Genomic DNA, 56,465 nt, shown 5'->3' on the forward strand with positions numbered 1-56,465 from the left:
CGCGTTCACGCAGGTGGTGGGCGTGCGGTGAAGGTCTTGGGCACGATGCTCCGGTTCTGTCCGCTGATCCACTGATTCACCCCATTTCGCGCCTTTGCCTGACCGTGTGCACGCCCTTAACCTCCCGCCCATGCACAACCCGCTGATCTCCGTGGTCCTCCCCGTCTACGACCGGCACCACCAGCTGACGGACTGTCTGGACTCGCTGCTCGCGCAGTCGCTCCCCGACGTCGAGATCATCCTGGTCGTCGACCGCTCCCCGGAGTCGCCCGAGCGGGTCGCGGCGGCGTACGAGCTGCGCGACCCGCGCGTGCGGATGCTCCGGCTGAACGCCGCCGTCGGCATCGGCCGCAGCCGCAACGCGGGCGCCGCGCACGCCACCGGCGAGTACCTGCTCTTCCTGGACAGCGACCACCTGCTCGACCCGGAGGCGCTGACCGCGATGGCCGAGCGGCTGGCCGGGACCGGACCGGTGGACGTGCTGCTGTTCGGGCACAGCCGGGAACACGGTGGCAAGGTCTGGCCGGGCGGCTCGGCCCAGCTGCTGGCGGGGGTCGGCGCCGGGGTGTTCGGACCGCTCGACCACCCCGAACTGCTCGGTGCGCCGCCCCTGGTCTGGGACCGGCTGATCCGTCGCACCGGCGCCCCGGAGTTCCCGGACGGCCGCTACGAGGAGATCCCGGTGGTGCACCGGGCGATGCTGGCGGCCTCGCGGATCGCGGTGCTGGACCGCGACTGCGTCCGGATCCGCCGTCGGCACACCGTGCACCCCGCCGGCTCGCCCGGCAGCAGCCACTTCGACCTGTTCGACCAGTACCGGAGCAGCTTCGAACTGCTGGACGCCCGGCAGGAGCTGGCGCCGCTGCGGCCGTACCTGTTCACCCGGATGGTGCGGCACCTGCTGTTCGTCCTGGAACTGGCCGGGTGCGTGCCGCGCGCCGAGCGCCCCCAGTTCTTCCACCGCGCCACCGAGTACTACCGCGCCTTCCTGCCCGAGGGCTACCGCCGCCCGGACGGCCGGGAGGGCGTGAAGTTCTCGCTGCTGGCGAGCGGGGCGTACCCGGCGTTCGAGGTGGCCAAACTGGGCCAGATCGCCCGCACCGCCGTGGCCGGGCGGCGCTGACGGCGGGCGGGACGATCCGTCAGACGTGCGCGATGCCACCGCCCTCGGCCATCGCGGCGGCGATCACCTTGTTGTTGGCCAGCCAGTCGGCCTCCGGGAGCGGGGGCAGCACGTCGTCCCAGAGCGTCATGCAGTTGCCGCGCAGCTGGAGCATGCCCTCCGGGCGGGCGAACAGCCACAGGTGCAGGTGCGCCGCGCCGTCGCCCCAGCGGCCCACGTGCGCCCGGGCTATGCCGCCCAGGGCGAGCAGCGCCCGCTCGACCCGCTGGATCATCACGCCCAGCTCGGCCGCCCGCTCGACGGGCAAGTCCCCCAGGTCGTGGTGCGCGCGCGGCCACAGCATCACCACGCCGGGCAGGCCGGTGGGCTCGCGCAGCGAGCTCAGCCGCCAGTGCTCATCGGTCCAGAGGTAGGTGTCGTCGGCCCGGGCGCAGTCGTCGCAGCTCTCCGGACCGTCCTCGCCGTGCCGGGGCGGCTCGGGCAGCACCGGCTGCTGGAGCGGACGGACCGTCATCTCCCCCTCGAACGGGAAGACGTCCCACTCCACGGTCTCCGGCAGCGGCAGGTCCTGACCGAACGGCAGTCCGGCGACGTACGGGCTCGGCTTGACGTGATCATCACTCATGCCCCCAGAGGCTGCCATATGACATCGCGTCACCTCCCACCGGGGTGACCGCCGCCCTGAGATCATCTCTCCCATGCCCAGCAGCGATCCGGCCCACGCACTCCGCCGTGAACTCCGACGCGAACTCCGCGGCGACCTCCGCTTCGACACCGCCGAGCGCGCCGTGTACGGCTACGACGCCTCCAACTACCGCCACCCACCGCTCGGCGTGGTCAAACCCGCCGACACCGACGACGTCCGCGCCGCCGTCCGGCTCTGCCGCGAGTACGGCGTCCCGCTGGTACCGCGCGGCGCGGGCACCAGCATCGGCGGCCAGGCGATCGGCCCCGGCGCCGTGGTGCTGGACTTCCGACGGCACGTCAACCGGGTGCTCGAGGTGGACCCGGACGCCCGCACCGCCCGGGTCGAGCCCGGCGCCGTACTCGACGACCTCCAGCGGGCCGCCGCCCCGTACGGGCTGCGCTTCGGGCCCGACCCGTCCACGCACAGCCGGTGCACGCTCGGCGGCATGATCGGCAACGATGCCTGCGGCTCGCACTCGATCGCCTGGGGCCGCACCGCCGACAACCTGCACGCACTCGACCTGCTGCTCCCCGACGGCACCGAACTCACCGTCACCGGCCCCCACTCCCCCGCCGAACGCGCTGCACTGCGCGAACGCCCGGGCCGGGAGGGCGAGTTGCACCGCGCACTGCAGGACCTGACGGCCGCTCACCTCGGTACTCTCCGCCAGGGCATGCCCGACCTGCCGCGCCGCACCTCCGGCTACGACCTGGACGCGCTGCTGCCCGAGCGCGGCTACGACCTGGCCCGGGCGGTCACCGGCACCGAGGGGACCTGCGCGGTCCTGCTCGGCGCCACCGTCCGGCTGGTCGAGTCCCCCGCCGCGACCGCCCTGGTGGTCGCGGGCTACCCCGACGAGACGGCCGCCGCCGACGCCGTCCTGGCGCTGCTGCCGCTGCGCCCGCTCACCGCCGAGGGGATGGCCGCCGACCTGATCGCCGCACTGCTCGCGGCCGGCCGCCGCCCGCCCGCCCTCGACCGGCTGCCCGACGGCGCCTGCTGGCTCTTCCTGGAGACCGGCGGCGCCACCCCMGCGGCTGCTCTGGCCGCCGCCCGCGACCTGGCCGACGCCGTCCGCCGCGAGCCCCGCGCCACCGTCGCCGTGGTCACCGACCCCGCCGAGCAGCGCCAGCTCTGGGCCGTCCGCGAGGCGGGCGCGGGCATCGTCAGCCGACTGCCCGACGGCGGCGAGGCCTGGCCCGGCTGGGAGGACTCCGCCGTCCCGGTCGAACGGCTCGGCGACTACCTGCGCGAGCTGCGCGCCCTGCTCGCCCGCCACCACCTGCGCGGCATCCCGTACGGCCACTTCGGCGAGGGCTGCATCCACCTGCGGCTGGACTTCCCGTTGACGGACCGTCAACGACTGCCGGAGTTCCGGGAGTTCATGGAGCAGGCGGCCGACCTGGTGGTGGCGCACGGCGGTTCGCTCTCCGGCGAGCACGGCGACGGGCAGGCCAGGGGCGAGCTGCTCACCCGGATGTACCCGCCGGAGATCATCGACCTGTTCGGGCAGTTCAAGCGGATCTGGGACCCGTCCGGCCTGCTCAACCCCGGCACCGTGGTCGACCCCCGCCCACTCGACGCCGACCTGCGCTTCCCCGGCCGCGACCTGCTGCCGCTGGCGCTCCCGTACGAGCGCGACGGCGGCAGTCTGCTGACCGCCGTGCACCGCTGCGTCGGGGTCGGCAAGTGCGTCGACACCAGCACCGGGGTGATGTGCCCGAGCTACCTGGCGACCAGGGAGGAACGGCACTCCACCCGCGGCCGGGCCCGGCTGCTGGCGGAGATGCTCCGGGGTGAGCTGGTCACCGACGGCTGGCGCTCGGCGGAGGTCCGGGAGGCACTCGACCTCTGCCTGGGCTGCAAGGGCTGCGCGAGCGACTGCCCGGTCCAGGTCGACATGGCGACTTACCGCTCCGAGTTCCTGCACCAGCACTACCGGCGGCGGCTGCGCCCGGCCTCCCACTACTCGATGGGCTGGCTGCCGCTCACCCTGCGGCTCGCCTTCGCCCGCCGCCTGCTCAACCGGCTGTTCCGGTCGCCTGCTGCCGCGCTGCTCAAGCGGATCGGCGGCATCGACCCCCGGCGCGAGCTGCCACCGCTGGCCACCGAGACCTTCGAACGCTGGTTCCGCCGCCGGACCGCCGCGCCAGGGTCCGCCGGTCGGGAGGTGCTGCTCTGGCCGGACACCTTCACCAACCACCTCGACCCGGCCCCGGCCCGCGCCGCCGTCGAACTCCTCGAGCAGCTCGGCTACACCGTCCGGCTGCCCGAAGGCCCGGTCTGCTGCGGGCTGACCTGGCACTCCACCGGCCAACTCGGCGTCGCCCGACGGGTGTTGCGGAGCAGCCTGGCCGCCCTGCCGCCCGCCCTGCCGGTGCTCGGCCTGGACCCGAGCTGCACCGCCACCCTGCGCGAGGAGCTGCCCCGACTGCTCGGCGCGGAGGCCGGCGACGTCCCGGGGCGGGTGCACACGCTGGCCGAGTTCCTCGACCGGGAGGGCGTCGAACTGCCCCGGCTGGACGGCGTCCGGGCGATCACCCAGACCCACTGCCACCAGCACGCCGTACTCGGCACCGCCGCCGACCGCCGTCTGGACCTCAGGACGGGCCTGGACAACCAGGTGCTCGCCGACGGCTGCTGCGGCCTGGCCGGGAACTTCGGCTTCGAACGCGGCCACTACGAGGTCTCGGCCGCCGTCGCCGAACGCATCCTGCTGCCCGCCGTCCGGGCCGCCGACGAAGCCACCGTGCTGCTCGCCGACGGCTTCAGCTGCCGGACCCAGATCAGCCAACTCGGCGGCGGGCGACGGGCCGTCCACCTGGCCGAGCTGCTCCGGGACGCGCTGCGCACCCAGCGCGGATGACAGGCCCACCGGGCAGGCGGATCGTGGACCCTAGGGCCTGTCTGACAATTCGCGTCGGATCAGGCCGGGTCGTCTGGTGCGTGCGCTCGGCGTGCGGCCGGGGCGCCCTCGTAGCGGAGCTACTTGGGCCCCGCGGCGGAGCCGCTGGTGTCACGGCGGCCGTGCGGCGAGCGTGCGTGCCGGGGGCGAACAAGCCGACTCCCCGGCCGGCCAGGCCCGGGTCGACCAGCCGGGCGTCGCCCGGGACGCGGTCAGCCCGATGCTCCAGGTCGGCCTGCCGCCGGAGCGGCGCAGCGAGGTCGTCCCGGTGCTGGCCGAGAACCGCAGCCCGGTGCTGGTCGAGCTCAACCTGACCCGGGACGCGGAGACCGAGCAGACCCGCGCCGACTTCCTGCAGCTCTACCGGGCCACCTTCCCGCACCTGCCCGAGCCGCTCCCGGTGGCCGCGAGCTACGTACGCTGCGTGCTGAGCCCGCCCGAGATCCAGCGGCTGCTGGAGCTCGACCGGGACGGCACTCCGACCGTCTTCCGGGTCTGGCCCGACTACACCCTCGACGCCCACATCGACCGCTCGGCCGCCACCATCAAGGCCGACGCGGTGTTACGCGCCTACGCCGCCACCGGCCAGGGCATCGTCTGGGCGGTGGCGGACAGCGGGGTCGACGCGCAGCACCCGCACTTCGCCGACGGCACCCTGACCGGCCCGACCGCCGGGCTGCACCGGGACTTCACCGCGCTGGTGACCGGCGGCCCGCAGCCCGATCCGCCGGAGTCCCCGCTGACCGACCCCGCCGGGCACGGCACCCACGTCGCGGGCATCATCGCGGGCGGCCTGCCCGCCCGGGTGCCGCCGCTGATCGGCCAGGTCGAACTCACCGGCGGCGGCCTGCCCGAGTGGCACACCCGCACGCTGGACGCCGGCCGCGCGCTCACCGGCATCGCCCCGCAGGCCGGACTGGTCAGCCTCAAGGTGCTCGCCGAACGCGGCCCCGGCCTGGTCACCTCCTCCAGCGCGGTGATCCAGGCGCTCTACTACATCCGGGAGAAGGTCAACACCGGCGGCCGGCTGCTGGTGATCCACGGCGTCAATCTGAGCCTCGGCTGCGCCTGGGACGCCCGCGAGTACGCCTGCGGCCAGAGCCCGCTCTGCCGCGAGGTCAACCTGCTGGCCGCCAGCGGCGTGGTGGTCGTGGTGAGCGCGGGCAACGGCGGCTTCGCCGGCCGGCTGCCCGGCGAGGGCGGCGCCGACAACCGCGCCGTGCTGGCCACCATCACCGACCCCGGCAACGCGGACGGCGCGATCACCGTCGGCTCCACCCACCGCGACCGCCCGCACGAGTACGGCGTCACCTACAGCTCCTCCAAGGGCCCGACCCTGGACGGCCGCCTCAAGCCCGACCTGCTGGCCCCCGGCGAGCGGATCACCTCCTGCGCGAGCGGCGAACTCCGGACCCAACTCGCCACCCTGTTCCCGCCGGACGCCGATCCGGCCACCCTGCCGACCTATGTGGAGCAGAGCGGCACCTCGATGGCCGCCCCGCACGTGTCCGGCGCGATCGCCGCCTTCCTGTCGGTCCGGCAGGAGTTCGTCGGGCGGCCGCGCGAGATCAAGGAGCTGTTCTGCGCCAACGCCACCTCGCTCGGCCGGGACCGCTACCTGGAGGGGCACGGCCTGCTCGACCTGATGCGTGTGATGTCCAACGTCTAGTACCGAGGAGTGAGTTGACCATGGCTGATCCGATCGCGGGGCTCCCGTACTGGGAGGTCCGGTTCGACCAGGACGGGCACCTGCTGGACGACGACGGCCTGGTCGCCGGACTGCCCGGCACCGGGGTGAGCGAGCTGTTCGTCTTCTCGCACGGGTGGAACAACTCGGAGACCGGCGCCCGGGAGCTATACGCCTACACCTTCGACGAACTCTCCCACCAGATCGGCCGGTTCGCCCCGGCCTGGCAGGGGAAGGTCGGCGTGGTCGGCATCCTCTGGCCCTCACTGCTCTTCCCGGAGGACGCCCCCGACACGCCCTCCACCCCTTCCACTCCCGCCGAACTCGCCACCGCGCTCGCCCCGGCCTTCGCCCCGCCGCAACAGGCCCAGCTCGCCGAGATCACCGCGCTGCTGGCCCAACAGCCGCAGGACCCGGTGCAGTTGACGAACTGTCACCGACTGGTGGCGGAGCTGGTCACCTCCCCGGCACTCGCCGAGGAGGACAAGGGCCAGCAGGCGGTGCTGACCAAGCCCACCGGCGAGGTGTTCAGCGCACTGGCCGGGCTGGCCAGCGAACAGGGCGACGCCCAGGGCTTCCCCAACCCGTTCAAGGTGCTCTGGCACGGCGCCCGCGAGGCCCTGCGCACGGCCAGCTACTACGAGATGAAGAACCGGGCCGGCGTGATCGGCCGGGACGGCCTCGGCCCGCTGCTCGGCAAGGTCGCGGGCAACGGCCTGCGGGTGCACCTGATGGGCCACAGCTTCGGCGCCCGGCTGGTCTCCTTCGCCCTCCCCGGCCTGCCCGAGGGCATCGGCAGCCCGGTCGCCTCGCTGCTGCTCGTCCAGGGCGCCTTCTCGCACTTCAGCTTCGCCGCACCGATCCCGGTCGACCAGGGTCACCACGGCTTCCTGGCACCGTACTTCGACCGGGTGGCCGGCCCGCTCCAGTCCACCTTCTCGCTCGGCGACCGCGCGGTCGGCTGGTGGTATCCGGCCGCCTCGATGCTCAGCAACGAGGACGACCAGGCCGCCTCCGACCTCACCTACCGCTGGGGTGGCATGGGGCACGACGGCTTCCAGCAGGACGGCGCCGAACAGTTCGACCTCCAGCCCGCCGGGACGGCGTACCCCCTGCAGGCCGGGCACTTCTACCGGCTGCGCGGCGACGAGATCATCGCCAAGGACCAGTCCCCGTTCTCGGGTGCCCACAGCGACATCAGGCACCCCGAGGTCGTCTGGCCCGCCCTGGCCGGCGCCACCACCGGCGTACGACTCGCCGCCTGACCCGTCCGAACGGGGTGCTGGCGCCCGGGCCAACTCGGGCGCCACAATGGCCCGGTGACTCTCACTACCGCCGAGGCGGACAAGATCCTGGCCGACAACTTCGCCCCCTGGGTCCAGGCGCTCGGCCTCTCGGTCACCGAGACCGGAGACCGCCACGCCGTACTCCGGCTCCCCTGGTCCGACCAGCTCGCCCGCGAAGGCGGCGCCCTCTCCGGTCAGGCCCTGATGGCCGCCGCCGACACCGCGAGCGTCATCGCCGTCTCGGCCGCCCTCGGCGCCTTCGGCCCGATGACCACCGTCCAGCAGAACATCACCTTCCACCGCGCGATCCTCGGCGCCGACGTCCTGGTCGACGCCCGCCTCACCAAACTCGGCCGCCGCCTGGCCTTCCTGGACATCACCCTCACCGCCGAAGGCACCGAATCCCCCTCCGCCCGCGCCAGCACCGTCTACGCCTTCCCGGGCTGAACGGCGCGCCACTGCGCGTCAGTCCTCGGCGCCCGGCGGCGGACGGTCGTGGTCGGGCCAGACGGTGATGTGGTCGCGTTCCAGGACCAGCCGCACGCGGTCCGCAAGGCCCAGCGACCGGGTGAACTCGCGCGGCAGCTGGAGCCGGCCGACCCGGTCCAGCACGGTGTACTCCTGTCGGTGACCTGACGGCGTCCGGCGGGCGGCAGCGGCAGGTCCAGGGCGCCGACGGCGCGCATCGCGGTCTCGGTACGGAACGGGGCGCCGCCCATCGCCCGGACCAGCGCGGCGTGCACCGCCCGGTCGGCGGCCGGCAGGCCCTGCGCCGTCCAGCGCGCGTCCACCTCCACCGAGCGCGCGGCGTCGACCGCGAGCCGCTCGCGCACCCCCGCGGTAGCCGCCGCCCGGGCCAGCCCGGCCACCGCCGCCAGCACCGCCGTCGCCACCAGAATGCTCACGGCCACGGATACGAGCACCAGACCGTGCCGCCCGAATCGGCGCCCGACCCCCGCCAGTGCCATCGCCTGCTCCCCCCGGCGCCCTCCACACCGGAGAGCTCTGTGCCACGAGATCACTTGCGGCACAGAGCTGACGTTCTATCACAGCAGTCAGAGCATGGTCTATACCAATCAGAGCTCCGAAGGTTTCACTCCGCGCAGATCGTCGTCACGAACTCCGCCACCCGCTCCTGCGGCATCCCCCGCGCGATGTCCGCCTCGCTGATCATCCCGACCAGCTTGTGGTCCGGGTGGTTGATCACCGGGAGCCGCCGCACCAGGTGCTGCTCCATCACCCGCAGCACCTGCTCGACGTCCTCGTCCGCCTCGACCACCATCGGCCTGCCCTGGGCGAGTTCGCCGGCCGACACCGTGCTCGGGTCCCGGCCCTCGGCCACGCATTTGAGCACGATGTCGCGGTCGGTGAGGATCCCCAGCAGCTTCTCGTTCTCCCCGCAGATCGGCAGTGCGCCGACGTCGCGTTCCTTCATGATCCGGGCCGCGTCGGCCAGCGTCTGCTGCTCCCTGACGCACTCGGCTCCGGTGTGCATGATGTCACCTGCAGTGGTCATCGTCCCGCCTCCTGACCTCGGTCTTCCTCTCATCCTGGGCCGCCGTCCGGGGCCCCGCCACCCAGCAACGGGTGGGCCAGCACCTCCGTCAGGTCCGGGAGTTCGAGCTGCTCCACGTTCCGTACCGCGTTCGGCGGCGGCTCTTCCGCGGCCTCCGCACGGCGGGTGGCACTGTCCAGGAACCGCAGCAGCTCCACCGGGAAGGGCAGCACCAGGGTGGAGTTCTTCTCCGCCGCCACCTCCACCACGGTCTGCAGCAGCCGCAGTTGGAGCGCGGCCGGCGCCCGACTCATGATGGTGGCCGCCTCGGCGAGCCGGGCGGAGGCCTGGAACTCACCGTCCGCAGTGATGATCCGGGCCCGCCGTTCGCGCTCCGCCTCCGCCTGCCGGGACATCGAGCGTTTCATCGACTCGGGCAGCGCGACGTCCTTGATCTCCACCCGGTCGATCTCGATGCCCCAGCCCAGCGCCGGGCTGTCCAGCATCAGTTCGAGCCCCTGGTTGATCGGCTCACGGTTGGCCAGCAGGTCGTCCAGCTCGCTCTTGCCGATGATCGAACGCAGCGAGGTCTGCGCCACCTGCGAGATGGCGAACTCGTAGTCCTGCACGTTCACCGCGGCCTGGACGGGGTCGACCACCTTGAAGTAGACGACCGCGTCGACCCGCACCGTCACGTTGTCCCGGGTGATGCCCTCCTGGGCGGGGATCGGCATGGTGATGATCTGGATGTTCACCTTCTTCATCCGGTCCACCGCCGGCACCAGGAAGGCCAGCCCCGGCTGCCTGATCTCCTCCCGCACCCGGCCGAACCGGAACACCACCCCGCGCTGGTACTGCTGCACGACCCGCACCCCGAGTCCGCCCAGCACCGCCGCCAGCAGGAACACCGCCAACAGGACGTCAAGAACGATCATCGCCGCCACCTCGGGAACCCCTGACCGTACGGACCCGCAATCAACGCTACTCCGGCATCGCCGTCCCTAGGATTGACGCCATGGACCCAGCGCAGGCCCACCTCCTCCCCGACCTCGCCACCCTGGACCGGGTGGTCACCGAGTGCCGGGCCTGCCCGCGCCTCGTCGCCTGGCGCGAGGAGGCCGCCCGGGTCAAGCGCCGCGCCTACCAGGACTGGGACTACTGGGCCCGCCCGGTCCCCGGCTTCGGCCCGCCGGACGCCGCCCTGCTGCTGGTCGGCCTGGCCCCCGCCGCGCACGGCGGCAACCGGACCGGACGGATCTTCACCGGCGACCCGTCCGGCGACCTGCTGTACGCGACGCTGTACGAGCTCGGGCTGGCCAACCGGCCGACCTCGGTGGTGCACGGCGACGGGCTCGAGCTGTACGGCGTCCGGATCACCGATCCGGTGCGCTGCGCGCCGCCCGACAACAGGCCGAGCTCCGAGGAGCGGGACACCTGCCGCCCTTGGATCGCCCGGGAGTTGACCTTCCTGCGGCCCACCGTCCGGACCGTGGTCGCGCTCGGTGGCTTCGCCTGGCAGGCCCTGCTCCCCGCCCTGGCCGCCGCCGGCTGGCAGCTTCCCCGCCACCGACGGCGGCCCCCCGCTCGAACTGCTCGGCTGCTACCACGTCAGCCCGCGCAACACCTACACCCGCCGCCTCACCACCCCGATGCTCCGCGACCTGCTCGCCGAAGCGGCCCGCTCGGCCGGTCTCTGAGCGGTCGGCGCGGTCAACCCGCCCGCAGCAGTTCCTCGAGCTCCCCGGGCGTGCACTCGACCACCAACTGCCGCGCGTACAGCACCCCGTACTCGAACGGGTGCGCAGTCCGCGCCAGCTCCCGCAGCGCCTGCCGGGCGACCACCGCGTCCTGGTGCGCCCCCAGCGTCTCCTGCACCGCCTTCATCCGCTTCGTCAGCCCCGCCGCCCCCGCCGTCTCCCCGAGGTAGCGCGCCCGCTTCGCGGCCTTCCTGGCCCGGTGCAGCGCCGCGTCCCGCGCCTCGCCGGTGAGATCCCTGGCCGCGGCGAGCCGCCGGGCCACCCGGCGCTCGGCCTTCCGCGCCAGCCTGCGGTACGGCGGCAGGCCACTCCCGTCCGGCGGCCGGGTCGACAGCTCGCCGAGCTCACCCAGCAGGGCCCGGTACCAGGCGCTGTCCAACGCCGCCAGTACCTCGGGCCGGGCCGCCACCGACCGCTGCTCGGCCCACCGCTCCAGCTCGGCCGCGATCAGCCCGGGCTCGCACTCCGCGGGCAGCGTCCGGGCCTCGGCCACCAGCGCCGCCCCGAGCACCTCGGCGTCCCTGGCCGCCCCGAGCGCCTGCCCCAGTCGCCGAAGCCCCGCCACCGGTTCGTCCGGCCCGCCGTACTCGCGCAGGGCGCTCCGCAGCCGTCGGCAGGCCACCCGCATCCGGTGCACCGCGTCCGGCGCGTCGGCCCGGACCAGCGGCTCCAGCCCGGCCAGCACCACGGTCTGCCCGGCGATCCGGGCGGCCAGCAGCTCGCCGGTCGGTGGGCGTCTCTTCGGCATCCCGTTCACCTCCGAACGGCTTCCAGGCTATGCCCGGGCCGGAACCCACACAGCGAAGCCGGGCCCGTACGGGTCACGGGCCCGGCTCCACACGCGCGGGGTCAGCCGATCTGCTTGCCGAAGCAGAGGCTCTCCGGGGAGTCCCGGTAGAAGCCGAACTTGGTGATCGGCAGGTAGCCCTCGGAGCCGTACAGCGCGATCGCCTCCGGCTGCTCGGTGCCGGTCTCCAGGATCATCCTGGTCAGCCCGGCCTCGGCGGCGGCCTGCTCCAGGTGCCGCAGGACGGTCCTGGCCAGGCCCCGGCCGCGGGCACTCGCGGAGACGTACATCCGCTTCAGCTCGGCGTCGCCGTCCCGGACGTCGTCCGGCCCGGCCTGCTTCACCCGCCAGCCACCGCAGGCCACCGGGACCTCGTCCAGGTAACCGACCACGAACAGCCCGGCGGGCGACTCGAAGTGGTCCGGGTGCATCACCGTCTCATCGGCCCCGCCGTACCGCTGGACGTACTCCTGCTGAACCTCGGCCGCGAGCTTCTCCGCGTCGGGGTGACCGTAACCGGTGGTGCGTATCTCCATGGTCGCCAAGCCTAAGGCCGCAGGTCAGCCCTGTTCGAACCGGGCCACCAGGTCGTCCTTGCCGAACATCCGGGCCGTCTCGATCGCGGTCGGCGCACCGGCGCGCGGGTCGGCGTTGCCCTCCAGCAGGGCGGTGATCACCTCGGCCTCGCCCTTGAAGACGGCTCCGGCCAGCGGGGTCTGGCCCCGGTCGTTCACCCGGTCCGGGTCGGCGCCGCGCGCCAGCAGTACCCGGACCGTCTCGGCGTGGCCGTGGTACGCCGCCAGCATCACCAGGGTGTCGCCCCGGTCGTTGGCCAGGTCGGCCGGCGCCCCGGCGTCCAGGTAGGCCGTGAGCAGCGCGGCGTCGCCGGTGCGGGCCGCGTCGAAGAGCTTGCCGGCGAGTGCGATGACCTCGGCGTCCGGGGTCTTGGGTGCGGAGTCGGCCATGACTGGGCCCTCTCGGATCGGGTCGGTAGTGCCGTACCGCACCGTAGCGGACGACACGTGGTGGGGATGGCCGAGCGGCCGTTCGGGCGAATTTTGCCGCTCGTATACGCCCCAGGCAGGCGGTTCGGTGAGATCCACCCGTTTGCCACGTTCCATCATCTATTACTTTTTGTCACGATTAGGGCACTTTCGGTTACGCCTTTTTCCATATTGCGTCCCCGCCGTCCCCAGATCGAGGAGCAGTCGCGTGATTCTCTCCATCTCCGGCATCGTCCTGTTCGGCACCATCGCCTTCCTCTTCTTCCGGCGAGACGGCCTCAAGATCTCGCATGCACTGGTGTGCGCGCTGCTCGGTTTCTACATCGCGGGGTCCTCGATCGCACCCAGCATCCAGGCGGGCGGCGCGAGCCTGGCCAGCCTGCTCGGCGGCCTGAAGTTCTGACGGCGAATCAGTTTCGGCTCCGGCCCGGGTGCGGATCCCAACCGCCCCGGGCCGCACGCAACCCCAAACCCGTCCCGAGCTGCCCGGGGAGAAGTCCCGAATGTCCCTGACCCGCCATCTCAGCCGCGGCCGCGACCTGGCCCGGACCGCAGGCGACCACGCCTCCGACATGTTCGCCCCGCTCACCGTGATCGGCCGCGGCCTGCGGCGCCACTCCGAGTGGCTGAAGGCCCGCTGGGCCGCCACCCCGAAGGAGCGGCGCGGTCCGACGATCTTCCTCACCGCCGCCGGAGTGCTCGGCATCTTCCTGCTGCCGCACGGCCCGCTGCTCGCCCTGGTCGCCCTGATGGCCAGCGCCGCCTGGGTCGGCCGCTCCCCCAAAGCGCCGCCCGCCGCACCCGAAGCGGACGCCGCCGACCTCAAGCTGACCGCCCTGTACGCCGCCCTGACGCCCTATCTGGCCGCCCCCGAGGAGCTGAACCCGCTGTACGGCCCGGAGGGCCGCTACCAGGACGCGTTCAGCGCCTGGGAGTTCGACGAGGGCCGACTGGCCACCCTCGACCTCGGCTATCCGGCGTACTTCACCGACACCGAGCCCGCAGCCCGGGCCCGGGTCGAGCAGGTGATCCAGGGCAAGGCCGGCCGGTCCAGGGAGTACCGCTTCGACTGGGACGAGGAGTCCAACCGGCTGCGGGTCACCGCGCTCGCGCCGCTGGCCACCGACATCGCCGCCCAGCCCTTCGTCACCACCCCCGGCGAGATCGTGCTCGGCTTCACCGACAGCCACGGCAGCCGCCGCACCATCCCGGTCACCCAGAGCAGCGGCACCGTCCAGCAGCCGCCGGTGGTCTGGCGTACCGGTGCCCGCTCCTCCGAGCCGCACCTGCTGGCGCTGGGCACCGCGGGCTCTGGCACCTCCACCCTGATCCGCTCGATCGCCCTCCAGGCGCTGCGCCACGGCGACCTGATGGTGATCGACGGGGCCGGCACCGGCGAGCACGCCTGCCTGGTCAACCGGCCCGGCGTGCACACCGTGGAGACCAGCCTGCACGGCGCGCTGGCCGCCCTGGAGTGGGCCGCCCAGGAGACCGAACGGCGGCTCACCGCCCTGAACGCCGCCCGCCACCACGGCGTGCCCACCCCGGAGGACGTCACCCGTCCGCTCTGGCTGCTGCTCGACCACCCCACCGAGCTGACCGAGCTGGCCCACGCCGAGGGCCGCCCGGACCCGCAGGAGCTGCTGGAGCTGCCGCTGCGGCACGGCCGGGCAGCACGCGTGACGGTGGTGGTCGCCGACGACCTGACCGCCTACGACCGGATTTCGCCGACCGTCCGGGCCACCACCCGGGCCCGGGTGGTGCTCGGCCCGGTCACCCCCGGCGCCGCCGAGGCCGTCCTGGCCGGGCCACTGGACATCACCCCGGCCACCCGGACCCCGCCCGGCCGTGGCTACGCCCGGATCGGCGCGACCGAGCCGGTCCGCCTCCAGGTGCCGGTCACCGTGGACCCGCTGGACGACGAGGCGCCGGCCGCCCACCGGGAGGCGGTGATCACCCTGTTGCCGCACCGGGACACCAGGACCGAGGCCTCCGCGGTCGACCTGAAGGCCGAGCCCGCCACTCCGGCCGGTACCCCTGTCAGCACCCCTTCCGCCACCCCTGACATGCCGAAGGAACCCCCAGCGGTCCGCCCGCGTCCGGTCTGGTGACCGAGCAGCGGTAAGCTGGCGCGCCACCCGTAACCGGGTCGCTCTCCGCACATTTGGTGACACGCAGGGTGATAAATCCATTCAGATGTGACAAATCGGGCGACGATGGGTACAAACAGTGGCGGTACGACAGGCGACGCATGTCCCCGGACGGGAATCTTCGTCGGCGGTCGAGCGTTGACCGATTGACGATGACAGCGACCACTAGTCCTGTGGGCCATAAGCCCTGGAGGCACGATTCATGAGCGAGCGAGCTCTCCGCGGCACGCGACTCGGGGCCACTAGCTACGAGACCGACCGTGGAATTGATCTGGCTCCCCGCCAGACCGTTGAGTACGCATGTCAGAACGGACACCGATTCGAGGTTCCTTTCTCCGTTGAGGCGGAGATTCCCTCGGCTTGGGAATGCCGTTTCTGTGGCCAGGAGGCCATGCTGCTGGACGGCGATGTGCCGGAGGAGAAGAAGACCAAGCCGACGCGCACCCATTGGGACATGCTGATGGAGCGTCGGACGAGGGAGGAGTTGGAGGAGGTCCTGGCAGAGCGCCTGGCCGTACTCCGCTCCGGCGGGATGAACCTCGCGGTTCACCCTCGCGACACCCGCAAGAGCGCCTGACCCCAGGCCGCCCCAGGGCGGCGACCGAACCCGAAGGGGCCCGAGCTTCTCCCGAAGCCCGGGCCCCTCGGCTTTTCCCGATTCGAGTACGACGGCTACGACCTACGACGGCTACAACCCCAGCCTCAGCCGCTGATCGGCGGCCGGTGGTCGGTGTCCGGACCGGACGGCTGGGCCGGGTCGACCACCTCGCCCTGGATCACCTTGCCGTCGGGGCGGTGGATCCGGATCTGCTCCTGCAGCCGCACCGCGTCCGCCAGCGGGCCGGCGCCGACCGGCGAGGTGGAGCGCAGCGCCGTAGTGGCGAACCGGCGGCCCAGCGCCCGCCAGAGCGCCCTGGTCGGCGGGAAGATCAGCGAGAGCCCGAGCACGTCCGACATGAATCCGGGCAGCATCAGCAGCACGCCTGCCAGCACGGTCATGCTGGTGCCGGTCTGCGGCTGCTGGGACTGCGGCTGCCTGCTCTGCTCGATCGCCGCCGAGATCGCCTTCGTCCCGGCCCGCTTGACCAGCCAGCCGCCCAGCAGCAGACCGCCGAGCAACAGCAGCAGGACCGCGAACCAGCTGGTCGCCGAGGCGACCACGGTCAGCAGCCAGATCTCCAGCACCAGCCAGGCGGCGATCAACAACGGCAGGACCCGCCGCACCCGGCCGCGCGGTGCCGAGGGGGCCGGGGGAACTTGCTGGCTCACGGTACGAATCCACTCCATCGTGGTGCCCGATCCACCGCCCGACCGGCTGATCCGGTCCGGCTACTGGGCACCACCAGGCATAACGACTAGGACTCGGCCCGTGTTCCAGCGCTCCTGCGGCGGCGGAACCCGTCGAGCACCACCAGGCCGCAGGCCAGCAGCCCGCCCATCGCGAGCACCCACTCCGGCGCGGCGCCGACCCGGTCGGCCAGGGTCCGGCCGTCCCGCAGCGCGACGACGGCGCTCAGCTGATCCGCCGTCAGCTCTTCGGTCCGGTCGGTCACCCTGCCGTCCGGCGCGACGATCGCGCTGATCCCGCTGGTGGCGGCGATCAGCACGGCCCGGCCGTGCTCGACCGCGCGCAGCCGGGACATCGCCAGCTGCTGGTCGGGCTGGCCGCTGTTGGCGTAGGTGGCGTTGTTGGTCTGCACGACCAGCACCCGGCCGCCCTGGTTGACGGTGTCCCGGACGATCTCGTCGTACGCGACCTCGAAGCAGATCACGTCGCCGATCCGGGCCGGGCCGAGCTGCAGCACGCCGCTGCTGGTGCCGGGGAAGAAGTCCCGGGCCACCTGCTGGAGCCGGGTGATCACCTTGGACAGCTGGTCCCGGAACGGCACGTACTCGCCGAACGGCACCGGGTGCTGCTTGGTGTACGAGGCGCCGGGGCCGGTCTTCGGGTCCCAGACGATGCCCTGGTTGAGCACGTGCTGCTCGTCCGGGCCGTTCACCAGCGCGCCGACCAGGACGGGGACGCCGATCGCCTTCACGGCGGCGTCGATCCGCTCGTACGCCTCGGGGCTGGTGAACGGGTCGAAGTCGGAGGAGTTCTCCGGCCAGATCACCACGTCCGGGCGTTCGGCCCGGCCGGCCGCGACCTCGGCGGCGAGCAGCTCGGTCTCCCTGGCGTGGTTCTTCAGCACGGTCATCGGGGTGCCGAGGAAGTGCATGCCGGGGTTGGGCACGTTGCCCTGGATCACCGCGACCTTGACGGTCTCGGCGGCGGCCGTCGGGACGGGCACCAGGTATCCGGCCAGCAGCACGGCCACCGCGCCCGCCCCGGCCAGTGCGGCGGCCGGCAGCGAGCGGCGCGGGCCCCGGCGCAGGCGCAGCGCGGCCCAGGCCAGCAGGGTGCCGCAGAGGGCGACCGCGAAGGTCACCAGCGGCGCCCCGCCGAGGGCGGCCAGCGGGGTGAAAGGGGTCGCGGTGTTGGCGAAGGCCAGCCGGCCCCAGGGGAAGCCGCCCAGCGGCAGCCGGTCCCTGGCCCACTCCTGGGTGACCCAGAGGCAGGCCGCCCAGAGCGGCCAGCCGGGCAGCCGCGAGGTGGCGGCCAGACCGGCGCCCAGGGCCGCCAGGAACAGCGCCTCGATCACCGACAGGCCGATGGTCGCGTCCGTGCCGATCACCCGCAGCCACCAGAGCAGCAGCAGGAAGAACGGCAGCCCGAACGCGAAGCCCGTCCACGCCCCCTGACGGGCCGTCCGCCCCCGGGTCAGCAGCGAGAGCCCGGCCACCCCGACCAGCGAGAGCGGCCAGCAGTTGTACGGCGGGAAGGCCAGCGCCAGCAGCAGACCGCAGAGCACCGCAAGACCCGTCCGGGGCAGTCCGGCGACCAGCCGGGCGGGCCGCCCCGCTCGGGGGGCGACGGGCTCCGGATCGGGTGCCGTCACGGGGTGCTCCTGCTCGACGGGCAGTGCCATCTGCGCACCACCTCTCTGTCTGTGCAGGTCCATCCTGATTCGGAAGACGGTACCCCGGATCCTCGACACCCCGTCGCCCAGGGTCAGGACGGTCTCAGCCGGTGAACACGGTCCGGCCCCGGACCACGGTGCGGAGGCAGAGCGGGAGCGGCTCGCCCGGGGTGAGGTCGGGCAGGCCGGGGGTGCCGGAGCGGGGGTCGGTGGACCAGCCGGCCACCCGGGAGTCGGGGGCCTGGACGACCAGGTCGCCGGCCGCCCAGATCGCGAAGCTGGCTACCGCGCCGGGGACCAGCACGCCGTCCTGGTCCCGGCCGATCGCGCGCCAGCCGCCCCGGGTGTGGGCGGTGAAGGCGGCCCGGACCGAGATCCGGTGCTCGGGGGTCCGGTGGAAGGCGGCGGCCCGGACGGTGCCCCAGGGGTCGAGCGGGGTGACCGGGGCGTCCGAGCCGAAGGCCAGCGGGACGCCGGTCCGCAGCAGCGCGGCGAAGGGGTTCAGCCCGGCGGCCCGCTCGGCGCCCAGGCGCTGGGCGTACATGCCGTCGGGGCCGCCCCAGGCGGCGTCGAAGGCGGGCTGGACGGAGGCGGTCAGGCCGAGCTCGGCGAAGGCGGCGACGGCCTTCTCGTCGAGTGCCTCGGCGTGCTCGATCCGGTGCCGCCGGGCCCGGACCCGGTCCAGGCCGACCCGGTCGGCCGCGGCCCGGACACCGTCCAGGACGGCGGTCAGCGCCGCGTCGCCGATGGCGTGGAAGCCCGCCTGCAGGCCCGCCTCGGTGCAGGCCACCACGTGGTCGGCGACCTGCTGGGCCGTCAGATAGGCGGCACCGGTGTGCTCGGCGTCGGTGTAGGGGGCGTGCAGGCAGGCGGTGTGCGAGCCGAGTGCGCCGTCGACGAAGAGGTCACCGGCCGCGCCCAGGGCGCCGAGGCGGCGGGCGGTCTCGACCCCGGCGGGGGCGAGTTCGCCCCAGTAGCCGAAGACCTCGGGGCCGGTGCCCTCGGCGGCCAGCACGAGCAGCTCGGCGAAGTCCTGCTCGGAGGAGATGTCGGGGCCCGCGCACTCGTGCAGGGCGCCGATGCCGAGCGCGGCGGCCCGGGCCAGTGCGGCCTGCTGGGCGGCCCGGCGCTGATCCGCCGTCAGGTGGGCGAGGGCGGCGCGGCGTACGGCGTGGTGGGCGTCCCGGCTGAGCGGGCCCTCGGGGTGGTACCCGGCGCGGCCGGCCAGACCTTCCGTCAGCTCCCGCAGCGCAGTGGAGGCGAGCGCGGAGTGCACGTCGGTGCGGGACAGGTAGAGGGCGGCGCCACCGGCGGCGGCGTCCAGCTCGGCGAGCGTCGGCGGGCGGCCCTCGGGCCACTTGGTCTCGTCCCAGCCGTGCCCGATCAGCACGCCCTGCGCAGCGGCGGCGAAGGCCGTGACGGCAGCCAGCGCCTCGGCGAGCGAGGGGCAGCCGGTCAGGTCGAGGCCGGTCAGCGCGAGGCCGGCCGAGGTGGCGTGCACATGCGCGTCCACGAACGCCGGGGTGACCAGCGCGCCGTCCAGTTCGATCACCTCGTCGGCGGTCGCCGCGTACGGGGCGGCGGCGCCGTCGCTGCCGACCCAGGCGATGTGTTCCCCCTCGACCAGCATCGCGCTGGCGAAGGGGTCGACGGGACTGTAGACGGAACCGCCGCGCAGCAGCACGGTCCGAGGGGTGGTGGATGCGCTCATGAGGCTTAAGTCTGCACCCGCACGGACCGGCCTCGGTCCGCGACCCCCGGGGCTACAACTTGGGCGGCCGCGCCTCGTACGGGGTCGAGAGCACCACCGTGGTCCTGGTCGACACCCCGGCCGCGCTGCGGATCCGGGCGAGCAGGTCCTCGAGGTCGCCGGGGGCACCGACCCGAACCTTCAGGATGTAGTTCTCCTCGCCCGCGACGCTGTGGCAGGCCTCGATCTCCGGCAGCCCGGCCAGCCGGTCCGGGGTGTCGTCCGGGGAGCTGGGGTCGAAGGGTTTGACGGAGATGAAGGCGGTGAGCGCCAGATCGACCGCGTCCGGGTCGATGATCGCCGTGTAGCCGCGGATCACCCCACGCTGTTCGAGGCGGCGCACGCGTTGGTGCACCGCCGAGGTGGACAGGCCGGTGGCCTTGCCCAGGTCCGTGTAGCTCATCCGGCCGTCCTCGAGGAGCAGCTGAACGATGCGTTGGTCGAGATCCTCCACAGTGCGCAAACCTACTGCCCCGCGACCCCTGCCGCCGACAGCGGGGGCGGCCCCGGAGGTCGGGGGCGCGCGCTCCGGCACATGCCGCGTGAATGTGGCGAGCGCCACATGACGTGCATCACACTGCGTCCGACTGCAGGGTTATGAGGCCCCGTCAGCGGGAAATGGTGCTCTTGGCCAGGGCCGACGTCGGCCGGGCCCGATCCGAGGGGGATCACATGCCTGCTGCCGAACAGCCCTCCCGCACCGTTGCGGAGGACGACGAACGGTTCGACCTCGACGACTTCCCGGGGGTGGACCCGGGCGAGCTGGAGACCTGGGACATCTTCCGGGTGCACTGCCCCGAGTGCGACCGTCCGATCGCCCTGCTGGGCGACGAGGACCAGCTGCCGCAGCACGCGGTGCTGCCGACCGCCTGGCATCCCTTCTCCGCCGCGCTCTGCGCCGGCACCGGCGCCCCGACCGAGGACCTGACGGAGTGCGACTCGATCGAGCACGCCGCCGTCGAGGGTCTGACCCTGGGCAGCTCCCCCGCCGAGTTCGACTGGCGCACCCACCCGTTCTCGCACGCGAGCGCCCCGGGCTCGGGCCCGCTGGAGCGCCGCTCGCGGGTCCCCGCCCAGCGCTCCCGGGCCGGCCTGGTCCGGCACTGAAGGCACTGACGTCCAGGTCCGGCGTCCGCCCGGCGGCGGACGCCGGACCTGCGGTCAGCGGCCGGTCAGGTGACGGCCGATCACCAGGCGCTGGATCTGGTTGGTGCCCTCGACGATCTGCAGCACCTTGGCTTCCCGCATGTACCGCTCGGCGGCGTAGTCCTGGGTGTAGCCGTACCCGCCGAGCACCTGGACGGCGTCGGTGGTGACCGCCATCGCGGCGTCGGTGCAGAACAGCTTGGCCATCGCGGCCTCCTTGGAGAACGCCATCCCGGCGTCCCGGCGGCGGGCCGCCGAGAGGTAGAGCGCGCGCCCGGCCTCCACCTTGGTGGCCATGTCGGCCAGCATGAAGGACAGACCCTGGAACTCGGCGATCGGGCGGCCGAACTGCTGCCGGGTGCCCGCGTACTCGACCGCGAGGTCGAGCGCGGCCTGGGCCACCCCGATCGCGCAGGCGGCGATGCCGAGGCGGCCGGAGTCCAGCGCGGACAGCGCGATCTGGAAGCCCTGGCCCTCCTCGCCGATCAGGCGGTCGCGGTCCACCCGGACGCCGTCGAAGTGGATCTGGGCGGTGGGCGAGCTGCGCATGCCCATCTTGTGCTCCGGCGGGGCGGCCGACAGACCGGCGCTGTCGCCGGGCACCAGCAGGCAGCTGATGCCGCGCGCGCCGTCCACACCGGTGCGGGCCATCGTGCTGTAGAAGTCGGCGTGCCCGCCGTGGGTGATCCACGCCTTGGTGCCGTTCACCACGTACTGCTCGCCGTCCAGGTCGGCCCGGGTCCGCAGCGCGGCGGCGTCCGATCCCGACTGCGGCTCGGAGAGGCAGTACGCCCCGAGCTGGTCGCCGCCCAGCATGCCGGGCAGCCAGCGCTCGCGCTGCGCATCGGTACCGAAGGTGGCCAGCGCGTGACAGGACAGCGTGTGCACGCTGACCCCGAGCCCGACCGCCAGCCAGCCGGCCGCCAGCTCCTCCAGCACCTGGAGGTAGACCTCGTACGGCTGTCCGCCACCGCCGTGCTGCTCCTCGTAGGGCAGCGAGAGCAGACCGGCCTCGCCGAGGGTGCTGAACACCTCGCGCGGGAACCGGCCGGCCGCCTCGTCCTCGGCGGCGCGCGGCTCCACTTCGTTGCGCACCAGGTCCCTGGTGAGGGCGAGCAGCTCCCTGGCCTCCTCGCTGGGCAGCTGACGGTCCACGGGCTTGGCAGCGGCGGGGGTCATGACGGTACGTCGCCTCCTCGGTCGGGCGCCGCCCTGGGGGTTCGGGTACGGCACGGCAGGTCGGCCCGGGCGGCACCGGATTGCGGTGAACGCCCGTTCACTGGGCTTGGCGATGTGAGTATGCCCGATACCGGGCGCGCCGTCACGGTCCGGTTCGGCACATCACTCGAGCACCCGTGCCACAACGTCGGACCCGGCCCGACCGTAAAGTGGGGCGATGACCCGATCCGAGCTGATTTCGCTGGCCGCCGAGCTGCGCGCACTGCCGCCGTCCTGCGGTCCGGTGCGACTGGTCGCGGTGGACGGGCACGCCGGCTCGGGGAAGACCACCTTCGCCGCCCGGCTCGCGACGGCGCTCGACGGGGCGCCGGTGGTGCACCTGGACGACCTGGCCACGCATGCCAGTCCGTTCGGCTGGACTCAGCGGCTGCGGGCCCAGCTGCTCGACCCGCTGAGCCGGGGCGAGAGCGCCGAACACCAGGTCTACGACTGGGTGTTGGGGCGCTTCGCGGGCAGCCGCCGGGTGCCCGCGGCGCCGGTGGTACTGATCGAGGGGGTCGGCGCCGGGCGGCGTGAACTCCGGCCCCTGCTGGCCCGGTTGATCTGGCTGGAGCTGGACCAGCTCGCCGCCCGGGCGCGCGGCGAGCGGCGGGACGGACCGGAACTGGCCGAGTTCTGGGAGGGCTGGAGCCGGGCCGAGCTCGCCCACTTCGCAGCCGACCCGAGCCGTCCGTACGCCGATCTACGGGTGCACGGAGTCACCGGGAGGATCGTCCGGAGCACCCACGGTGAGCCTGCGCGACGCCCTTGACCTGGGCAGTCGTCAGGACTTAGGTTCTGCTCAGCGCGAGATTAGTTGATCGCGCAACATTAGACGCGGCACCTCCGACTTGTTCCCCCGTGAGCCGGAGGTGCCGTTCTTCGTGCCCCAACCACCGCCCGCACGGCCGGATTTGACTCCGCGCGGCACCCTTCCGGATCAGCCCGCCGCCGGTACGATTCCTGTCAGGGGGTGCCTTCGGTGCACACGGCGGGGGGCTGAGTGACAGTGGACAGTTCCGGTACGGCGGGGCCCGAGAGGCTGGCCGACCGCGCCTGGCTGCGCGCCATGGACGCGTACGCGGCCGGGTCGTACGCCCGCGCGGAGGAGGAGTTCCGCACCGCGGTCGAGCTCGACCCGGGCATGGCCGACGCCTGGCTCGGCCTGCACGCGCTGCGCTGCGACACCTCGGGCGCGTTACTCGCCATGCACCGCCACCAGAAACGTTTCGGTGAGCAGCGGACCAAGCACCGACGGCCACTCAGTTCCTGGTTCTGGCTGGGCTGGTGGGTCCAGCCCGTGCTGGAGGACGGCCGCGACCTCGCGCTGGCGCACGCCTCGCACTGGCTGGACGGCCGGCACCTGGCCGAGCTGGACGCCGCACTGGCCGGCTGCCCGCAGCCGGAGCAGGACCCCTCGGTCCGCTTCCTGCACGCCTGCCGCTCCTACCTGCTCAAGGACTGGGAGCAACTCATCCGGGACACCGACCAGTTGCTCGACGACCAGCTGCTCGGCATCGAGGCCGGGCTGTTCGCCGGGATGGCCCGGGTCCGGCTCGACATGTGCGCCCAGGCCCAGCACCCACTGGCCTCATCGCTGGCCCGCTGCCGGTCCGAGCAGCCGCAGCGCAAGGAGCTGCGCTACTGGCTGGCCCGCGCCTACGAGGGCTCCGGCCGCAGCGCCGCAGCGCTCCCGCTCTACCGCGCGGTGCATCGGGCCGACCCCGGCTTCATGGACACCGCCGCCCGGTTGGCTGCGATCGCCACCGAGGACGGGGTGCTCGACGTGCTGGTCCCGGTGGACGACAGCGGCGGCGAACTCCCCATGCCCGACGAGGACTTCCTCCCGTTCTTCGAACCCGAGGAGACCCCGGCCGCTCCCCCGGCCGAGGCTCCCGAGCGCACCCCGCTGCCGGTCCGGGCCGAGGCCCCGGCCGCGGTCGGCCCGGCCGACCGGTCCGGGCCCCGGCGGCACGGCCCGCAGAGCCTGGACGACGCGCTCTCCGAGCTGGAGCAGATGGTCGGGCTCGAGCCGGTCAAGCGCCAGGTCCGGGCGCTGTCCGCCCAGTTACGGATGTCCCGGCTGCGGGCCGACCAGGAGTTGCCGGTGCAGCCGCCGAAGCGGCACTTCGTCTTCTCCGGCCCCTCCGGCACCGGCAAGACCACGGTGGCCCGGATCCTCGGCCAGGTCTTCCACGCCCTCGGTCTGCTCTCCGGCGACCACCTGGTGGAGGCCCAACGAGCCGACCTGGTCGGCGAGTTCCTCGGCCAGACGGCGGTCAAGGCGAACGAACTGATCGACTCCGCACTGGACGGCGTGCTCTTCATCGACGAGGCGTACAGCCTCTCCAACTCCGGCTACAGCAAGGGCGACGCGTACGGCGACGAGGCACTCCAGGTGCTGCTCAAGCGTGCCGAGGACAACCGCGACCGGCTGGTGGTGATCCTGGCCGGCTATCCCGAGGGCATGAACCGGCTGCTGGCCACCAACCCCGGCCTCAACTCCCGCTTCACCACCCGGGTCGACTTCCCCAGCTACCGCCCCACCGAACTGACCGCGATCGGCCGCACCCTGGCCTCCGGCGGCGGCGACGACTGGGACCGGGACGCCACCGAGGAGCTGGCCAGCATCTGCGCCCACGTGGTCCGCGAGGGCTGGATCGACAACCTCGGCAACGGACGCTTCATCAGGACCCTGTACGAGAAGTCCTGCGCCTACCGCGACCTGCGCCTCTCCGCCCTCCCCGGCACCCCGTCCCGCGAGGACCTGGCCACCCTCCGCCTCCCCGACCTGGTCCAGGCGTACGGCGAACTGATCGACGGCCGGGCCTGACCCTGCTAGACGGTCCGGTGGTCCGGGTCGTGCATCTCGCCGACCAGCTCCTCCAGGACGTCCTCCAGCGCGACCAGGCCCAGCGGCTTGCCGTCCTGGTCCACCACGGCCGCCAGGTGGGAGGCGGCCCGCCGCATCGCGCCGAGCGCGTCGTCCAGCGGCAGTTTGCCCGGCAGCACCGTCACCGGACGCCACAGCCGGGTCGGCATCGGGGCGTTCCGGTCCTCGGCGTCCAGCACGTCCTTGACGTGCAGGTAGCCGAGCACCTCGCCCTCCGCGTCGACCACCGGGAAGCGGGAGAACCCGGTCCGCACCGCGAGCTCCTCGACCTCGGCGGCGGTCACCGTGCTGCCGACCGTGACCAGTTGGTCGGCGGGCAGCAGCACGTCGGTGACCGGGCGGCCGCCCAGCTCCAGCGCGTCCTCAAGACGCTCCTGGCGGCCCTCGTCGAGCAGGCCCGCCTCCTTGGAGTCGGTCAGCAGGTAGAGCAGCTGCTCGGTGGTGAAGACCGACTCGACCTCGTCCCTGGCCTCCACCTTGACCAGCCGCAGCAGGCCGTTGGCGAAGGCGTTCAGGAACCGGATCACCGGGCTGAGCCAGCGGGCCAGCCGGTCCAGCGGCGGGCCGAGCCAGAGCGCGGCCTTCTCCGGGCCCGCCAGCGCGATGTTCTTCGGGACCATCTCGCCGACCACCATGTGCAGGAAGACCACCAGGGCCAGCGCCAGCGCGTAGCCGATCGGGTGGATCAGCTGCTCCGGAACCCCGAGCAGCTCGAACGGGCCCTCCAGCAGGTGGGCGATGGTCGGCTCGGCCAGCGCACCGAGCAGCAGCGAGCAGACCGTGATGCCGAGCTGCGCCGCCGCCAGCATGGCGGAGACGTTGGACAGCGCGTGCAGCACCGTGCGGGCCCGCTTGTTGCCCGCCTCCGCCAGCGGCTCGATCTGGCTGCGCCGGACCGAGATCACCGCGAACTCGGCGCCGACGAAGAAGCCGTTGCCGAGCAGCAGCAACAGCGAGGCGGCCAGTTGGAGCGCGATCATCGGTCCTCGTCCTCGGAGTGGGTGTGCCAGTCGATCCGCTCGACCAGCACCCGGCTGGTCCGGTGACGTTCGACGCCGAGCACGGTGAATCGCCAGCCGGGAAGTGACGCCTGCTCACCCGGCGCGGGCAGCTTGCCGAGCAGGTCGGAGAGCAGGCCGCCGAGCGTCTCGTACGGCCCGTCCGGCGCGTACAGGCCGATGGCCTCCAGCTGGTCGGTCCTGGCCCGGCCGTCGGCCTCCCAGACCGGCCGGCCGTCCTTCGGCGGCAGCTGCCGCAGCTCGGGGGTGTCGGCCTGGTCGTGCTCGTCCTGCACCTCGCCGACGATCTCCTCGACGATGTCCTCGATGGTCACCACCCCGGCGGTGCCGCCGTACTCGTCCACCACGATCGCCATCGGCTGTTCGCGGCGGAGCTGGTCCAGCAGCAGTTCGGCGGGCAGCGTCTCGGGCACCAGCAGGGCGGGGGTGGCGAGTTGGGCGACCCTGGTGTGCGAGCGGCGCTCGGCCGGCACCGCCAGGGCGTCCTTCAGGGTGACGGTGCCGGTGACCTCGTCCAGGTTGTCGGCGTAGACCGGGAACCTGGAGAAGCCGGTGGCCCTGGTCAGGTTGAGCACGTCCGAGGCGGTGGCGTCCCGCTGCAGCGCGGTCACGTCCACCCGGGGGGTCATCACGCTCTCGGCGGTCAGGTCGGCCAGGCTGAGGGTCTTCACGAAGAGGGTCGCGGACTGTTCGTCTATCGCGCCCTCCTTTGCCGAGTGCCGGGCCAGCGAGACCAGTTCGGCCGGGGTGCGGGCGTGGCCGAGCTCCTCCTGCGGCTCGATGCCGAGAGCACGCACCATCCGGTCCGCCGAGCCGTTCAGGAAGCTGATCAGCGGGCGGCAGACGGCGGAGAACAGCCGCTGCGGTCCGACCACCGCGTACGCGACCTGGGTCGAGCGGGCGATCGCCCAGTTCTTCGGCACCAGTTCGCCGACCACCATCTGGAAGACGGTGGCCAGCGCCATGCCGACCGCGACCGACACCCCGTGCGCGGCCGACTCCGGCACCCCGACGGCGACGAAGACCGGGCTGAGCAGGACGGAGAGGGCGGGTGACGCCAGCATGCCGACCACCAGGGAGGTGACGGTGATGCCGAGCTGGGCACCGGAGAGCTGGAAGGAGAGCTGGCGGACCGCCTTCAGGACGCTCTCGGCCTTGCGGTCACCGGCGGCGGCGGAGCGTTCGACGGTTCCACGGTCCACCGTGACGAGGGCGAACTCGGCAGCCACGAAGAGGCCGTTGGCGAGGATGAGCAGCACGGCCGCGAGCAGCAGCAGCCAGGCGGTGATCACAGTGCCGCCTGCCTTCCGGTGATCGGAAGCGAGGCGGCGCGGGTACTACCGGACGGATCGTCCATCGAGGGGAGGTGTCACTCCTCTGGTCGTGGGTGAATGGGACAGGCCTTTGCCCAGGCTTTAACCAGCGTAAACGATATCCGTACGAGGATAAGGAACTCGTTCGGCCCCTCAGTTCCGCGCCACGCCGTGGTCCTCGACCAGGTCACGCAGTGCGCGGGCGGCGGCGACGGCCTGGTCCCGACCACCGGCGGGCTGGATGCCGACGACGGCCAGCGAGGTGCCGTCGGCGAGGTCGAGCATCACCCAGGGGTCGCCCTGACGGAAGTTCACCCTGACGATCTGCGGCCAGCTCAGCCGGTGCTGCCGGACGAAGTTGACCACCGTGACGCCCTCGGCGTCGGCGCTCACCCGGGGGCGGGCCAGCAGCAGGCCGACCGCCGAGAACAGCAGCCCGCTGACGAAGATCGCCAACCGGTCGTTGAACTGCCAGTTCGACGGCAGCGCGAAGGCCAGCACACTGAACAGCACCAGCAGCAGGGTGCAGATCCCGGCCAGCACGGCACGGTTGCGGCGCGGGGCCCAGGTGACGGGCAGTTCGACGGGGCTCGGCACGGTGACTCTCCGGAACAGTCTCAGGAACACGAAAGCGGGGCGGAGCCGGACGCGCCGGCCCCGCCCCGATGACTCGTCAGAGCCGGCAGGCGTGGATGTTGGTGACCAGGATGGCGCGGGCGCCGATGCTCCAGAGGTCGTCCATGATCCGCTGGGCCTCCTTGCGGAGCACCATCGAGCGGACCGCGACCCAGCCCTCGGTGTGCAGCGGGGAGACGGTCGGCGACTCCAGACCGGGCGTCAGGGCGACGGCCGCGGAGACGTGCTCGGCGCGGATGTCGTAGTCCATCAGCACGTACCGGCGGGCCACCAGCACGCCCTGCAGGCGGCGCAGGAACTGCTCGACCCCGGCATCCTCGCCGGCGCCCTTGGGCCGGATCACCACGGCGTCCGAGACCAGGATCGGCTCGCCGAAGATCTCCAGGCCCGCGTTGCGCAGGCTGGTGCCGGTCTCCACCACGTCGGCGATCACGTCGGCCACACCGAGCTGCACCGCGGTCTCGACCGCACCGTCCAGCTTGGTGACGGTGGCCTTCACGCCCTGCTCGGCCAGGTGCTGCTCGACCAGGCCGGTGTAGGAGGTGGCGATCCGCAGCCCCTCCAGGCCCGCGACGTCCCCGACCTCGAAGCCGACCGGCCGGGCGAACCGGAAGGTCGAGCCGCCGAAGCCGAGCGCGAGCACCTCCTCGGCGTTGGACGCCGAGTCGAGCAGCAGGTCGCGGCCGGTGATGCCGATGTCGAGCCGGCCGGAGCCGACGTACACGGCGATGTCGCGGGGACGCAGGAAGAAGAACTCGACCTGGTTCTCCGGGTCGACCAGCACCAGTTCCTTGGGGTCCTTGCGCTGCCGGTATCCGGCCTCATGGAGCATCTCCGCCGCGGGACCCGAGAGCGAACCCTTGTTGGGAACGGCGATGCGCAGCATGAGAGGTGAATCCTTCGCTGTGGGGTTACGTGGGGTGTGCAGGAGGGTGGTGTTCAGAGGTACTTGTAGACGTCGTCGAGCGTCAGCCCGCGAGCGACCATCATCACCTGAAGGTGGTAGAGGAGCTGGGAGATCTCCTCGGCCGTCTCCTCCTCCGACTGGTACTCGGCGGCCATCCAGACCTCGGCGGCCTCCTCGACGACCTTCTTGCCGATGGCATGCACGCCCTGCTGGACGAGTTGCGCGGTACGGGAGGACGAGGGGTCGCCGGTGGCGGCCTTCTGCTGGAGCTCGGTGAACAGCTCCTCGAATGTCTTCGAAGCCATGATGGGCTCACCTTACGGCTTGCAGGCTGACGGACGGTAAACAGTCCCGGACCGTGGACAGTCCTTTGGACACCACGGCCCGGCGGGACTTACCGCCAGGGCTCGGAGACGGAGCGCAGCGCGGCGGCCGTGGCGACGGCGGCGGTGACCGCCTCGTGGCCCTTGTCCTCGGCCGAACCGGGCAGGCCCGCCCGGTCCAGCGCCTGCTGCTCGTTGTCGCAGGTGAGCACGCCGAAGCCGACCGGGACTCCGGTGTCCACGCTCACCTGGGTCAGGCCGAGGGTGGCGCCCTGGCAGACGTAGTCGAAGTGCGGGGTGCCACCGCGGATCACCACGCCGAGTGCCACCACCGCGTCGTAGCCGCGGTCGGCGAGCTGCTTGGCGGCCACCGGCAGCTCGAAGGTGCCCGGCACCCGGACGATGGTGGGCTCCTCGATCCCGAGCTCCTTGAGGGCGCGGTGCGCGCCGTCCAGCAGGCCGTCCATCACCTGCTGGTGCCACTGCGCGGCGATCACCGCGACCCGCAGGTCGGCGCAGTTCTTGAGGGTCAGCTCGGGGGCTCCGTGGCCGCTCACGTCGTTCTTCCTGTCTGTCGAGAAAATGCGTACGGAAAGGGTGTCAGGAGTTCTTGTCGAGCCACGGCAGCTCGTGGCCCATCCGGTCGCGCTTGGTGCGCAGGTAGGCCGCGTTGTGCTCGCCGGGCTCGATCTCCACCGGCCGACGGTCCGTCACCTTGAGGCCGTGCTCGGTCAGCGCCGCGATCTTGTCGGGGTTGTTGGTGAGCAGCGTGAGGGTGTGCACCCCGAGGTCGGCCAGCATGTGGGCGCCGATGCTGTAGTCCCGGGCGTCGGCGGGCAGGCCGAGCTCGAGGTTGGCGTCCACGGTGTCCCGGCCCTGCTCCTGCAGCTCGTACGCGCGCAGCTTGTGGGTCAGGCCGATCCCCCGGCCCTCGTGGCCGCGCAGGTAGAGCACCACGCCCCGGCCGGCCGCGGCGACCTGGGCCAGCGCGGTCTGCAGCTGCGGGCCGCAGTCGCAGCGCAGCGAGCCGAACACGTCGCCGGTCAGGCACTCGGAGTGCAGCCGGACCAGCACGTCCTCGCCGGACGGCAGCTTGCCGTCCTCGCCCAGGCCGCCCGCGACCAGCGCGATGTGCTCGACGCCGTCCAGCGTGCCCTTGTAGCCGATGGCGGTGAACTCACCGTGCACGGTGGGGAGTTGGGTGACGGCGGCGCGGGTCACGTGCAGCTCGGTTCGGCGCCGGTAGGCGATCAGGTCCTCGATCGAGATGATCGCCAGCCGGTGCTCCCGGGCGAAGGCGACCAGCTCGGGCAGCCGGGCCATGGTGCCGTCGTCGTTGACCACCTCGCAGATCGCGCCGACCGGCGGCAGGCCGGCCAGCCGGGCCAGGTCGACAGCCGCCTCGGTGTGGCCGGGACGGACCAGCACCCCACCGTCGACGGCGCGCAGCGGGAAGACGTGGCCGGGGCGGGTCAGGTCGCCCGGCTCGGTGGCGGCGGTGGCCAGCAGCTTGACGGTGCGGGCCCGGTCGGCGGCCGAGATGCCGGTGTCCACCCCGTCCTTGGCGTCCACCGAGACGGCGTACGCGGTGCCCTTGCGGTCCTCGTTGACGGCGGTCATCGGAGGCAGCTTGAGCCGGTCCAGCTCCTCGCCGGTCATCGGCACGCAGATCACGCCGGAGGAGTAGCGGATGGTGAAGGCCATCAACTCCGGGGTGGCGGCCGAGGCGGCGAAGATGATGTCGCCCTCGTTCTCGCGGTCCTCGTCGTCCACCACGATGACCGGGCGGCCGAGCGCGATGTCGGCGATGGCCCGCTCGACCGGGTCGAGCGCGAAGGCGTCGTCGATCAGCTGACGGATGTCGGATTCGGGCTGGGTGGTCATGCCGAAACTCCCTGCAGGACGGCCGCCTTGGCGGGACGAGGGGTGCGGGTACGCAGCCACCAGGCCCGCAGGCCGAGCAGCACCAGCACGAAGTAGATGGCGTAGGTGAGGCCGGAGAAGGTGTAGCCGCTGGAGAAGGCGAGCGGGACGCCGACCAGGTCGACGGCGATCCAGGCGAACCAGAACTCGACCCAGCCCCTGGCCTGGGCCACCATCGCGGCCAGCGTGCCGACGAAGATGTAGGCGTCGGCCCACGGGCTCCAGGAGAGCGAGGGGTAGGCGAGGAAGATCCCGGCCACCGCCAGGGTGGCCAGCGCGGTGCCGCCGATCAGGGCGGCCCGCTCCTTCGCGGTGGCGAACCGGACCTCGATCTCACCGGTGGAGCGGCGGCCGCGCTGCCACTGGGTCCAGCCCCAGACGGCGGCCACGATCACGATGCCCTGCTTGCCGATCAGCCCGGTCAGGTGGGCCGACAGGTAGGCGCCGACCAGTACCACGGCGGACAGCAGCTGGACCGGCCAGCTCCAGACCGAGCGGCGCCAGCCGAGCGCGAGCGCGGCCAGACCGAGCAGGTTGCCCACCATGTCGGTCCACTTGACGGACTGTCCGAATATCGAGAACGCGGTTTCGTTCAGCCAGTTCACGAGGCGTCCTTGGTGAGGGTGTCCGGCAGGGTGCGCGCGTCGAGCAGCCGCTCGACGTACTTCGCGAGGACGTCCACCTCGAGGTTGACCGGGTCGCCGATGCTCTTGGTGCCGAGCGTGGTGAGGGCGAGGGTGGCCGGGATGAGGCTGACGGTGAAGCTGTCCAGCGCGGCCTCGACCACGGTCAGGCTGACGCCGTCCACGGTGATCGAGCCCTTCTCCACCAGGTAGCGGGTGATGGACTGCGGGAGCGAGAAGCGCAGCACCTCCCAGCGCGGCAGGCCCTGGGCGTCCAGGTCGCCGGGCTCGCGGGAGAGCAGCTCGCCGGTGGCGTCCACATGGCCCTGGACCAGGTGGCCGCCGAGCCGGGCGCCGAGTGCCATCGCCCGCTCCAGGTTGACCCTGGAGCCGGGGGCGAGCGCACCCAGGCTGGACCGATGCAGCGTCTCGGCCATCACGTCGGCGCTGAACTCGCCGGTGGTGGCCGCCAGTTGATCCGGTGTGTCGACAACGGTCAGGCAGACGCCGTTGACCGCGATGGAGTCGCCGTGGCCGGCGTCGGAACAGACCACGGGGCCACGCAGGCGGATCCGCGACGATTCGCCGATCTCCTCGATGGAGACGACTTCGCCGAGCTCTTCGATGATGCCGGTGAACACCCGGGTTCTCCTCGCGCTGAGAGCGCGGACTCCGGGGCGGCATTGGGAGATGACACGACGAACAGCGACCAACCGGGCACTCAGAGGGAACTCCCGTGAAAGAGAGCTCTCGCCTGACCCACGTCTCTTCGGGGAGAGCCGTGGCACCGCTGGTCACTACCCGCCCGCGCACGCCTCCCATCCGGACTTTAACCGTCGGTCCAGGAATTTCACCTGGTCAACCGGCCGCTGGCTGCGGACGGGTCGCGGACTGTAACCGCCGGTTCGGATTTTCACCGACCCCGGAGTGCGCTGAACGTCACTGCTACTACTTCCGTCATTCTGCCATGCCCCGCAAGGGGGCCGGGAGGGGTGCCCCCTGTGTCCTGGTTCACTCCGTCAGGTCGACACCCCGGGGAATACCGCGGGGGTGGCCGGCAGGCCCGGCACGGGCAGCCTGGTGGCGTGCAACTGCCCTGCATGGCGGGAGAACTGACCGTCCGCCGCCGGCTTCCGGGCGGTGGTCACGTACAGCGTGCGCAGGTCCGGGCCGCCGAACGTGCAGCTGGTCGGGTGCGAGACGCCGACCGGCAGCACGGTGTCCAGCATGCCGTCGGGAGTGTAGCGGTGCAGCACACCACTGCCCCAGCGGGCCACCCAGACCGCCCCCTCGGCATCCACCGTCAGCCCGTCCGGCATCTCGGTGACCGCGAACGGGCGCCGGTCCCGGATGCTGCCGTCGGCCGGGTCGAAGTCGAACACGTCGATCCGGCCGGTCGGGGTGTCGGCCCAGTACATCCGCCGGCCGTCGGGGCTCCAGCCCAGGCCGTTGGAGATCGAGGCGCCGCTCACCTGCTCGGTGGCGGTGTCGCCGTCGACCCTGAACAGGCTTGCCCGGCGGGTGACTTCACCCCGGGCCATGGTGCCGACCCAGATCCGTCCGGCCGGGTCGGTCTTGGCGTCGTTGCACCGGTCGGCCGCACCGAGCGGCACCGGGACAGTGTGGCCGTCCTGCTCCACCCGGTCCTGCAGTACGGTCGCCCAGCCGGTCGTGGTGGGCAGCACGGCGGTCACCGGCGCGGTCAGCCGCTGCGAGCTGCCGTCAGAGCTGTGCACCATCCCGCCGGGGATGTCCACCCACCGCAGACTGCCGCTCCTGACGTCCCAGACCGGACCCTCGCCGAGCTCGCTGACCCGGTCGTCGATCGGCTTCATGGCTGCCCCGTTTCGTTTTCTCGGGAAACTATCAGGGCCACCTCTCGCCCTCAAGATCGCCGGTCGGCTACCGTGCTGGTACGTGACCACACCGAACGCCTTCGAGGCCCTGCGGACCAACGCCCTGGCCGACCCCGCCCAGCTCCGCGAGCTGTACGAGCAGCCGGGCGAGCACGCCCGCCGTAAGCAGGTCGACCACCTGCACGACGCCGCCCGCCGCCTGATCGGCTGCTCCTCGCTGGTCCTGATGGCCAGCACCGGAGCGGACGGCAGCTGCGACGTCACCCCGCGCGGCGGGCCGCCCGGCTTCGTCACGGTGCTCGACGACCACACCCTGGCCATCCCCGACGCCACCGGCAACAAGCGGCTCGACAGCCTGCACAACATCGTCGCCACCGGCCAGGTCGGCCTGCTCTTCGTGATCCCGGGACGGGACACCACCCTGCGGGTCAACGGCCGGGCCTGCGTCTCCGCCGACCCGCAGCTGCTGGCCCAGCTCACCGCCGTCGGCAAGCCGCCGCGCAGCGCGGTGATCGTCGGCGTCGAGGAGATCTACGGCCACTGCCCGAAGGCGTTCCTGCGCGGCGGCGCCTGGAAGCCCGAGCAGTGGCTCGCCCCGGACGCGGCCCCCAGCTCCGCCGAGGTGACCCTCTCCCACCTGCGCGACCCGTCGCTGACCGTCGAGATGATCGAGCAGAACGAGCGCGAGGCCCTGCTCTACCGCTACGAGTGAGTCGCGGGTCGAGCCGCGGGTCGAGCCACGTGCCGAACCGTCAGACCGAGGCGTGCTCCTGCTCCTCGTCGTACAGCCGGGCGGCGATGGACTCGATCGCGCGGTCCAGGCCGGCCCGGTCCTCGGGGTCGGTGACGTCCCAGTCGTCCAGCTGGTGGCCGACCCAGCGACGCCAGGCCTCGGAGAGCCGGTCGACCTCGGTCCGGCCGGCCGGGGTGAGGCCGAGCTGCCCGTCCTCGGCCGTGGCGTAGCCGCCCTGGACCACCCGGTCGAAGGTCGGTTCCAGGACGTCGCCCGGCAGGTGGTGGGCGACGGCGATCGACTCCAGGTCCGCCCCGCCTGCGAACCGGCCGCGCCAGTAGATCTGGCCGAGCGCCCAGGCCGAGCCGGGCGGCAGGGTGCTCCCGGAGTCGGCGAGGATCTGCTTGCCGACGTCGGGACGGCCCTTGGTCTTGCGCAGCAGGTTCGCCAGCGCCCGTTCCAACTGCTTGTCCGCGTCGGCGGTGTCCGGTGCGCCGAAGCCCTCGCCGAGGTCGGAGGCGGCCGCCCTGGCGCTGTCCCGCAGCGGTACCTCCTTGAGGAACCAGGCCACCAGGAAGCCGACCAGGGCCACCGGGACCACCCACTGGAACACGTAGTTGATGGTGTCGGCGTACGCGGCGATGAACGGCGCCGCCTGATCGGGCGTCAGCGCGTCCAGCCCGGCCGGGCTGGACACCGCTCCGGGCGGCACGCTCGGCTGCTCGGCGGCGGCGTCGGCCAGACTGCGCGTCAGCTGGTTGGTGAACAGGGTGCCGAACACCGCGGTGCCGAAGGCGCTGCCCAGCGTCCGGAAGAACGTCACGCCCGAGGTGGCGGTGCCCAGTTCGTGGTAGGGCACGGTGTTCTGCACCGCGATGGTGAGCACCTGCATGGCCAGCCCGATGCCCAGGCCGAACACGAACATGTACAGCGACTCCAGCCAGACCCCGGTGTCCGGTCCCATGGTGGACATCAGCCAGAGCCCGACCGCCATCACCCCGGTGCCCAGGATCGGGAAGATCCGGTACCGGCCGGTGCGGCTGACCACGATGCCGGAGAGCATCGAGGTGCCGAGCAGCCCGACCACCATCGGCAGCGTCCGTACGCCCGACATGGTGGCCGAGACCCCGTCCACGAACTGCAGGTAGGTGGGCAGGAAGGTCATCGCGCCGAGCATCGCGAAGCCGACGATGAAGCTGAGGATCGAGCAGACCGTGAAGACCGAGTTCCGGAACAGGTGCATCGGCAGCATCGGCTCCTTCGCCCGGAGCTCCACCAGCACGAAGCCCACCAGCAGCAGCACCGAGCCGACGAACAGCCCGATGATCACCGGCGAGCCCCAGGAGTACTCGTTGCCGCCCCACTCGAGCCCGAGCACCAGGCCGGACGCGCCGAGCGCCACCAGCACGATGCCCGCGTAGTCGATCACCGGCCGGACGGCGGCCTTGACCGAGGGGATGGTCCTGGCCGCCATCACCACCATCACGATCGCGATCGGCACGTTGACGTAGAAGCACCAGCGCCAGGACGCGTGGTCGGTGAACAGCCCGCCCAGGGTCGGGCCGACCACCGTGGTGACGCCGAAGACCGCACCGAGCGCGCCCTGGTACTTGCCGCGCTCGCGGAGCGGGATCACGTCCGCGATCAGGGCCATCGCGGTGACCATCAGACCGCCGCCGCCGAGGCCCTGCACCGCGCGGCCGACGATCAGCAGCGTCATCCCGTTGGCGGCGCCCGAGATGATCGAGCCGACGATGAAGACCACCGCGCTCAGCTGGAAGACGATCTTGCGGCCGAACAGGTCGCCGAACTTGCCGACCAGCACCGTGGCCACCGTCTCGGCCAGCAGGTAGGCCGTCACCACCCAGGCCATGTGCCCGCCGCCGCCCAGGTCCGCGACGATGGTCGGCAGGGCGGTGGAGACGATCGTCTGGTCCAGTGCGGCCATCAGCATGCCGAGCACGATGGTGGCGAAGACCACGTTGGTCTGACGGCGGCTCAGCGCGGGCGGCGCCTTGGGTGCGTCGGCTACTACGGTGGCGGACAAGCTCCCGAGCCTCCCGAGTCGGCGTACAGGTAACCCCCACCCTTGGCCGTACCGGGAACTGACGCCACCGCAGGCGCCGGTACGGGTGACGACACGCCGTCAGGACGACGACTGCTGCTCCGCCATCGCCGCCTCGTCCATCCAGACGTACTCCCACTGGTGGCCGTCCAGGTCCTGGAAGCTGCGGCTGTACATGAAGCCCAGGTCCATCGGGTCGATGGCGGACCTGCCCCCGGCGGCCATCGCCTTGTCGACCAGCTCGTCCACCTCGGCCCGGCTGTCCGCGCTCAGCGCGACGATCACCTCGGTGGCGGCGGTGGCGTCGGCGACCGGCTTCCTGGTGAAGTCCTTGAAACGGGCCTCGGTGACCAGCATCGCGTAGATGGTGTCGCTGATCACCAGGCAGGAGGCGGTCTCGTCGGTGAACTGCGGGTTGAACGAGTACCCCATCGCCTCGAAGAACCCGATCGACTTGTCGAGGTTCTTGACCGGGAGGTTGACGAAGATCATCGTGGGCATCGGAACGGCTCACTTCCGTACGGTGCTGACGGTCGCTCAGCCGGGCGGCCGGGCAGTACCGAGCCTGGCACCGCGCACCGCCGGCGTCTCCCGGGGCTACTGCGGTCAGGCGACCGTCCCGGTCGCGAGCCGGGCGTCGAGGGCGGTGTGCAGCCAGTGGTGGGTGGCACCCATGGTCGGCTCCGGCGAGCCGGAGACTTCGGCGGTGAGCTTCCAGTAACGGACCATCACCGGGTCGGCGCTCTGCGCCAGTACGCCGCTGAGCTGCCGCCGGAAGTCGGGGGTGTCGCGCAGTCCGCGCGACTCGGCGTGGGCGGCGACGAAGCAGTCCAGCGCCTCGCTCCCGGGCGGCCGGTACGCCAGCAGGTCCGTCCGGGCCAGCGCGTACGCCTCGCCGAGACCTTGGTAGAACACCGCCGGGCGGTAGCCCTCCTCCTGCTGCGGCACCGGGCGGCAGTCGTTCCGGCAGAAGTCGTCGGCCAGCGTGTGCAGCCGGGCGAAGGCCAGCACCTGGGCCGGGGTCGGATCGGCCGGCGGCTGGGGCACCGCCTCGTCCAGGATCGAGGTGACCAGTCCGGCCGGCAGCCGCAGCGGCAGCAGCCGGCGCCAGAACCTGGCCAGCACCTCGGTGTTCGGCGGGGTACCGATCGCACCGATCAGCCGCAGCCGGTCGGCCCGCTCCTCGCCGGTGCAGTCCCGGAGCAGCTGCAGCGCGGCCTCCCGCCAGCGCAGCGCGGTCAGCTGCGAACCGAGCTCGCGGAGCTGACCGGCGATCACGTCCTCCAGCACCTCCTCCCGCTCCAGCACCCGGGTGACCTCGGCGACCGGCAGGTCGAGGGTGCGCAGCGAGCGGATCAGGCCGAGCCGCTCCAGCGCCTCGGGCCCGTACCTGCGGTGGCCGCCGGAACTGCGGGCGGCCTCGGGCAGCAGCCCCTGGTCCGAGTAGTAGCGAACGGTCTTGACCGTGGCCCCCGCGCGCTCGGCGAGTTCTCCGATGCTCCACATGCCCTCAGGATGTCATCTCTTGAATCTCCCGTAGGGGGAGCTCCTACCTTACGGACCGGCGCAGCTGACCGGGGCGCGGACCAAAGGTACGAGGAGACAGTCATGACGGCGTTCGTTCTGGTGTCGGAGAGCTTCACCGGTGGCCTGGTGTGGCAGGAGGTGACGGACCGTCTGCTGGCGTCGGGCGCCGAGGTGCACCCGGCGACCCTGACCGGACTGGGTGACCGCCGCGACGAGGCCGGGCCCGGCACCGACCTGGAGACGCACGTCGAGGACCTGGTCCGGCTGATCGACGAGGTGGCCGCGCCGGAGCTGGTGATCGTCGGTCACGGCTACGGCATCCACCCGGTGCTGGGCGCCGCCGACCGCCGACCGGGGCGGATCGCCCGGATCGTCTACCTGGACGCGGGCCTGCCGCAGAACGGGGACGCGGCGCTCGCCCTGGTCGCGGACCCGGCGGTCCGCCAGGAGCTGCTGCACCCGACCGACAGTGGCTGGGGGATCGCCCCGCCGGCCGCCGACGGGTGGCAGCGCTGGGGCAGCACCGAGGGGGTCTCCCCCGACGGGCTGGCCCGGCTGACCGAGCTGGCCGCGCCGCAGCCCAGGGGCACCCTGACCCGGCCGCTCGAACTGACCGGTGCGGTCGCCGCGCTGCCGACCACCGGGATCATCTGCACGGCGGGCGGGATGAGCATCGCGGTGGTCGAGCAGCTGGTGGCCGCCGGGCCGCCGCAGTTCCGGGTGCTGGCGGACCCCCGGGTGGGCTTCTTCGAGCTGCCCACCGGGCACTGGCCGATGCTCTCCGCCCCGGCCGAACTGGCCGACACGCTGCTGCGGGCCGCAGCCGGGGAAGGGCACCGGATCACCCAGGCGACCGGTGAACTGCCGACGTTCCTGCGCCCGTTCCTGCTCGACCTGCCCGAGCGCCCGCGCGAGCGGCTGGACCGGGTGGACCTGTACCTGCCGGAGGGGGACGGGCCCCACCCGGCGATAGTCTTCGTGCACGGCGGCCCGATCACGGCCGAGCTGCGGCCCACCCCGCGCGACTGGCCGCAGTACGTCGGCTACGGCCGGTACGCCGCGAGCCACGGCGTGGTCGGGGTGACGGTGGATCACCGGCTTTACGGGCTGGCCGACTTCGACCGGGCCGCCGCGGACGTCGCGGCGGCGGTCGAGCTGGTCCGGGCCGATCCCCGGGTGGACGGCGACCGGGTCGCGGTCTGGTTCTTCTCCGGTGGCGGCCTGCTCAGCACCGACTGGCTGGCCGCGCCGCCGTCCTGGTTGCGCTGCCTGGCCGCGACCTACCCGGTGCTCGCCCCGCTGGCGAGCTGGGGCATCGTGGACCCGCACTTCACCCCGACCGCAGCGGTCGGCGGCGCGGGCGGGCTGCCGGTCGTGCTGACCCGGGTGGGCCTGGAGTCGCCCGAGATCGCGGCCACGGTCGAGGAGTTCCTGACCGCCGCCGCCAAGGCCGGGGTCGGGGTCGAGGTGGTCGACGTACCGAACGGCCACCACGGCTACGAGGTGCTGGACCACACCGAGGAGTCCGTACGGGCGCTGGAGCTGGCGATGCGGTCCGTCCTGGCGCACCTCCAAGACTAGAAATCCTGGGCTGGCGGCCGTGCGTCCGGTATAGCTGGAGGCTGCCCGTCGGAGTCGAGGAGAGGGTGCCGCCCATGCCGCTGCTGGAGCCCGACCCGGAGGCCCTGCGGCCCACCACCCTGGCGGGGCCCGCCCATGACCGGGTCGAGGCGGCCCGGTCGGCCGGCACTCCGGCGGGGCTGCGCGACGGGCTGACGGCGGTGCTCGGCCCGGGCAAGGTGCTGAGCAAGGTCTCCGACCTGGTGCGGTACGCCTCGGACGCCAGCCCGTACCGGTTCGTGCCGCAGGTGGTGGTGATCGCCGAGTCGGTGGCGGACGTGTCGGCGGTGTTCGGGTACGCGCACCGGCACGGGCGGCAGGTGGTGCTGCGGGCGGCCGGCACCAGTCTCAACGGGCAGGCGCAGGGCGAGGACATCCTGGTCGACGTCCGGCGGCACTGGGCGGGGATCGAGGTCGAGGGCGAGCGGGCCAGGATCAGGCCGGGCACCACGGTGGCCCGGGCCAACGCCACGCTGGCGCGGCACGGGCGGGTGCTCGGCCCCGACCCGGCCAGTGCGATCGCCTGCACGCTGGGCGGCGTGGTGGCGAACAACTCCTCCGGGATGACCGCGGGGACCACCCGCAACTCCTACCGCACCCTCGCCTCGCTCACCGTCGTACTGCCCTCCGGCACCGTCCTGGACACCGCCGCCCCGGACGCCGACCAGCTGCTGGCGGAGCGCGAACCGGCCCTCTGCGCCGGACTGTTGGCGCTCAAGGCGGAGATCGAGGCCGACCCCGCGCTGGTGCGGCGGATCCGGGCCAAGTACGAGATCAAGAACACCAACGGCTACCGGCTGGACGCCTTCCTGGACGCCTCGACCCCGGCCGCGATCCTGCGCGGGCTGATGGTGGGTTCGGAGGGCACCTTCGGTTTCATCGCCGAGACGGTCTTCGACACCCTGCCGCTGCACCGGCTGGTCTCGGCCGCGCTGCTGTTCTTCCCCACGCTGCGCGCGGCGGCCACCGCCGTCCCGCTGTTCAACGAAGCCGGCGCACTGGCGGTGGAGTTGATGGACGGCAACACCCTGCGGGCCTCGGCCGCCGTGCCGGGCGTACCGGCCGACTGGGCCGGACTGCCGAAGGAGACCGCCGCGCTGCTGGTGGAGTTCCGCGCCCCGGACGACGCTGCGCTGGCGGCGGCCGAGGCCGTGGCCACCGGCCTGCTCGACGGGCTGCCGCTGATCAGGCCGGCCGCCTCGGTGACCAACGCCTTCACCCGTGACTCGGCCACCGTCGGCGGCTACTGGAAGGCGCGGAAGGCTTTCGTCACCGCGATCGGCTCGGCCCGGCCGCCGGGCACCACGCTGATCACCGAGGACTTCGCCGTACCCCCGTCCCGGCTGGCCGACGCCTGCGAGGCCCTGCTCGCACTCCAGGCCGAACACGGCTTCGACGCGGCCGTGGCCGGGCACGCCGCGCACGGCAACCTGCACTTCCTGCTCGCCTTCGACCCGGCCGAGCAGGGTGATCTGGACCGGTACGCCGCCTTCATGGCCGCGTTCTGCGAGCTGACGGTGCGCCGGTTCGACGGCTCGCTCAAGGCCGAGCACGCCACCGGCCGCAACATCGCACCGTTCCTGGAACTCGAATGGGGCCCGCAGGCCACCGAGTTGATGTGGCGCACCAAGCAACTGCTGGACCCGAAGGGCATCCTGGCTCCCCGGGTGGTACTGGACCGCGACCCGGAGGCTCATCTGCGCGGGCTGAAGACCATCCCCCGGGTGGAGCCGATCGCCGATCCGTGCATCGAGTGCGGCTTCTGCGAACCGACCTGTCCGAGCGGCGACCTGACCACCACCCCACGCCAACGGATCGTGCTGCGCCGTGAGTTGATGCGCCAGCCGGCCGACTCCCCGGTCGGGGCCGAGCTGCTGGCCGCGTACGGCTACGACGCGGTGGACACCTGCGCGGGCGACTCCACCTGCAAGCTGGCCTGCCCGGTCGGCATCGACACCGGGGCGCTGATGAAGCAGTTCCGGCACCAGCGGCACTCGCCGCGCGAGGAGCGCACCGCCGCACTGTTCGCCGAACACTTCACGGTGGTGGAGCGCTCCGCCCGGCTCGCGGTCGGCGCGGCCGGGCGGATCAGCGACCGGCTGCTGGAGTCGGTGACCGGCGCCGCCCGCCGGGCGGTCCGCCCCGACCTGGTGCCCGCCTGGCTGYCCGAGATCCCGGGCGCGGCCGAACGCACCATGCCCGCCACCACCCGCCCGGGCGCCGCCGCCGTCTACTACCCCGCCTGCGTGAACCGCATCTTCGGCGAGCCGACGGGCCATCAGGGCCCCACCCTGCCCGAGGCGCTGGTCGCGGTCTCGGCCCGAGCCGGAAAGCCGGTCTGGATCCCCGCCGACCTTGGCGGGACCTGCTGCGCGACGATCTGGCACTCCAAGGGCTACGACCGGGGCAACGCCGTGATGGCCAACCGGATCGTCGAGGCCGCCTGGGGCTGGACCGGCGGCGGCCGGCTCCCGCTGGTGGTGGACGCCTCCTCCTGCACCCTCGGGATCGCACACGAGGTGGTCCCGTACCTGACCGCGCAGAACCGCGAACTGCACGCCGAGCTCACGGTGCTGGACTCGGTCGTCTGGGCCGCCGAACTGCTCCCCTCCCTGGAGATCCTGCGCACGGTCGACTCGGCCGTGCTGCACCCGACCTGCTCGATGCGGCATCTCGGCGACGAGGAGCAGCTCCGCACGGTCGCCGCCGCCTGCGCGGACGAGGTGGTCACCCCGGACGACACCGGCTGCTGCGCCTTCGCGGGCGACCGGGGCCTGCTGCACCGCGAACTGACCGAGTCGGCCACCGCCCGGGAGGCGGCCGAGGTGACAGCACGCCAGTTCTCGGCCCACCTCTCCGCCAACCGGATGTGCGAGGTCGGCATGGAGCACGCCACCGGCCGCCCCTACCACTCCGTCCTGCTCGAACTGGAGCGGGCCACTCGACCCTAGACAGACCGCCCTGCACGACCTCGACCGGATGGAGCGGCACCAGACCCCCGTCGAGCAGGTGGAGACCGCCGCTTCGGCCTCTGACCCCGGGCCCGGAGACTGAGCGGAAAGATTCCGGAAAAAAGATCGGCTCTCGGTGTCGAGAACCCGTGCCGCTCTCCGACGTAGGGGTGACGGCGCACCGACGGGGTGCGCGGGACAGAGAACGGGACACCACCATGGGCAAGCTGATCCACTTCGTGCACCAGTCACTGGACGGCTTCATCGAGGGGCCGCAGGGCGAGTTCGACTGGCCGCTGATGGGCCCCGAACTCTCGGCCTACTCCCAGGAGTTGACCGGCGGTGACAAGGTGTTCCTGTACGGACGGGTGGTCTGGGACATGATGGCGGGCTTCTGGCCGCAGGCCGAGCAGCACTCGACCCACGAGCACGACCTCGCCTTCGCCCCGGTCTGGCGGGCGGCACCCAAGGTGGTGGTCTCCCGCACCCTGGAGAAGGCCGACTGGAACACCCGGGTGATCAACGAGAACGTGGTCGAGGAGCTGACCGCGCTCAAGAAGTCCGGCGTCACCCTGCTGCTGTTCGGCGGCTCCGGCCTGGCCGCCCACCTCACCGAGCACGGGCTGATCGACGAGTACCGGGTCTTCGTCCACCCGGTGCTGCTGGGCGGCGGCAAGCCGGTCTTCCAGCCGCAAAACCGGCGGATCGGCCTGGAGCTGGTCGAGTCGCGGGTCCTCGACTCGCAGGTGGTCCTGCTCCGGCACCGTCGCACGGACGGCTGACACCCCGTCGGGTCGGTGCCACCCTGGTGGGCATGTTCCGTCACTCCGAGCTCCTCCAGCGGCTGGCCGACCGGGACGGCGTCACGGTCCACCACGCCTACTGCACCGGCCCGCCGGAGGAGTGGCTGGTCAGCCTGGCCGCACCGGTCGGCCGGTGCACGGACGCCCGGGCCTTTCTGGCCCCGGGCGACGAACCGCCCCGGGTCGGCGACGTGCTGGAGCAGTGGCTGAGCATCGCGGCCCGGCACCACCCGATGCTCGCGGCGCCCGCCCCGCTCCGGGCCGCGCTCGCGGCCGACCTGGCCCGGCTGCTCGGCGACCTCCTCCCGGAGTACCTGACGGCGGCGGGCATCCGCTGAGCGCCACGGGCGGGCCGAGGCGAAAATCGGCTGGCCGCAGCGGCCCGCTCTCGGGCAGGCTCCGCGCTGATGAGTGACGGATCAGAGAGTGGGCGAAGGTACGCGCGGGCCGACACGCTGGAGGGAATGCTGCAGCGAGGGCGGGGGCGCGGTGCGGTCCTGGCGGCGCAGGATCCGGCGGCGGCCGCAGAGCTTGTGTACGGCTGCGTCCGGTACGACTGGCGGTGGGACTCGGTGGACGAGCGACACCTGTACCTGGCGCGGTTGATCAGGGATCTTGACCTGCCGCACGGCCCGGTCGTCGAGCTGTTGGCGGGGGACGAGGACCAGTGCGAGTGGGCGACCCGGATCCTGGAGCTGCTGGCGAAGTCCGGTTCGACGGAAGCCAGAGAGGCGCTGCGGGCCTACGTTCGCGAGGGCGAGCACTGGCTGGACGTCCTGGAGTCGGTGGCGTCCTGCTGGCCGACCGAGTGGTGGCGGGATCTGGCCGAGGACGCGTACACCGGACTCGACGGGGGCGAGCGGCTGCGGATGGACTCGGAGGCCGGGGAGACTCTGCGCTCCCTGCTTGGGATGGCCACGGCGCCGCACGCCTCGCGTCGCCTGAGCGACGTCGAGGTGACGCCCTCGAGCCGTCGCCTGCTGACTGTCCTCGCCGACCCCGGCACGGGCGAGGACGAGAAGGGCTGGGCCCTGCGCCTGCTCGCGTACCGGCCGCCGGAGCCGTACCTCCTCGCCCTGGCGCCCTCGCTGGGCACCGGAGACGGACAGTTCCCACTTCCCTTCCTGGCGCGGGCGGTTGCGCAGTGCGGTGCCCTCGCAGTGCCGGCTGCCCGGTCGTGGGTGGCGGACGGGCGGAGTTGGCTCGTCTGGATCGGCCTGGAGGTACTGGCCGAACACGGCGACGCCTTCGACCTGCCGGTGCTGTCGGCGCACTTCGCCGCCGAGTGGGAGCAGCACAGTTGGTGCGGCCCCAAGATGCTCGCGGCCGGCCTGGCCCGCTTCGGTCCCCAAGCCGCCGAGGCCGTACCCATGCTGCGCCGGTACTGGGTGCGCACCCCGCACTCGTACGAGCGGCCGGCCTACCTGAAGGCGCTTGCGGCGATCGACCCGGACGGGCTGGAGCACGCGTACACCGAGTCGCTCTGGGACTGCGAGGCGGACTCCCGACTGCTGGGCATCGCCGGGGCGCCCGACCTCCCGCACGTACGGGACCGGCTGGCGCAGCTGCGCGACGACCCGATGGAGGAGCCGGAGGTCAGGCGCGCGGCGGCGGCCCGGCTCGGGCAACCGGCGCAATCGGGGCATCCGCCCGTCAACAGGTACATTCCCGCCGGGAATTGAGCAGCAGAATCCCCCTGCTAGGGTGAGCCGATGGCAACGATCAAGCATTTCCAGGTCACCTTCGACTGCGCAGAACCCGAGCGTGTCGCTCGTTTCTGGTGCGAGGTGTTGGGGTACGTCGCACCGGCGCCACCGGCGGGGTTCGCCACTTGGGACGATCTCAACAGCTCGCTGCCGCCCGAGGATCGGGATTCATGGTTCGCATGCAGTGATCCCTCGGGTGTGGGCCCGCGACTGTACTTCCAGCGCGTTCCCGAAGGGAAGGTCGTCAAGAATCGGCTGCACCTCGACGTGCGGGTCGTCACCGGACTCGTGGGTGCAGAGCGCCTGGCCACGCTCGAGGCGGAGTGCGCACGACTGGTCGCGCTCGGCGCGGTACGCGTGCGGCTGCTGCCTGCCGATGAGGAGAACGAGTCGTGCATGGTGATGCAGGACGTCGAGGGCAACGAGTTCTGTCTCGACTGACACACCCAGGGCACCGGCGGTGCCTTCGAAACGGGAGGGCCACCATGGTCGACGGACTGGCGGAGTACTGCGTCGAGGCGCTTCGCGAACACGGCTGCCCCTCGGCCTCCGTGGCGGTGGCCGAGCGGGGCGAGGTCGTCCTCGCCGAGGCGTACGGAATGGCGGAGGTAGCCGCCGGGATCCCGGCCACGCCCGGCACCGCGTACGCGCTGGCCTCCGTCACCAAGGCGGTCACTGCCACCGCCGTCTGCCTGGCCGCTGACGACGGGCTGCTGCAGCTGGACGAACCCGTGCCCGGCAGCTACCGGTGGCCCGCCCCGACGGTGCGTCAACTGCTCCAGCACCGGGGTGGCTTCACGGCCCACTACGACTTCCACTACGGCGAGGGCGAGGGCCCGATCGACGCGGGGCGCTACGCCGAGCTGTACCGGGAGCCGGGCTCCGGATTCGAGTACGCCAACCTCGGCTACCGCCTGCTGGGCCGGCTGCTGGAGGAGGTCACCGGCCAACGGCTCGGGGACTTCGTCCGGGAGCGGGTGGCCGAGCCGCTCGGGCTGACCGACTGGCACCTCGGGCCGTCGTATCCCGGCCCCGCCCCGACTGCGGTGAAGTACACGGTCGACGGCCGCGCCTACCCCGCGCACTGTGCCAGCAGCCACCCGGGGGCCACCGAGGGCTGGGCGACCGCCACCGACCTGGCGCTCTTCGCCCAGGGTTACGAGCGCCTGCTGCAGCCGGAGACGGCGGCGGCCGTCCGCGCCGCCGTTCCGCTCAACGCGCACCTCGGGTACGGGCTCGGCTGGGTGGTGTCGTCGGGCGCCGGTCCGGTGGTCCAGAGCCACGGCGGCGGCATGGGCGGCGTGGCGGCGATGCTCGCCACCGTTCCCGAGCAGCAGCTCTCGGTGGCGGTGCTGACCAACTGCACCAACAAGGCGGCCCGGGACGCGATCGTCAGGTATGTCCTGACCGCACTGGTCCCGGGGTACACGGACCAGCGGATCGCCCCGGTGATCGACGACCCGGAGCGCCCGATGGACCTGCCGCCGGGCCGCTGGACGGGCTCCGTCGGTACGCCGGAGGGTCAGCTCCCACTGGTGCTCGACATCCTGGCGGACCGTACGGTCGAGGTGGAGCTGAGCACCGGCGAGCGGGCCACCGCGCCGGCCACCGCCTCGCGGGCGTACGACCTGCGGACCTTCGTCCCGCTCCAGCTGCCGACCGCCGACGCCCTGATCGGCAGCCCCATGCTCGGCCTCGAACTCCGCCTCGAGCAGGGCCGGTTGACCGGCCAGGCCCGCACGTTCAAGAACGGCGACAGCGAGGGCCTGCTCGGCAACTTCCTCAGCCACCCCTGCGAACTGAGGCCATAGCTGCTGCCCCCTGCTCGGCGTCCGGGACGACCAGGGTCCCGGTGGGGCCGGCGGTGAAGGACCTCAGCAGGCTGTGCCGGACCCGGCCGTCGAGGACCCGGGCGGTGGCCACGCCCGCTCGGACCGCTCGCAGGCAGCCCTCCATCTTCGGCAGCATCCCGGTGGTCAACTCCGGCAGCAGGGCGTCGAGTTCACCGGCCGTCAGCCGCCCGATCAGCGAACCCGGGTCCGGCCAGTCGGCGTACAGGCCCTCGACGTCGGTCAGCATCAGCAGCCGGTCGGCACCCAGCGCGATCGCCAGGGCTGCGGCGGCGGTGTCGGCGTTCACGTTGTAGACGTGGCCGTCGGTGCCCCGGGCGATCGAGGAGATCACCGGTATCCGGCCGTCCGCGAGCAGTGCCCGCAGGGCGCCCGCCTCGACCTGGACCACGTCCCCGACCAGCCCGATGTCCACCGGCTCGCCGTTCACCACCGCGTACCGCTTCTCGGCCGTCATGGTGTGCGCGTCCTCGCCGGTGATGCCGACCGCGTACGGCCCGTAGGCGTTGACCAACCCGACCAGTTCGCGCTGGACCTGGCCGGCCAGCACCATCCGCACCACGTCCATGGTCTCGGGGGTGGTGACCCTCAGACCGGCCGTGAACGAGGACTCCAGGCCGAGCCGGCCGAGCTGCGCGCTGATCTGCGGGCCGCCGCCGTGCACCACCACCGGGTACAGACCGGCCTGCCGGAGCAGCACCACGTCGGACGCGAAGGCAGCCTTCAACTCCTGGTTCACCATGGCGTTTCCGCCGAACTTGACCACCACGGTGCTGCCGCGGAGCCGCTCCAGCGACGGCAGCGCCTCCAGCAGACCAGCGCGACTGCTCAAAGCTCCCCCAAGGCTGGTGCGAACCGTCACCACGTCGGCAGGGCTCGCTGTCGAGCCCATCCAACGGGCTGCGAACGGCCCGAGGGTGACGTGCGGAAGAACACCGGCGGTCACTGCGGGGCCGCTCGCAATCGGCTTGCCTCGGGCCGGGCCAGTCGCGATGATCAGGCACGACTACGACCGTCGGACGAGCGTTCCAGCGCCACCTGAGTCGTGACCGCCGACCACCAGGAGGAGCCTGTGAACACCGAACTGACCGAAGCCTGGCAGCTGTTCGACTCCGGCGACCCGCAGGGTGCGATGAGCGCCCTGCGGGCCGGGGCCGACCGGATGCCGATCGCCGAGCTGGCGCCGCTGGCCGGGCGGCTGGCCGCCTCGGCCGGCTTCGACGACCTGGCCGGGGCGGCGGCCGAGCTGACCGACCGTCCCGACGGGGCCGAGCAGCTCTTCGCCTTCGGCTACGCCTGTATCGAGCGCGGGGTCTCCGAGCTCGCCGTGCCCGCCCTCCGGCAGGCGCTGGCCGTGGGCCTGACGCCGCGTCGGCGCCTGTTCGGCCTCGGCCGCTCCGGCCCCGGCTCCCGGCAGGTGCTGCTGGAGCTGGCCGTCGCGTTGGAGGACGGGCAGCGGCACGCCGAGGCGGTCGCCGTGCTCCAGGAGCACGACCGGCTGACGGAGGACTGGCCGGACCGGTACCTACTGGTCCACAACGCCCTGATGGACGGCCGGATCGACCTGGCGCGCCAGGTCTTCGGCGCCCTCGGCGCACCGGGCGAGGACTGGGAGGAGCCCGCCGACCGGATCCACCGCTCGCTGGCCCGGGCCACCGACGCCGCCCCCGCCGACCGCCAGGACCTGCGCGGCTGGCACTACACCCTGACCGGCGGCCTGCTCACCACCCTCTCGCCGTACGGCTTCCGGGCCGGGATGACCGGCCGCTGGGCCTACCTGCACGACAGCTTCGAGTCCTGCCGCCACGGCCTGGAGCGGCTGCGGGCGGTGCTCGCCGCCACCGGCAGCACGCCCCGCTCGGTCGCCCTGCTGCCGGACCGGGGCAGCCACGCCCTCGGCCTGGCGGCCGCCCGGCGCGCGCTGGTGGTGGCGTACGACCTGAACGACTGTGACCCGGAGCTGGTCGCGGAGCTGCACGAGCGCGCGCCCGAGGAGATCCTCTACGAGCACGCCACCTGCTGGACCGACCCGCCCGCCGTCTCGGCCGACATCTGCACCCTGCTCGCCCAGGTGGTGATCGCTCCCTGGGAGTCCGGCATGGCCTTCACCGAGGACGGCGAGCCCGAGGACGCCCCGGCGGACGAGCGCTCGGCGGAGCAGCTCGCCGACGCCGTGCTGGCCGCCTCGGCCGAGCCGGACGAGGGCGACGGCGAGACCCCGGCCGACCCGGAGCAGGCCCTCACCGCCTTCGCCGAGCGGGTGAACGGCAGCTGGCTCACCGGCGCCCGGGACCGGATCCGCTCCGCCGGGCCGGTGCGCAGCGCCAGCTTCGGCTGACCCCGGCAGGCGTCAGGAACTGACCAACCGGCTGAGCAGCGCGGCAAGTTGGGCCCGTTCACCGTCGGTGAGCGGGGCCAGCACGTCCTCCTCCACCGCGGCCAGCTCCTCGGTCAGCTCGGCCAGCAGGGCGCGGCCGGCCCTGGTCGCCGAGACGTTGATCCGGCGCCGGTCCCGGGCCGACCGGGTGCAGGCCAGATAGCCCTGGCCGCCCAGGTCGTCCACCACCTTGACGATGTCACTGGGGTTGATGTCCAGCCGGGCGGCGAGCTCGCCCTTGGCGAGCGGACCCGCCTCGACCAGCGCCTCCAGCACGGCCACGTGCCACAGGCGCAGGCCGCGCCGCGCGACGCTGGCGGCCAGGCCGGCCCGGGCGGTCCGGCCGGTGCTGGACATCAGATAGGTCGTCAGACCGAGCAGCCGGGTCATCCGGACCACCCCTCGGGGCCGACCCGGACGCACCGCGACGAGGGCAGCGTCAGGACGTCGACCAATGGTTCGACATTCATAGTTAGGCAAGGCTAACCTAGCTATGGAAGCTGGTCAATGTCCGAACCAATCCCCTGAGGAACCGTCAAATGGCCTCGGGCGACTACCAGGTCCGCACCCGCGCCGCGACGGCCCGCGCCACCAGGGCGTGCGCCACCAGCGCGGCCCCGACCCCGGCCACCACCCCGAAGGCGGTGGTCGGGATCAGGTCCCAGCTCGAGGCGCCGGGGTACGCGTCGGTCCAGCGGTCGATCCGCAGCGTCGCGCCGACCACCGCTCCGGCGGTCACCACGCCGAGCACCGCCAGCCGGGTCGCCGTGCTGTACGCCGGTGCGGGCAGCGGGGCGACCCGCTCGGCGTCGATCAGCCGCAGCTCACGCAGCAGGTACCAGCCCACCGCGACCAGCGCGACGGCCGAGGAGCCGTACTGCAGCACCGTGTACAGCGGCTGGCCGGCCACGTGTTGGTCCGCCAGGAACGGCAACAGCCGGACGCCCTCGCGGTCGTGGTGAGTGAAAGCGTCCCAGCCGACATGGGTGGCCGCCCCGATCGCGCAGGACAGCAGCAACCAGCCGGTCTGCCGGGGCAGTTCGGCCCGGGGGCGCTGCGCGGCGGTCAGCCGGTCGGCCGCCCAGGCCCAGCGCACCGGCAGCAGGGCGACCAGCGGCGCCCGCAGCAGACCGTGCCAGAGCAGCACCAGCAGCGCGGCCACCAGCACGTCGACGGTCGGCACTCCCCACCAGGAGTGGGTCTGCTCGCCGAAGCCGTACAGCCCGGGGGCGAGCGAGGCGAGGAAGTACGGCAGATCAGGCGTGAGCGACCCGGCCACCAGCCCGGAGGCGATCAGTCGGCCTCGGCCTCGCCCCTGGGACAGCAGCGGCAGGATGGCAGCGGGGTGACTGAAGGTGAACGGCACGGCCATACCGTACCCAACTTGCCTTTTCAGCCCAAGGGGTGGAGCCGGATTCCGCTTTCCGCCGAACGACCGGAGGTGGGCGGGAACTCCCGCCCACCTCCGGGGTGACTCAGAAGTTGATCATGTGCCCGGCCAGGCCGTGCACGGCCTCCTTCACGGCCTCGCCCAGCGTGGGGTGGGCATGCACGTTGCGCGCCACCTCGTGGACGGTCAGGTCCCACTGCTGAGCCAGCGTCAGCTGCGGGAGCAGCTCGGTGACCTCGGGGCCGATCAGATGGGCGCCGAGCAGCTCGCCGTGCTTGCCGTCGCTGATCACCTTCACGAAGCCGACCGCCTCGCCCAGGCCGTGCGCCTTGCCGTTCGCGGTGAACGGGAACTTCGCCACCTTGACGTCGAAGCCGAGCTCGCGGGCCTGCGCCTCGGTCCAGCCGAAGCTGGCGATCTGCGGCTGGCAGAACGTGGCACGCGGGATCATCACGAAGTCGAGCTCCATGGTCTCGACGCCGGCGATGGTCTCGGCGGCCACCACGCCCATCGCCTCGGCCGCGTGAGCCAGCATCAGCTTCGCCGTGACGTCGCCGATCGCGAAGATGTGCGGCACGTTGGTCCGGCCCCGGGCGTCCACGTCGATCGCACCGCGCTCGGTCAGCGCGACACCGGTGTGCTCCAGGCCGTAGCCGGTGACCCGGGGCGCGAAGCCGATCGCCTGGAGCACCTTGTCGGCCTCCAGTACCTCCTGCTGCCCGTTGCGGGTGACGGTCACCCTGACCTTGCCCGCCGGGTCGCTGTCGTCGATCCCCTCGACCCGGGTGGAGGTGAGGATCGTGATGCCCAGCCTGCGGTACCGCTTGGCGAGCTCGGCGGAGACCTCGACGTCCTCCAGCGGCACCGGCCGGTCCTGGAACTCGACGATGGTCACCTTGACGCCGTAGTTGTGCAGCACGTACGCGAACTCGACGCCGATCGCACCGGCGCCCGCGATGATGATGCTCTCCGGCAGCGAGTCGGTGAGGATCTGCTCCTCGTACGTCACCACCCGCTCGCTCAGCGAAGTCCCGGGCAGCAGCCGGGTGGTGGACCCGGCCGCGATGACGCAGTGGTCGAAGGTCACCGTCTCGGTGCCGCCCGCGGTCAGCGCCACCGACAGGGTGTGGTCGTCGACGAAGGTACCCCGGCCGTTGAACTCGGTGATGCCGTTCTTCTTCATCAGGTAGTGCACGCCGGCCGCCCGGCCGTCGGCCACCTTGCGGCTGCGGCGGTGCGCGACCCCGTAGTCGAAGCTGACCGTGCCCTCGACCTTGATCCCGAAGGTCTCGGCCTCCTGCTGGAAGATGTGCGCCAGCTCGGCGTTGCGCAGCAGCGCCTTCGAGGGGATGCAGCCGACGTTCAGACAGACCCCGCCCCAGTACTTCTCCTCGACGACCGCCGCGCGCAGCCCCAACTGGGCCGCCCGGATCGCTGCGACGTAACCGCCAGGGCCGGCTCCGAGGACGACGAGATCGAAATGCGTGCTCATGTTTCCTTCTTCGTGCCGAGTACGTCTTTGAGGGTGCCGGGCGCTCAGAACCCGACGGTGAACCGCATGTGATGGTGCCTTGGCTGCTCCGCCCAGTCCACTCCGGCCCGGTCCTACGGCGGAGAGCACGGCCGGATCCGGATGCGCCTGCGCCGTTTGTGCAGACACCCGGATCTGCGGTGCGGACCACGGCGGGCTGTGTTGGAGTGACGCCAACAACTTCACGGGGGAAGGACACTTCCGCATGTCCGAAAACATTTCACGCCGCAACCTGCTGGGCCTCGGCGCCGCCGTCGGCAGCTCAGCCCTGCTCGGCTCCACCCTGCTGGGCTCCACCGCCCGGGCGGCCGACCTCTCGGGCGCCCGGTGGCCGGACGAGTTCGCGCTGCCGGACGGCTTCCGGCCCGAGGGCATCGCCATCGACTCCCGGGGCCGGGCCTACTTCGGCTCGCTCGCCGACGGCGCCGTCCACCGGGTGGACCTGGCCACCGGCCGGGGTGCGGCGTTCAGCGCCGGGCCCGCCGCCGGCACCCCCTCGCTCGGGATGAAGGTGGACGGCCGGGGTCGTCTGTTCGTCGCCGGAGCCTTCGGTGGCGACGCCCGGGTGCTGGACACCAGGACCGGCGAGACGCTGGCCTCGTACCGGCTGGCCGCCGGGGACGACACCTTCGTCAACGACGTGGTGCTCACCCCGGAGGCGGCCTGGTTCACCGACTCCTCCCAGGCGGTGCTGTACGGGCTGCCGTTCGGCCCCGGCGGGCGGCTGCCGCGTCCGGACCAGGTCGTGCACCTGCCGCTCACCGGCGAGTTCGACCAGGCGGCGGGCACCTTCGGCGCCAACGGCATCGAGACCACCCCCGACGGCTGCGCCCTGCTCGTGGTCAACATGACCACCGGCAGCCTCTTCCGGGTCGACCCGCGCAGCGGGAACGCCCGGAAGGTGGACCTCGGCGGGGAGAGCCTGACCCGCGGTGACGGCCTGCTCCGGCAGGGCCGCGAACTCTTCGTGGTGCGCAACTCGTTCAACGAGATCGCGGTGCTGCGGCTGGACCAGGCCGGCCGCAGCGGCCGGCCGACCCGCCGGATCACCGACCCGCGGTTCCGGATCCCGACCACCGTCGCGGCCCACCGCAACCGGCTCTACCTGCCGAACGCCCGCTTCGACACCGAGCCGCTGCCCGGCACCGACTACAACGTGATCGCCGTCCCGCGCGGCTGACACCCGACCGGACCGGCCCCGTCAGCGGGGCCGGCCCACCGAGTCACCGGCCGTCCGGCGTAACCCGTGGCCCGGGGATCGGTTGTGCTGGTACGGAGTGCGGGCACAACCGATCCCCCGCGGCGAGTCGGCACGGAGGTACAACAGCAGTGAGCAGTGAACGTGGTTCCAGGAGCGCCCCGATGGCCTTCCCGTCCCAGGGCAACGGCAGCGCCGACCAACGGGCGGCCGCCCAGATGCTGGGGCTGCGCGACGTGGTGCTCCCCGCGGCGGTGGTGACGGCGGCGGTCGAGCTGCTGGCCGAACGCCTCGACGACCCCGACCCGGTGACCCGGGAGGCCACCGCGGTGGTGGTGGCCCGGCTGCGCGCGGCGGTCTCGGGCTGACGGGTCGTCCGCCCGAGACCGCCCGGGCGCGCACTGCCCATCCTCCCCGCCGTCCCCGGGCCGGCCCGCCCGCTCGGAGCGGCGGCCGGCCGAGGGGCGGCGGAGGAGACGGGCCGTCAGGCGCACCCAGCCAAACCGACGCCCGGCACGGTGGTCAACCCCTGCCTTCGAGCCAGGGGTTTGCGGGTCAACCTGTAGGGGGCTACCCCTAGTTGACCAGGTCGTGTGCCACTTGGCATGGTCGAGTCCACAAGGCGGCAACGACGAGCGGGACGCACCCCGCCATCGCGTCGTACCCGGCCCCTGACCCCAGCACGCCGTCCTCCCACACCCCGTGAAGGAGCGCTGAGCCATGCCCGGAACCGGAACCAGTCCCGCCTTCTGCGTCCTGGTCGGCCCCGACTACGCAGGCAAGTCCTCGGCGCTGTCCCGGCTGCGGAGATCCGACCGGCCCTGGCGGACGCTCTCGGTCGACGACGACCAGCTCGCCCCCGAGCACGCACTACTGGCCCGGCTGCGGCGTGACGTGGTCCGCGAGGTGGCCGGGCAGGCCGGAGCGTGGTCGCCGGACTTCCTCGTCACCATGCTGCAGACCGCCGTCGTGCACCTGCGCGACCGGCTGGACGAGGCCCCGGCCACCCCGACCCTGGTCGACTCCTACTACTACAAGCTGCTCGCCAAGGCCCGACTGGCCGGGGCCGACGGCAGTGCGCTGCTCGGCTGGTGGCGGTCCTTCCCGCAGCCCCGCCGGGTGCTCTACCTCGACGTACGCCCCGAGGTCGCCTGGCGCCGCAGCTCGGACGGCGCCGCGCTCAACTGCCTGGAGTACTACGGCGACCGGCCCAGCTGGGACAGCTTCCGCCGCTACCAGAGCGACCTCGCCAAGACGATGCACGACGAGATCTCCCACCTCCCGGTCACCGTGATCGAACAGCAGGACGATCCGGACCGGACCGCGGAGTCGATACGAAAGGTGCTCGCAGATGAACTCGGCTGAGGCCTGGCAGGACCCGGACCGCCTGCTCCGTTACCGCGAACGCGTCTTCCGGGAACGGGCCGGGCTGCGCACCGCGCTCGCCGACGCCGACGGCCACCGCCGCCGCGTGCTGGCCGACCTGCTGGAGTTCAACTCCGGTACCCGGTACGGGAAGCAGCACGGATTCGACCGGATCAGGACCCTGGACGACTTCCGCAAGGCCGTCCCGGTGCAGGACTACTCCACGCTCGGCCCGTGGATCGAACGGGCCGCCGCCGGTGAACCGAACCTCCTGACGGCCGATCAGCCCGCGGTGTACTTCACCAGCAGCGGCACCACCGGGGCACACAAGAAGATCCCGGTCACCCCGCGCTTCATGCGCACCACCTTCTTCCCGTTCTACTACGCCGCCTGGGCACCGCTGATCGAGCACTTCCCCGACGTACTGGACCGGCCGGACGCGGTGCTCAACCTCAAGCACGACCCGCTCTCCGCACCGCCCACCACCGGTGACGGCCGGCCCCATGTCGGCGCCAGCCAGGTCGACTTCGGCGCCAGGTTCGGCGAGCCGCTGTCGGCGGAGCCCGGCACCGGCGCCCCCTGGGCCACCCTGCCGGTGCACGTCGAGCCAGGGGCGCACCTGGAGCGGATGTACCTGCGGCTGCGGCTCGCGGTGGAGAGCGACGTGCGCTGCGTGATCGGGATCAACCCGGCGATGATCGCGGCTCTGCCGTACCAGCTCGACCTGTGGTGGCCGAGGATCGTCCGGGAGGTCGCCGACGGCACCCTCGGCGGTGTCCCGCACCGTGCGCCCAACCCGGGCCGGGCAGCCGAGTTGGAGCGGATCGCCGCCCGGCGCGGCACCGTCCGCCCCGCCGACGTCTGGCCGCACCTGCGGGCGCTGTTCTGCTGGACCACCGGGCTCGCCTCGCTCTATCTGCCGAGGCTGCGCGAGGAGTTCGGCGCCGGGGTGACGGCGCTGCCCGCACCGGTGGCCGCCTCCGAGGGGCCGACCGGCGTGGCCCTGGACCGGCACGGCAGCGCGGGCAGCCTGGTGGTGACCGCCGCCGTCCACGAGTTCGCCGACGCCGACCAGGACCTCGGCCCGGACACCGCGACCCTCGACCCGCAGGAGCTGGAGGTGGGCCGCGACTACCACGTGGTCTTCAGCCACGTCGGCGGCCTCTACCGCTACTCCGTCGGCGACGTGGTCCGGGTGGTCGACCGGCTGGACGGGGTGCCCCGGGTCGAGTACACCGGCCGCAGCACCCGCTCGAACGCGGCCGGCGAACGCCTGCGGGACGGCCAGGTCACCCGGGCACTGGCCGGCGCGCTCGACCGCACCGGCCTGGAGCTGCGCAACGTCGCCTGCCGGGTGCGGAGCCAGGACCCCTCCCCCGCCTACGAGTTCGCGATCGCACCGCGCACCCCGTGGAGCGCCGAGGAGACCACCCGGTTCGCCGCGCTGCTGGACCAGGGCCTGCGCGCCGAGTCCGCCGACTACCGCGCGGCCAGGTCCGGGCATCGGCTCGGCGACCCGACCGTCCTGCGGCTCGACCCGGACGCCTTCCTGCGGGACTGGCAGCACACCGTCGGCACCGGGGTCCGCCCGACCCAGGTGAAGGACCGGCTGTTCCGGCAGGACCCCGAACAGTGGAACCGACTCACCGGCCACCCGGCCGCCGAAGGGAAGCCCGCATGACCACCGCACCGGACACTTCACCGCCGGCCATCACACCGCCGGCCATCGCCGCGCTGGACGCGGTGGAGCGCACCTCGCTGCTGACCGCCGCCCTCCGGGCCACCGAGACCCAGCGCGCCGACCACCTCTACCAGGACCCGTACGCCGCCGCCCTGGCGGGCGAGACCGGCCTCGGACTGCTCGCCGAGCTCCGGGCCGCCACCTTCCCGGCCGCCGGTG

54 protein-coding genes, 1 pseudogene and 1 riboswitch (1 of these 56 cut by a window edge) are annotated in these 56,465 nt (G+C 72.6%); of the genes and pseudogenes, 26 read left to right on the top strand and 29 right to left on the bottom strand.

Annotated features, from left to right (window positions below; translation table 11 throughout):
• Positions 1-130 precede the first annotated feature (130 nt).
• Positions 131-1,123: a glycosyltransferase family 2 protein gene (locus ASC99_RS30485; protein WP_057238141.1), complete on the top strand. Its 993-nt coding sequence runs from the start codon at positions 131-133 to the stop codon at positions 1,121-1,123.
• Positions 1,124-1,142: 19 nt separating this feature from the next.
• Here ASC99_RS30485 and ASC99_RS30490 read toward each other — a convergent pair whose 3' ends face one another.
• Entirely contained in the window at positions 1,143-1,748 is a 606-nt protein-coding gene (locus ASC99_RS30490; protein ID WP_157531867.1) for a hypothetical protein, read from the bottom strand.
• A 73-nt stretch (positions 1,749-1,821) separates the two neighbouring features.
• Between ASC99_RS30490 and ASC99_RS30495 the strand changes: the two genes are divergently transcribed.
• From ASC99_RS30495 to ASC99_RS30510, 4 genes are all read left to right on the top strand, one after another.
• Complete coding sequence (locus ASC99_RS30495) at positions 1,822-4,677, top strand: FAD-binding and (Fe-S)-binding domain-containing protein (protein WP_057238145.1); 2,856 nt, start codon at positions 1,822-1,824, stop codon at positions 4,675-4,677.
• A 172-nt stretch (positions 4,678-4,849) separates the two neighbouring features.
• Positions 4,850-6,385 (top strand): S8 family peptidase, encoded by a 1,536-nt coding sequence (locus ASC99_RS30500; protein WP_157531868.1) that lies wholly within the window; start codon positions 4,850-4,852, stop codon positions 6,383-6,385.
• Positions 6,386-6,405: 20 nt separating this feature from the next.
• Positions 6,406-7,668 (top strand): hypothetical protein, encoded by a 1,263-nt coding sequence (locus ASC99_RS30505; RefSeq protein ID WP_057238147.1) that lies wholly within the window; start codon positions 6,406-6,408, stop codon positions 7,666-7,668.
• Between the two features lie 54 nt (positions 7,669-7,722).
• Positions 7,723-8,136, top strand: coding sequence for a PaaI family thioesterase (locus ASC99_RS30510; RefSeq protein WP_057238149.1), 414 nt, complete (start codon positions 7,723-7,725; stop codon positions 8,134-8,136).
• On the opposite strand, the gene ASC99_RS30515 is transcribed toward ASC99_RS30510, so the two are convergent.
• From ASC99_RS30515 to ASC99_RS30525, 3 genes are all read right to left on the bottom strand, one after another.
• The gene (locus ASC99_RS30515; protein WP_235583183.1) at positions 8,118-8,594 is read right to left on the bottom strand and encodes a hypothetical protein; all 477 of its coding nucleotides are present in this window, start codon (positions 8,592-8,594) and stop codon (positions 8,118-8,120) included. The genes ASC99_RS30510 and ASC99_RS30515 overlap by 19 nt on opposite strands.
• Positions 8,595-8,782: 188 nt before the next feature.
• Complete coding sequence (locus tag ASC99_RS30520; protein ID WP_057238153.1) at positions 8,783-9,205, bottom strand: CBS domain-containing protein; 423 nt, start codon at positions 9,203-9,205, stop codon at positions 8,783-8,785.
• A 29-nt stretch (positions 9,206-9,234) separates the two neighbouring features.
• Positions 9,235-10,119 carry a slipin family protein gene (locus ASC99_RS30525; RefSeq protein WP_082598771.1) on the bottom strand — a complete coding sequence of 295 codons (885 nt, stop codon included), beginning with the start codon at positions 10,117-10,119 and terminating at the stop codon, positions 9,235-9,237.
• Positions 10,120-10,199: 80 nt separating this feature from the next.
• Here ASC99_RS30525 and ASC99_RS30530 point away from each other — a divergent pair.
• Positions 10,200-10,881 (top strand): annotated as a pseudogene (locus ASC99_RS30530) (uracil-DNA glycosylase).
• Between the two features lie 13 nt (positions 10,882-10,894).
• Here the strand turns inward: ASC99_RS30530 and ASC99_RS30535 are convergent.
• The 3 genes from ASC99_RS30535 to ASC99_RS30545 all read right to left on the bottom strand — a co-directional run bounded on the left by ASC99_RS30535 (position 10,895) and on the right by ASC99_RS30545 (position 12,693).
• Positions 10,895-11,689, bottom strand: coding sequence for a CHAD domain-containing protein (locus tag ASC99_RS30535; protein ID WP_057238155.1), 795 nt, complete (start codon positions 11,687-11,689; stop codon positions 10,895-10,897).
• Between the two features lie 101 nt (positions 11,690-11,790).
• Complete coding sequence (locus ASC99_RS30540) at positions 11,791-12,264, bottom strand: GNAT family N-acetyltransferase (RefSeq protein ID WP_057238157.1); 474 nt, start codon at positions 12,262-12,264, stop codon at positions 11,791-11,793.
• Positions 12,265-12,288: 24 nt separating this feature from the next.
• Positions 12,289-12,693 (bottom strand): ankyrin repeat domain-containing protein, encoded by a 405-nt coding sequence (locus tag ASC99_RS30545; RefSeq protein WP_057238159.1) that lies wholly within the window; start codon positions 12,691-12,693, stop codon positions 12,289-12,291.
• 247 nt (positions 12,694-12,940) lie between these two features.
• Between ASC99_RS30545 and ASC99_RS30550 the strand changes: the two genes are divergently transcribed.
• From ASC99_RS30550 to ASC99_RS30560, 3 genes are all read left to right on the top strand, one after another.
• Positions 12,941-13,135: a hypothetical protein gene (locus ASC99_RS30550; RefSeq protein ID WP_057238163.1), complete on the top strand. Its 195-nt coding sequence runs from the start codon at positions 12,941-12,943 to the stop codon at positions 13,133-13,135.
• A gap of 100 nt (positions 13,136-13,235) precedes the next feature.
• On the top strand, positions 13,236-14,843 hold the full coding sequence (locus ASC99_RS30555) for a hypothetical protein (RefSeq protein WP_057238165.1): 1,608 nt from the start codon (positions 13,236-13,238) through the stop codon (positions 14,841-14,843).
• A gap of 241 nt (positions 14,844-15,084) precedes the next feature.
• On the top strand, positions 15,085-15,459 hold the full coding sequence (locus ASC99_RS30560) for an RNA polymerase-binding protein RbpA (protein WP_057238166.1): 375 nt from the start codon (positions 15,085-15,087) through the stop codon (positions 15,457-15,459).
• A 125-nt stretch (positions 15,460-15,584) separates the two neighbouring features.
• On the opposite strand, the gene fxsA is transcribed toward ASC99_RS30560, so the two are convergent.
• The 4 genes from fxsA to ASC99_RS30580 form a co-directional block, all read right to left on the bottom strand.
• Positions 15,585-16,151: an FxsA family membrane protein gene (gene fxsA / locus ASC99_RS30565; RefSeq protein ID WP_235502636.1), complete on the bottom strand. Its 567-nt coding sequence runs from the start codon at positions 16,149-16,151 to the stop codon at positions 15,585-15,587.
• 86 nt (positions 16,152-16,237) lie between these two features.
• Entirely contained in the window at positions 16,238-17,851 is a 1,614-nt protein-coding gene (lnt, locus tag ASC99_RS30570; RefSeq protein ID WP_057238169.1) for an apolipoprotein N-acyltransferase, read from the bottom strand.
• A 94-nt stretch (positions 17,852-17,945) separates the two neighbouring features.
• Positions 17,946-19,553 carry an amidohydrolase gene (locus tag ASC99_RS30575; RefSeq protein ID WP_057238170.1) on the bottom strand — a complete coding sequence of 536 codons (1,608 nt, stop codon included), beginning with the start codon at positions 19,551-19,553 and terminating at the stop codon, positions 17,946-17,948.
• 52 nt (positions 19,554-19,605) lie between these two features.
• Positions 19,606-20,046 (bottom strand): Lrp/AsnC family transcriptional regulator, encoded by a 441-nt coding sequence (locus ASC99_RS30580; RefSeq protein WP_057238171.1) that lies wholly within the window; start codon positions 20,044-20,046, stop codon positions 19,606-19,608.
• Between the two features lie 218 nt (positions 20,047-20,264).
• On the opposite strand from ASC99_RS30580, the gene ASC99_RS30585 reads away from it, so the two are divergent.
• On the top strand, positions 20,265-20,699 hold the full coding sequence (locus ASC99_RS30585) for a hypothetical protein (RefSeq protein ID WP_157531870.1): 435 nt from the start codon (positions 20,265-20,267) through the stop codon (positions 20,697-20,699).
• Positions 20,700-20,753: 54 nt separating this feature from the next.
• Here ASC99_RS30585 and ASC99_RS30590 read toward each other — a convergent pair whose 3' ends face one another.
• Complete coding sequence (locus tag ASC99_RS30590; protein WP_057238174.1) at positions 20,754-21,917, bottom strand: acyl-CoA dehydrogenase family protein; 1,164 nt, start codon at positions 21,915-21,917, stop codon at positions 20,754-20,756.
• Between the two features lie 217 nt (positions 21,918-22,134).
• Between ASC99_RS30590 and ASC99_RS30595 the strand changes: the two genes are divergently transcribed.
• Both ASC99_RS30595 and ASC99_RS30600 read left to right on the top strand, forming a co-directional pair.
• Positions 22,135-22,728: a uridine kinase gene (locus tag ASC99_RS30595; protein ID WP_057238176.1), complete on the top strand. Its 594-nt coding sequence runs from the start codon at positions 22,135-22,137 to the stop codon at positions 22,726-22,728.
• A gap of 297 nt (positions 22,729-23,025) precedes the next feature.
• Entirely contained in the window at positions 23,026-24,789 is a 1,764-nt protein-coding gene (locus ASC99_RS30600; RefSeq protein ID WP_082598785.1) for an AAA family ATPase, read from the top strand.
• A gap of 5 nt (positions 24,790-24,794) precedes the next feature.
• On the opposite strand, the gene ASC99_RS30605 is transcribed toward ASC99_RS30600, so the two are convergent.
• The 10 genes from ASC99_RS30605 to ASC99_RS30650 all read right to left on the bottom strand — a co-directional run bounded on the left by ASC99_RS30605 (position 24,795) and on the right by ASC99_RS30650 (position 33,428).
• Complete coding sequence (locus ASC99_RS30605; RefSeq protein WP_057238180.1) at positions 24,795-25,829, bottom strand: hemolysin family protein; 1,035 nt, start codon at positions 25,827-25,829, stop codon at positions 24,795-24,797.
• Positions 25,826-27,160, bottom strand: coding sequence for a hemolysin family protein (locus ASC99_RS30610; RefSeq protein ID WP_057238181.1), 1,335 nt, complete (start codon positions 27,158-27,160; stop codon positions 25,826-25,828). The genes ASC99_RS30605 and ASC99_RS30610 overlap by 4 nt, the downstream gene beginning before the upstream one ends.
• A 174-nt stretch (positions 27,161-27,334) precedes the next feature.
• A complete protein-coding gene (locus ASC99_RS30615) occupies positions 27,335-27,778 on the bottom strand; it encodes a PH domain-containing protein (protein WP_057238183.1) in 444 nt (147 codons plus the stop codon).
• Between the two features lie 76 nt (positions 27,779-27,854).
• The gene (gene hisG, locus ASC99_RS30620; protein ID WP_057238185.1) at positions 27,855-28,703 is read right to left on the bottom strand and encodes an ATP phosphoribosyltransferase; all 849 of its coding nucleotides are present in this window, start codon (positions 28,701-28,703) and stop codon (positions 27,855-27,857) included.
• Positions 28,704-28,756: 53 nt separating this feature from the next.
• Positions 28,757-29,029: a phosphoribosyl-ATP diphosphatase gene (locus ASC99_RS30625; protein WP_057238187.1), complete on the bottom strand. Its 273-nt coding sequence runs from the start codon at positions 29,027-29,029 to the stop codon at positions 28,757-28,759.
• Positions 29,030-29,118: 89 nt separating this feature from the next.
• The gene (ribH, locus tag ASC99_RS30630) at positions 29,119-29,604 is read right to left on the bottom strand and encodes a 6,7-dimethyl-8-ribityllumazine synthase (protein ID WP_057238189.1); all 486 of its coding nucleotides are present in this window, start codon (positions 29,602-29,604) and stop codon (positions 29,119-29,121) included.
• A 43-nt stretch (positions 29,605-29,647) separates the two neighbouring features.
• Positions 29,648-30,931 (bottom strand): bifunctional 3,4-dihydroxy-2-butanone-4-phosphate synthase/GTP cyclohydrolase II, encoded by a 1,284-nt coding sequence (locus tag ASC99_RS30635; RefSeq protein ID WP_057238190.1) that lies wholly within the window; start codon positions 30,929-30,931, stop codon positions 29,648-29,650.
• Entirely contained in the window at positions 30,928-31,575 is a 648-nt protein-coding gene (locus tag ASC99_RS30640) for a nicotinamide mononucleotide transporter family protein (protein WP_057238194.1), read from the bottom strand. Before ASC99_RS30640 ends, ASC99_RS30635 begins: the two co-directional genes overlap by 4 nt.
• Entirely contained in the window at positions 31,572-32,234 is a 663-nt protein-coding gene (locus tag ASC99_RS30645; RefSeq protein WP_057238195.1) for a riboflavin synthase, read from the bottom strand. The genes ASC99_RS30640 and ASC99_RS30645 overlap by 4 nt, the downstream gene beginning before the upstream one ends.
• Positions 32,235-32,399: 165 nt before the next feature.
• Positions 32,400-32,527: riboswitch (FMN riboswitch) on the bottom strand.
• A gap of 85 nt (positions 32,528-32,612) precedes the next feature.
• Complete coding sequence (locus tag ASC99_RS30650; protein ID WP_057238197.1) at positions 32,613-33,428, bottom strand: SMP-30/gluconolactonase/LRE family protein; 816 nt, start codon at positions 33,426-33,428, stop codon at positions 32,613-32,615.
• A gap of 82 nt (positions 33,429-33,510) precedes the next feature.
• On the opposite strand from ASC99_RS30650, the gene ASC99_RS30655 reads away from it, so the two are divergent.
• Positions 33,511-34,161, top strand: a complete 651-nt coding sequence (locus ASC99_RS30655; protein ID WP_057238199.1) for an MSMEG_1061 family FMN-dependent PPOX-type flavoprotein — start codon at positions 33,511-33,513, stop codon at positions 34,159-34,161.
• Between the two features lie 40 nt (positions 34,162-34,201).
• Here the strand turns inward: ASC99_RS30655 and ASC99_RS30660 are convergent, their stop codons facing one another.
• From ASC99_RS30660 to ASC99_RS30670, 3 genes are all read right to left on the bottom strand, one after another.
• Positions 34,202-36,229, bottom strand: a complete 2,028-nt coding sequence (locus ASC99_RS30660; RefSeq protein ID WP_057238200.1) for an MDR family MFS transporter — start codon at positions 36,227-36,229, stop codon at positions 34,202-34,204.
• Positions 36,230-36,328: 99 nt separating this feature from the next.
• Entirely contained in the window at positions 36,329-36,748 is a 420-nt protein-coding gene (locus tag ASC99_RS30665; RefSeq protein WP_057238202.1) for a VOC family protein, read from the bottom strand.
• A gap of 105 nt (positions 36,749-36,853) precedes the next feature.
• Positions 36,854-37,753, bottom strand: a complete 900-nt coding sequence (locus ASC99_RS30670) for a MerR family transcriptional regulator (RefSeq protein ID WP_057238204.1) — start codon at positions 37,751-37,753, stop codon at positions 36,854-36,856.
• Between the two features lie 102 nt (positions 37,754-37,855).
• On the opposite strand from ASC99_RS30670, the gene ASC99_RS30675 reads away from it, so the two are divergent.
• The 7 genes from ASC99_RS30675 (at position 37,856) to ASC99_RS30705 (ending at position 46,665) form a co-directional block, all read left to right on the top strand.
• Positions 37,856-39,355, top strand: coding sequence for an alpha/beta hydrolase (locus ASC99_RS30675; protein WP_057238206.1), 1,500 nt, complete (start codon positions 37,856-37,858; stop codon positions 39,353-39,355).
• 74 nt (positions 39,356-39,429) lie between these two features.
• Entirely contained in the window at positions 39,430-42,345 is a 2,916-nt protein-coding gene (locus tag ASC99_RS30680) for an FAD-binding and (Fe-S)-binding domain-containing protein (RefSeq protein ID WP_057238208.1), read from the top strand.
• A 218-nt stretch (positions 42,346-42,563) separates the two neighbouring features.
• Positions 42,564-43,127, top strand: a complete 564-nt coding sequence (locus ASC99_RS30685) for a dihydrofolate reductase family protein (protein ID WP_057238210.1) — start codon at positions 42,564-42,566, stop codon at positions 43,125-43,127.
• 32 nt (positions 43,128-43,159) lie between these two features.
• On the top strand, positions 43,160-43,486 hold the full coding sequence (locus tag ASC99_RS30690; RefSeq protein ID WP_057238215.1) for a hypothetical protein: 327 nt from the start codon (positions 43,160-43,162) through the stop codon (positions 43,484-43,486).
• A gap of 126 nt (positions 43,487-43,612) precedes the next feature.
• Positions 43,613-44,830 (top strand): hypothetical protein, encoded by a 1,218-nt coding sequence (locus tag ASC99_RS30695; RefSeq protein WP_057238221.1) that lies wholly within the window; start codon positions 43,613-43,615, stop codon positions 44,828-44,830.
• A gap of 30 nt (positions 44,831-44,860) precedes the next feature.
• On the top strand, positions 44,861-45,295 hold the full coding sequence (locus ASC99_RS30700; RefSeq protein ID WP_057238223.1) for a VOC family protein: 435 nt from the start codon (positions 44,861-44,863) through the stop codon (positions 45,293-45,295).
• Between the two features lie 44 nt (positions 45,296-45,339).
• Entirely contained in the window at positions 45,340-46,665 is a 1,326-nt protein-coding gene (locus ASC99_RS30705; RefSeq protein WP_057238225.1) for a serine hydrolase, read from the top strand.
• Here the strand turns inward: ASC99_RS30705 and argB are convergent.
• Positions 46,637-47,596 carry an acetylglutamate kinase gene (gene argB / locus ASC99_RS30710; RefSeq protein WP_082598773.1) on the bottom strand — a complete coding sequence of 320 codons (960 nt, stop codon included), beginning with the start codon at positions 47,594-47,596 and terminating at the stop codon, positions 46,637-46,639. The genes ASC99_RS30705 and argB overlap by 29 nt on opposite strands.
• A 180-nt stretch (positions 47,597-47,776) precedes the next feature.
• Here argB and ASC99_RS30715 point away from each other — a divergent pair, with 180 nt between their 5' ends.
• Entirely contained in the window at positions 47,777-49,042 is a 1,266-nt protein-coding gene (locus ASC99_RS30715) for a hypothetical protein (RefSeq protein ID WP_057238228.1), read from the top strand.
• 12 nt (positions 49,043-49,054) lie between these two features.
• On the opposite strand, the gene ASC99_RS30720 is transcribed toward ASC99_RS30715, so the two are convergent.
• The 3 genes from ASC99_RS30720 to lpdA form a co-directional block, all read right to left on the bottom strand.
• Positions 49,055-49,471, bottom strand: coding sequence for a MarR family winged helix-turn-helix transcriptional regulator (locus tag ASC99_RS30720; RefSeq protein ID WP_057238229.1), 417 nt, complete (start codon positions 49,469-49,471; stop codon positions 49,055-49,057).
• A gap of 163 nt (positions 49,472-49,634) precedes the next feature.
• Complete coding sequence (locus ASC99_RS30725) at positions 49,635-50,447, bottom strand: DUF4184 family protein (protein WP_162257940.1); 813 nt, start codon at positions 50,445-50,447, stop codon at positions 49,635-49,637.
• 109 nt (positions 50,448-50,556) lie between these two features.
• A complete protein-coding gene (gene lpdA, locus ASC99_RS30730; RefSeq protein WP_057238233.1) occupies positions 50,557-51,963 on the bottom strand; it encodes a dihydrolipoyl dehydrogenase in 1,407 nt (468 codons plus the stop codon).
• Between the two features lie 244 nt (positions 51,964-52,207).
• On the opposite strand from lpdA, the gene ASC99_RS30735 reads away from it, so the two are divergent.
• The 5 genes from ASC99_RS30735 to ASC99_RS30755 form a co-directional block, all read left to right on the top strand.
• Positions 52,208-53,182, top strand: a complete 975-nt coding sequence (locus ASC99_RS30735; protein WP_057238234.1) for an SMP-30/gluconolactonase/LRE family protein — start codon at positions 52,208-52,210, stop codon at positions 53,180-53,182.
• 182 nt (positions 53,183-53,364) lie between these two features.
• Positions 53,365-53,568 (top strand): hypothetical protein, encoded by a 204-nt coding sequence (locus ASC99_RS30740; protein WP_057238235.1) that lies wholly within the window; start codon positions 53,365-53,367, stop codon positions 53,566-53,568.
• A gap of 352 nt (positions 53,569-53,920) precedes the next feature.
• Positions 53,921-54,565 (top strand): hypothetical protein, encoded by a 645-nt coding sequence (locus tag ASC99_RS30745; RefSeq protein WP_057238237.1) that lies wholly within the window; start codon positions 53,921-53,923, stop codon positions 54,563-54,565.
• A complete protein-coding gene (locus ASC99_RS30750) occupies positions 54,552-56,246 on the top strand; it encodes a GH3 auxin-responsive promoter family protein (protein ID WP_057238239.1) in 1,695 nt (564 codons plus the stop codon). The genes ASC99_RS30745 and ASC99_RS30750 overlap by 14 nt, the downstream gene beginning before the upstream one ends.
• On the top strand, positions 56,243-56,465 hold the start of the coding sequence (locus tag ASC99_RS30755) for an SAM-dependent methyltransferase (RefSeq protein WP_057238241.1). It continues 680 nt past the right edge of the window; 223 of the gene's 903 nt are visible here — the first part of the coding sequence; the start codon lies at positions 56,243-56,245; its stop codon lies off the right edge, out of view. Before ASC99_RS30750 ends, ASC99_RS30755 begins: the two co-directional genes overlap by 4 nt.

The organism is Kitasatospora sp. Root107 (assembly GCF_001424875.1).
GTDB lineage: Bacteria > Actinomycetota > Actinomycetes > Streptomycetales > Streptomycetaceae > Kitasatospora.

Coding starts and splice junctions, on each gene's coding strand:
- ASC99_RS30485 (WP_057238141.1), top strand. CDS start 131: ATGCACAACCCGCTGATCTCCGTGGTCCTCCCCGTCTACGACCGGCAC.
- ASC99_RS30490 (WP_157531867.1), bottom strand. CDS start 1,748: ATGAGTGATGATCACGTCAAGCCGAGCCCGTACGTCGCCGGACTGCCG.
- ASC99_RS30505 (WP_057238147.1), top strand. CDS start 6,406: ATGGCTGATCCGATCGCGGGGCTCCCGTACTGGGAGGTCCGGTTCGAC.
- ASC99_RS30520 (WP_057238153.1), bottom strand. CDS start 9,205: ATGACCACTGCAGGTGACATCATGCACACCGGAGCCGAGTGCGTCAGG.
- ASC99_RS30525 (WP_082598771.1), bottom strand. CDS start 10,119: ATGATCGTTCTTGACGTCCTGTTGGCGGTGTTCCTGCTGGCGGCGGTG.
- ASC99_RS30535 (WP_057238155.1), bottom strand. CDS start 11,689: ATGCCGAAGAGACGCCCACCGACCGGCGAGCTGCTGGCCGCCCGGATC.
- ASC99_RS30540 (WP_057238157.1), bottom strand. CDS start 12,264: ATGGAGATACGCACCACCGGTTACGGTCACCCCGACGCGGAGAAGCTC.
- ASC99_RS30545 (WP_057238159.1), bottom strand. CDS start 12,693: ATGGCCGACTCCGCACCCAAGACCCCGGACGCCGAGGTCATCGCACTC.
- ASC99_RS30555 (WP_057238165.1), top strand. CDS start 13,236: ATGTCCCTGACCCGCCATCTCAGCCGCGGCCGCGACCTGGCCCGGACC.
- ASC99_RS30560 (WP_057238166.1), top strand. CDS start 15,085: ATGAGCGAGCGAGCTCTCCGCGGCACGCGACTCGGGGCCACTAGCTAC.
- lnt (WP_057238169.1), bottom strand. CDS start 17,851: ATGGCACTGCCCGTCGAGCAGGAGCACCCCGTGACGGCACCCGATCCG.
- ASC99_RS30575 (WP_057238170.1), bottom strand. CDS start 19,553: ATGAGCGCATCCACCACCCCTCGGACCGTGCTGCTGCGCGGCGGTTCC.
- ASC99_RS30585 (WP_157531870.1), top strand. CDS start 20,265: ATGCCTGCTGCCGAACAGCCCTCCCGCACCGTTGCGGAGGACGACGAA.
- ASC99_RS30590 (WP_057238174.1), bottom strand. CDS start 21,917: ATGACCCCCGCCGCTGCCAAGCCCGTGGACCGTCAGCTGCCCAGCGAG.
- ASC99_RS30595 (WP_057238176.1), top strand. CDS start 22,135: ATGACCCGATCCGAGCTGATTTCGCTGGCCGCCGAGCTGCGCGCACTG.
- ASC99_RS30600 (WP_082598785.1), top strand. CDS start 23,026: ATGGACGCGTACGCGGCCGGGTCGTACGCCCGCGCGGAGGAGGAGTTC.
- ASC99_RS30605 (WP_057238180.1), bottom strand. CDS start 25,829: ATGATCGCGCTCCAACTGGCCGCCTCGCTGTTGCTGCTGCTCGGCAAC.
- hisG (WP_057238185.1), bottom strand. CDS start 28,703: ATGCTGCGCATCGCCGTTCCCAACAAGGGTTCGCTCTCGGGTCCCGCG.
- ASC99_RS30625 (WP_057238187.1), bottom strand. CDS start 29,029: ATGGCTTCGAAGACATTCGAGGAGCTGTTCACCGAGCTCCAGCAGAAG.
- ASC99_RS30635 (WP_057238190.1), bottom strand. CDS start 30,931: ATGACCACCCAGCCCGAATCCGACATCCGTCAGCTGATCGACGACGCC.
- ASC99_RS30650 (WP_057238197.1), bottom strand. CDS start 33,428: ATGAAGCCGATCGACGACCGGGTCAGCGAGCTCGGCGAGGGTCCGGTC.
- ASC99_RS30665 (WP_057238202.1), bottom strand. CDS start 36,748: ATGCCCACGATGATCTTCGTCAACCTCCCGGTCAAGAACCTCGACAAG.
- ASC99_RS30670 (WP_057238204.1), bottom strand. CDS start 37,753: ATGTGGAGCATCGGAGAACTCGCCGAGCGCGCGGGGGCCACGGTCAAG.
- ASC99_RS30675 (WP_057238206.1), top strand. CDS start 37,856: ATGACGGCGTTCGTTCTGGTGTCGGAGAGCTTCACCGGTGGCCTGGTG.
- ASC99_RS30685 (WP_057238210.1), top strand. CDS start 42,564: ATGGGCAAGCTGATCCACTTCGTGCACCAGTCACTGGACGGCTTCATC.
- ASC99_RS30690 (WP_057238215.1), top strand. CDS start 43,160: ATGTTCCGTCACTCCGAGCTCCTCCAGCGGCTGGCCGACCGGGACGGC.
- ASC99_RS30695 (WP_057238221.1), top strand. CDS start 43,613: ATGCTGCAGCGAGGGCGGGGGCGCGGTGCGGTCCTGGCGGCGCAGGAT.
- ASC99_RS30700 (WP_057238223.1), top strand. CDS start 44,861: ATGGCAACGATCAAGCATTTCCAGGTCACCTTCGACTGCGCAGAACCC.
- ASC99_RS30705 (WP_057238225.1), top strand. CDS start 45,340: ATGGTCGACGGACTGGCGGAGTACTGCGTCGAGGCGCTTCGCGAACAC.
- argB (WP_082598773.1), bottom strand. CDS start 47,596: ATGGGCTCGACAGCGAGCCCTGCCGACGTGGTGACGGTTCGCACCAGC.
- ASC99_RS30720 (WP_057238229.1), bottom strand. CDS start 49,471: ATGACCCGGCTGCTCGGTCTGACGACCTATCTGATGTCCAGCACCGGC.
- lpdA (WP_057238233.1), bottom strand. CDS start 51,963: ATGAGCACGCATTTCGATCTCGTCGTCCTCGGAGCCGGCCCTGGCGGT.
- ASC99_RS30735 (WP_057238234.1), top strand. CDS start 52,208: ATGTCCGAAAACATTTCACGCCGCAACCTGCTGGGCCTCGGCGCCGCC.
- ASC99_RS30740 (WP_057238235.1), top strand. CDS start 53,365: ATGGCCTTCCCGTCCCAGGGCAACGGCAGCGCCGACCAACGGGCGGCC.
- ASC99_RS30745 (WP_057238237.1), top strand. CDS start 53,921: ATGCCCGGAACCGGAACCAGTCCCGCCTTCTGCGTCCTGGTCGGCCCC.
- ASC99_RS30750 (WP_057238239.1), top strand. CDS start 54,552: ATGAACTCGGCTGAGGCCTGGCAGGACCCGGACCGCCTGCTCCGTTAC.